A 53,864-nucleotide genomic window follows, 5' to 3' on the forward strand; every position below is an offset into this window, starting at 1 on the left:
AGGCGATCAAGATCAGGATCGCCAGGGTGAGGAGCGCATCGAACGGATGGCGGCGCAGGTAGTGGATCAGGCGCCCCGATCGTCCCATCAGGCTTGCTCGCTCGGTGATGTGGGGGCTTGGAAGTGGTTCAGGGCCGAGAGGAACAGGCCAACGCCTAACAGGGTGCCGAGGGCCCAGAGGCTGTCGGAGGGCCACTCGAGCACAAGCAGTAGGCCAAGAATGGCTGTCACGACCCCGTCGAGCACAGTCAGACCTGCCGCTGGGTCCGCTGTCGTGGCTCCGGCCGCCAATTCCATCACCCCTTCGACAAGAAGCAGCACGCCCACGAACAGCGTCAGGCTGATTTCACTGTCGATCGGATCGATCAGGACCCAAAGGGCGGCGCCGCAGTAAAGCAGCCCGGTGAGCACTCGGAACAGCCGAGCTTGGCCACCAGCTTCGCTCCCAAGCCGGAGAAATTGTCCAATCCCGGCGGCGAAAGCAATGCCGCCGAGCCCGATGGTGAGCAGCGAGCCGGAGGCGAAGGGCAGAAGCACGGCAGCGACCGCAGCGACGACCAACAAAACACCCGCGATGCGGCGTTGGGACCCCATGACCGTCGAGGGAACAACGCCGGAAGCTTAACGGTGGCGAAGCGTTTGCATCACAAGGCGATTGAGAAGTTGCATGCCGCCATTGATCAGAAGGTTGAGAAGGAGAAAGCTGAGCAAAAGGAGCAGGAACCCCTCGATTGCTCGCCCTGTCTGGGTGATGGACGTGTCACTCACGGCATAAAGATCGGCATAGCCAACGGCGATCGCCAGGGTGCTGTTCTTGGCCAAATTCAGATACTGGCTGCTTAGTCCTGGAAGGATGGCGGGCAGGGCCTGGGGCAGCACAATCCGCCTCAGGCCCATGCCCTCAGGTAAGCCCAGACTGCGAAAAGCCTCCCATTGCCCACGGGGAACGGCATCGAGACCACCGCGCACCACTTCGGCGATGGATGCGCCGCTGAAGACGGCCAGCCCGACCAGAACCGCACAGAACTCCACACTGAGGGGGACTCCCAGCAGGCTGATTCCCTGGTTGGAGAGTCGAAACAGGAGCGGCAGAGGACTCATGGAGTCCGGATTGGAGGGGAGTGCAAGAAAAGCGACGAAATACCAGAACAGCAGCTGAAGGACTAAGGGGATCTGCCGAATCAAGCCCACATACAGCGCTGCCAGGCCCCTGAGCAGGTGGTTGGAGCTGCGCCTTGCCGCTCCAGCGCTCACGCCGATCAGGGTGGCAGCCACCAGGCCTGCGCCAATCACCTTCAGGCTGTTCAACCAGCCCATCAGCAGGGCCCAGGCATAACTGTCAGATGGGCTGAAGGGCAGAGGATGTTCGGCCAGAGCGAAGCCGGCTGGACGGGTGAGCCAGCTGAAGCTGAGCCCCAGGCCAGTGCGAATCAGGTTGACGGTGAGGTTGTTCACCAAAACGCCCAGCAGGGTGAGAACTGCAAGCAGCACCACAGCCTGTAACCACCAGTGGCGAGGCCGTTTCATTGGAAAGGGGGAGCGATCATCACGCCACCGTCTGCGGCAAGCCGATTGGGACCGCGGGGGATCGGTACCTGGCTGTTGTCTCCGAGATGGCGGCTGTAGATCTCGCCATAGTTGCCGGTGCGTTCGATCACCTTCACGACGAAATCATCGGGCAGTCCAAGTTTTTCGCCCAGGCCTCCGTCCACCCCGAGAAACCGCCGTAGTCCGGTGAGCTCAGGTCTGCGTTTGGCCTCCTCGAGACGATTCAGCACATTCGCTTGGGTGATGCCTAACTCCTCAGCTGTGATCAGCGCGTACACAACCCAGCGCATCGCATCGGCGAGCCGTTGGTCTCCGCCAACAGACGCTGGGGCCAAAGGCTCCTTGCTGAGCACATCGTCGAGGATGCGATGGCTTTGGGGATCGGCAAATCCGGAGCGAGCAGCAGCGAGTTGGGATCGATCGGAGGTCATGGCGCTGCAGCGGTCCTGCAGGTATCCCGCCACGACTTGGTTCAGATCCTGGTATTTGATTGGCTTGTAGCTGATTCCTCGTACTTCGAAGGCGTCATTGAGGTTCTGTTCGGTTGTCGTACCCGAACCAACACAGATCGCTTGGTTAGCGAGATCTTCGAGCCGATTGATGCCACTGCTCGCTTTCACCATCAGTCCTTGTCCATCGTGGAAAACCACCGGTGCAAAGCTCAGGCCATTACCTCCGGCAGCATCGCGGCTCAAGTTGAAAGTCGTGTTGCGTGAGAGCAGGTCGATTTCTCCGGTGCGCAGGGCCGTAAACCGTTCGGGGGCGGTCAGAGGGCGAAACTCAACGCGTTGATCACCTGGTTCATTCGCTTCGCTTGGGATGAAGGCAGCGGCAAACGCGCGACATAGATCCACATCCAGGCCGGAATAGCTGCCATCGGCCTTCAGAAAGCTGAAGCCGGGGATCTTGCCGCTCACGCCGCAGCGCAGTGAGCCTCGCTGTCGGATCAGATCGAGTCGGGAGGCGCCCCCTTCGCCGAGGGTGGCGCAGGCACTCACCGACATCAACAAAGCGAGCAGGCCGATGCGCTTGCGAGTGGGCATGGCGCGGCAGGCTCAAGATCCGAAAAGTGTCTCAGATCGATTGGACTCGTGGTCAGCTCAGGCCAGTTTCCTTAGCGTCAACACTGCATCGCCGACAACCGCGGATGGGGAATTGCCGTTGGTTGCTTGGTTTGTTCACAGCCGTCCAGGTGGGTTCCGTCTCCTTGCCCGTGCTGGCCTGGGACGAGGGTGCACGCGGCCTTTACAACAACAAAATGACCCTCCTTCAGGTGCTGAAGGACGGAGCCGCGCAGCGTGCTGCCGACAGTGGTGACGTGGAAACCCTCTGTCTGTTGCTGAGCATCGGCAATGACGTGACCGAACGTTATCTCGCGCGCCAGCCCAAGGACGCCCAGATTCGTGATCGACTGAAGACGATGCGCAGAGACCTGGGACGCTGCCTCAGCTTGATGCAGCGATCCCGTTGAACGGATCCGGGCGCCACGATGGGTGCAGTTGAGAGACTGCCATGGATTCCGATCTCACCCTTCCGCTGTTGGGCGGTGGATTATTGATTTTGATGATCGTGGCGGGCACGGTCGTGGTGCTGCTCAGACCGTCGGATACCCCTGATCCCGACTGAAGCATGGCTCAGCCGTGGGCGTTCTCCGCTTGGCTGCCGATCCGTTCAAAGAGGTTGAGGCTCTCTTGATTGAGGCCTTCCACGCGCACCTCGGAACCTCCCTTCTCCAGCTTTCGGATGAGCTGATTGAGGGCGCTGACGCCCGTCTGATCCCAGATGTGTGCATCAGAGAGATCGATGATGATCCTGGCAGGGTGGTCGTGAACATCGAAACCCTGCAGGAAATACACCTTGCTGACGAAGAAGAGCTGACCGCTCACCACGTAGCGCCGCTCCTCAGGGCTGATCTGCTCGACTTCCACACGAATCACTTTCGCCACTTTGCGGCTGAACAGAATGGCGGCAAGAGCAACGCCGGCAATGACTCCCAGGGCGAGGTTATGGGGGGTTGTGAGCATGGTGACGGCGAAGGTCATCAGCATCACCGCGGTGTCGCTTTTGGGAATCCGCAGCAGCTGGCGGAGACCGGCCATATCAGCGGTGCTCACAGCGATGCTGATCATCACTGCGACAAGGGCTGCCATCGGAATCTGTTCCAGCCAGGGGCGGCCCAGCAGGATCATGGCCATCAGGCTCACACCAGAAAACAGAGTCGAGAGTCGACCGCGGCCACCGTTTTCAATATTCATGACTGACTGGCCCACCAAGGCACAACCAGCCATCCCTCCGAAGAGTGAGGACACGATGTTGGCGATGCCTTGACCGCGCGCTTCTACGTTTTTGTTGGAGTTGGTGTCCGTCCGTTCGTCGAGGATGTCTTGAGTCAGGAAGGTTTCCATCAGACCCACCAGTGAGATCGCCAGCGCGGTCGGCAACACGAATCCAAACGTTTCCATGTTGAAGGGGACGCGTCCATCCGCAAGTGCTCCGAACGGCTGCTGAAGGAAGGGAAGTCCCTCTGGCAACTTGCCGAGACTTTGCACCGTGGGGATGTTCAGCTTCAGGCCAACGCTGATGGCCGTGAGCGCCACGATGGCCACCAGCTGTGCCGGAATCACCTTGGTGAGACGTGGAAGTCCATAGATGATGACGAGCCCCAGGACCACGAGTAACCAGATCAAGGGCAGTTGGCTTCCATGGGGAAGCAGGGAGCTGCTGTGCTCGACCGACTGGATTTCGCCGTAGTGAAGACTGATCCCCAGCTGGGGTAGTTGGGCCTGAACGATCAGAAGGGCCAGGGCATTCACGAAACCGCTCAACACTCCCTGGGGCACGAAGCGCATCTGATCAGCGAGTCGCAGGTACCCCCAGAGAACCTGAAACACCCCTGTGAGCAGACCGGCCACCAGCAGGTAAGTCAGGCCAAGGCCCTCACCTCTGGCGTTGCCGCTAGCAACAAGCCCTGTCATCAACAGGGCTGTGGATCCTGTGGCTGAGGTGATCATCGCCGACCGCCCCCCCACGAGAGCGATCGTGATCGAGAGGCAGAAGGCACCGAAGAGGCCCACTTGGGGGTCCACACCTGCGATCCCTGAGAAGGCGATCGCCTCCGGGATCATCGCGAAGGCCACCACTAAGCCCGAGAGCAGTTCCGGACCCGGCTGACTGAACCACTGCCTCATGACGGGGTCGCATCTGGCGCTGACCGTATCTCACAACCGTGGCAGCAGGGTGCGGGGATCGACGTCTCTCTTGAGTTCACGCAGCTGGGGAAGCCAGTCTTCGAAGGCCGCTTCCAGTTCCCGTTCATGCCAGGGCAGATGGTCATGCAATTGGGCGAGATGGACCCCTGGGCAGAGAGGGAGGAGCTGGTCGCGAACGGCTTCAAGCCAGTGGAGACTCCTCTTGCGTGCCTCTGCATCACCAGGAGGCCAGGCGGCTGTGATCCAGGGTTTCCAGTGCGCTGTTCTGTGCACAAAGGAGCTGGTCTCTGGCCTGACCTGCGCGGTGCACCCTCCCAGTTGCTGACCGGCAAAGCTGCAGCGGTGATCCGGTCGGTTTCCCATGAGTGGGACCAGGGTTTGGATGAGCTCTCTGCTGGCGGCTCCCCAGGCAGGGCCTAATAGACCCAGAACCTCCTGATCCCTGGCGGTTGGGCGCTCCGCTGATTGGGCAAGCTGTCCAAAGGCCGGCAGGGCCGCAAGCCCTGCCAACTGGCTGGCTTGGAGCGTTTCTATTCCGCCGATCCTGTCGTTCAGCCATCCTTCCAGGCTCATGACAGCCGCTCGGTCTTGGCTCAAGGCCACCACCAGCACTTCAATCCTCTCCGCCCAGAACCAGTGCAGGGCAATGCCTTCGGGCCAGTGTTCAGCCTCCTGGATCAGGGTGATTAACTGCTGGGGGCTGACCACGCCTCTGCCGATCTGCAAGGGCTGTAGGGGTGTGGTCATCATCGAGATCGATGTCACGATCGCAAGGAAGGGGGCGGCTCCGAGCAGCGCTCGCCACTCCTTGGTCTGACCGTGTTTTGCTGCGCAGAGATCAAAGAGCTCGCCGCTCCCCCACACGCCGCTGATCGCTTGAATGCGATCGATGGCAAGACCTTGGCTGCGACTGAGAGGACTGATCCCCCCGGTGAGCCAATAGCCAGCACCGGGTAACCCCGACAGACCTGTGGGCAGTGAGCGCTTGTGAGCGTTCAGAACCGTTTGCACCTCGGCTGTGGTGAGACCGGTCTCCACGCGAACCGTGCCGCTGTTCTGATCCATGGCAATTCCTCTGAAATGCCTGCTGAGGTCAAGGGTCCAGTGGCCCGGAGCTGAGCAACGGCTTGAGGTTCCACCGCTTCGCACCAACAACGGGCTTGGGCTCAAGTCCTGCTTTAGAAGGGTGGTGAGCTTCTCCGGTAAGGGCTGAAGAATGCGTTTGTTCGGCTCCTTGGTCATGACTGGCGATAGGGTCCGGACAGGTGTTTTGCCGTTGTGACCCCATCGTTACCCGAACTGAAAGCCCAGGGCTATGGGGTGCTGATTTGCGGCCATGGCAGTCGCAACCGCCTGGCGGTGGAGGAATTTGCCCAGCTTGCTGAAGGACTGAGACCCAGGCTGGCAGGCATTCCCGTCGAGCATGGCTATCTGGAATTTGCGCGGCCGATCCTGCGCGATTCCCTCGATCGCTTGCGGGAGCAGGGTGTGCAACGGGTGCTCGCTGTGCCGGCGATGCTCTTCGCTGCGGGTCATGCCAAGAACGATATTCCGTCGGTGCTGAACACCTACAGCGCTGAAACCGGCCTCCCGATCGATTACGGGCGAGAACTTGGGGTGGATCGACTCATGATTGCAGCGGCTGGGGCCAGGATCCGAGAAGCCCTGAATCAGGCCAGCCCCTTTCCACTCTCCGACACCCTCTTGGTGGTGGTTGGCCGTGGCTCCTCCGATCCCGATGCCAACTCCAATGTGGCCAAGGTCACGCGCATGTTGGTGGAGGGTTTTGGCTTCGGCTGGGGTGAAACGGTCTACTCCGGCGTCACATTCCCCTTGGTGGAACCTGGTCTCCGACATGTGGTGCGACTCGGTTTCCGGCGGATCGTCGTCTTTCCTTATTTCCTGTTTTCAGGGGTGTTGGTGAGTCGCATTCGCCAGCACACGGATCTCGTGGCTGCGGACCATCCGGAAACGGAGTTCCTCTCCGCCTCTTATCTGGGGGACCATCCACTCGTGCTGGACACCTTCCTTGAGCGGGTCGCCGAGGTGCTCGGTGGCGAGGCTGTGATGAACTGCTCCCTGTGCAAATACCGCGCCCAGGTGCTGGGTTTTGAGGATGAGGTGGGGCTTGCTCAAGCGAGCCACCATCACCACGTGGAGGGGCTGACCGATGGCTGCGACCTCTGCGAGCGTGAGTGCACCGGTGCCTGTCAGCCCGACGGTGTGCCGCTGCCGCTGGGCAGCTCAGCCAGCTCCCACGACCACAGCCATCAGCATGACCACAGCCATGGGCATGACCACAGCCACGACCATGGTCATCACCCCTATCCCCACGCGGAGCACCCTCTTGGCCCCAAAACCCTGCGCTCCGGGGCAACTAAGTATGAAGCGACTGATGCGGAAACCTGAAGCAAACACCATCAAATGCGTCAGCTCAACCTTCTCAGTCTCGAGTGGGTCTCGTGAGACTTTTGGAGATAAGAAGGGCTTATCTTTCCTCCTCGGGGCTCTTTTTGGAGTCGTTTTCCACAGTTTTGATCCCGTTTTCCACTGACCCTCCTGGTTGTTCTCAGTCACGATCTCGCCGTTGTGGTTTCTGGGCTTTGTGGCAACGGTCGCTTGACATTGCCTCGCCTCCGCCTAGGGCGGGGGCTTTTTGATTGGCAAGGCTCTGGGCGAACCCTGTCGCCGCAATGAGACTCGCCTGAGATTCGGTGGGTTGTTGGGGAGTGTGATCTTTTGACTGGGTCCCTTGTTTTGTGGCTTCCTAGGAGGGAAATCAAACCGACGCCAGAGGCGCTGCATGGATAGGAATCATCTGGAACGCTGCGTGGAAGCAGGCGTTTCCGGAGAGGGCTCGGCCCCGGCGAGCTACGTCAGCATGGAGGCGGAAATTCCTGAAGTTCTCTACCGGGGGATGAAGGAGTTCATCGGAGCCCACCCCAATTGGGACCAATACAGAGTGATGAGCTCTGCTCTGGCTCATTTCCTCTTCCAGAACGGATGTGAGGACCGTGCTGTCGCAGAGCGATACCTCGACGATCTGTTCAGTCGTTCCCAGGCCTGACGGCTGCGAGGCAGGCCCGGCGGGTGATCGCCATCATCGTGAGCGTGGGGCTCTGCCAGGCGGAGCTTGTCCAACAGGCGCCATCCACCACCAGCACATTCGGGCAGCGCCAGAGGCGGTTCCAGCGATCCACGACACCCTCCTCTTCTTTGGCGGCCATCGCTGCGCCTCCGACTTCGTGGATGTAGTACCCGGGTGGTGCAGCTCCGGCTCCAAGGGCCGCGGACCGGCGCAGCAGAGGCTCAATCAGTGGAGCCTTCACCAGGTCGGTGAGGGGCAGCATGCGTCCACCGGCAGCGCTGATCGCTTCTCCCATGCTGTGGTGCATGTGTTCAACCATGGCTTGTTCGTTCGCTCGCCAGTGGCAGTCGATCGTCACGGTTGGGGTACCCCAGCGGTCCGGGGGACCAGTGAGTGTGACTTGATTTCTTGGATCCGGTAGGACCTCTCCGTGGCCGATCAGGAAGCCCAGACGATGCTCTGGAATCCGCTTGAGCAGCGCTGGAGGATCGAATCGATTGATGGCACCCCAGAGTCCATAGCCTCTGAGCACCCTTTGGCCACCTCTCTGGGCTAATTCCTGTCCGAAGGGAATGAAAAAGCTGCCCGCGCCTGAAAGGGCCTCTGCGCTTCCCGACTTGCCCGGTCCACAGCTCGGCATGGCGAAGAATCGACAGGTGGAGACGTGGTCCATGAGGCGCTGGCCCAGCCGGCCAGATGGATCCACAAAACCATCGCTGCTCTGTTGCTCTTCCGACTGCAGCAGCAGACGAACGGTCTGAATCGTTGAGGCGCAGAGCACGATCAGCTTGGCTTCCAGCCTGCGGCGGCTGCCATCGCTCCGATTCACGCAGATCACTGCTTCGGCTCGGTCGCGACTGCGGTTGAGTTCGAGCCGTTCCACTCGCTCCCCGCAGAGCAGTTCGACCCGTCCGCTGGCTAGTGCCTCCTTGAGGCTGCTGCCAGGGCTGCTGGATCGAGGCCAGGCCCCATCCCGCTTGCGGTGATGGGGGCCGAAGCCGCGCGATGGCATCCACGGATAGCCAAGCTCTTTCTGCACGCAGGAGGCGAACTGCTGCTCCTCAGCGGTGGAGGGCAGGGGTTCGGTTGCCCAGCCATCGGGGACTTGGCTCAGGCCATTGCGGGCCCCGTGAACGCCCAATCGTCGCTCGAGCTCGGTGTAGTGCTCGTCGAGATCCTCGTGCTGGATCGGCCAGTCGAGCCCCGCGCCATCCCGTTGGCTGGCCTTGAAATCAGCATCGGAGAGCCTCAGCGTGATCCCCCCCCACGTCAGGCTCCGCCCTCCCATCTGGTCACCTCGGGTCCAAAGAAACGGCCGATCGGGTGGATGGCTGTAAGGGTTGTCCTGTTCGTCGATGAACAGATCAGGGTTGTGTTTCCAGTAGCCCGGATGCTGGCTCTGGCGACGATGTCGACCGCTGCTCAGCCCGGCCAATCGGCGCAGCATGTTCTGTGGTTCTGCTCCCAGCGCCTGCTTGGCATCCAGTGAGGGCCCCGCCTCGATCACGAGAACTCGTAGGCCTGCTTCCGCAAGGGTGAGGGCCGCAACGCCGCCGGTGGCTCCAGAGCCAACCACGATTGCCTCCCATGGGCGAAGCTCCACCTCAGATCTGGTTAATCCTTGCCTAGTTCTACTCTCCTGCCAAGGAATGCTCCTTTTGGCTGTCAATCCTTACAAGCGGAGTGTTGCGCTACAGCAAGAGCGAAACCGTTGCTGACCAATAAAAAAGGGGCCCTGTTGGACCCAGTGACCATCAATGTTCTTGATGGTTTTAATGATGTGGTGGCGGGGGGGAGATTTGAACTCCCGACCTTCGGGTTATGAGCCCGACGAGCTACCAGACTGCTCTACCCCGCGTCGACTTGTTCATCATACAACTTGGTGTTGAAGGACACTGGTACAGCAGGATCTCTTCAGCCTTCTTGAAAGCGCAGGGAACCCTCAACCTCGAGCTGAACCCCTGGGCTAATGATCAGGACCTGCTCCTCGAGCTCTTGAAGCCCCGTTGGTGTCAGCCAGTCCAGCTGCCTGAGCAAATGCAGTGCCACAGCCTGTTTGGCGCGACGGCTGCCGTCTTCAACCTTGATCGCCACTCCAAGCCCCTCACCAATCCGGCTAAGGCATTGAACGCCTTCTGCCCCTCCTTTGCTCAGCACCTGGCTGTGGGAGCGGCGCATTAATTCGGTATCAAACCGACCTTCGCCTGCCACGAGGTCAGGATGGGCCAACATCGCCCTGGAAATCTGTTCGAGCTCCGTTCGGGTGGAGGCGCCGAGGTGGGCATAGAGCAAGGCCATCTGGGCGAGTTGCAGGCGCAGTGTTGGCGCTCCACAGTCGTCCCGTGCTGCCACCATCTCCGCCGAGGGCAGGCCCAGCAGTTCAGCCACCCGCCGATGGATCTCCACCTGGATCGGGTGGTCACCCTGGAGATAGCTCTCCGTTGGCCAGCCCATCTTCCGGCAGGTGGCGAGGAAGGCAGCGTGTTTACCGGAACAGTTGTGCTCTAGAGGGCTGCTTGCACCCTCCGGCACTGGACATTGCAGCTGGCTTGCATCCAGTTCCGCATTCCAAAGCAGTCGGAAGGCCTCCCGGGCATGGGTGGGAGTGCCGGCATGGGACGCGCAGCTGATCGCCAGACCCCGCTCCCCGCAGTTGAATTGTTCGGCTGCACCGCTGCTGAGCAGTGGCATGGCCTGAAAGGGTTTGAGCGCTGAACGAATAAAGGTCTCGTAATCAGCGCGACCTGCCCGCATCAGAATGCGGCCGCGATGGTCGCAGACCACAGCATGAACCCGATGGATCGACTCGAGGCTGCCGCCCCGTTTGAGGCGCACCTCAAGCGGGGATGGGCCACTGCTGGAGAGGCCGCCACTGCCAAATGCTGCGGGTAAGGCCATGGCCGACGGCACGGAATGCTTCAGAGAGCCTGGCAGAGACTGGCTCCAAAGAGCAGAAGCCCTGTGATCCAGGCCATGGAGCGGGCCAGGCGTCCGAGGATCGGTCGGACTTCGTGTCTGGCCATCAAGAGGTCACGCTCTCTCCAGGCCAGCGGCTTCTCCCAGACCTGACCGTCATACCAGCCAGACTCCTCATATTCGACCTGCTCAGCGAGCAAGCGTTTGTGCACATAGCTCCAGCCAAGCCACTGGCGCATGAGCAGCAGCATTGGAAGCACGAGGGCAGCCACGCTGCCGGCGGCAATCAACCGTGGCAGATCATTCCTGAGCGTCCAGCTCCCACTGGCGACAAGGAGGGTGAATGGAACGCAGAGGAACCAGCTGATCAGCAGAGCACGGCCAAGTCCACGAGTTTCTTCGGTTGGCCAGGTGAAGAACCAAGACCTGGCGAGTTGCTGAAACTCCTCTTGGGGACGTTGTTCTGGAGGAACTGGACAGGCGCTGGTGCTGGCCATCGTTGGATTTCGGTAGGCCTGGATCGAAGGTCGAGGATCAGCTGCCCTGATCCGACCCAGACGCTACGAAGCTTCGCCGTTCGCCGTGACCCCAGAAGGCTTCGAGGTCGTAATAGCCCCGCTCTCCGGGTTGGAGGATGTGCACGATCAGCTCGCCGTAGTCGAGCAAGGCCCAGCGCCCCTCATTGATCCCCTCCTTGCGGAGGGGGAGGCGACCGGCCTCAAGCTCAAGGCGGTCTTCGACGGAACGAGCGATTGCTCGCACTTGCACATCGCTCTGCCCACCAGCGATCACCAGCCAGTCGGCCAAGCTCGAGACTTCATCCACCCGAATCATCTCGATGTCGGTGGCTTTGCGGTCATCACAGGCATCCGCCGCAAGTTCCGCCAGCTGGTGACTGTCTAAAGCCGCCACTGCGGAATTGGCTTCATCCATAAACGTTCTCGCTGCTAACAGATTGACGTGAACCCTGTTGCTGGGCCATTTCAGCCCTTGCCTTCCCTGCACTCTTGCGCAGAGCCTCAAGCCGATCTTCGTAGAAACTGCGCTTCTTCTTCTTGCGGGTCTGCTCGATCAGATCTTTCAGAGCTCCTCCCAGGCTTTTGTAAGCATTTGGAACGCTGTATCCAAAACGGCAAGCAAGATCGATCGCCCGCTCGTCAGCGGCGATCGCATCGCGCAGACGCTTCTCAGCATTGTTCTTGAGGTACAGGCGGTAGCCGGCGAAGCCGGAGAGACCAAGGGCCATCAGCAAAAGAAGCCCGTCCTGAACCCACAACTCTCCAATGGCGCCCCCAAGGCCAATGGCGAGGGCCGCCATCTCCCAGCCATCCCTGGGAATCGTGTCGTTCTGTACACGACCGACTTCGTGCCAGAAGAGCAGGTTGCGGTGATCGAGAGCCAAGTTGTCCCAGGATTCGAGATCCACCTGGATCTCCACCTCATCCCGGCCAATCTCTTCCAGCGTGATGAGTGGAGGTTCTACGGCTGCTGCCGCCTCCACGAACACCCAGCTCTGCATCTCCGGGGGCAGCAGCCCCTTCAGGCGCTGGAGCTCGCTCATGATCTCAATTCTGCTTCCAGATCCATTCACGCTAGCGACTTGACCCCTCAGTCAGGCCCCGCTGTGACGTGGATCCCTCCGATGAGGGTCGACAGCATGGGAGGCTTAACAGGTTTGCCTATCTCCAGAGGCCCATGCCCCGGCGGTCTGATCTGCGTCGCATTCTGCTGCTGGGTTCAGGTCCGATCGTGATCGGTCAGGCCTGCGAGTTTGATTACTCCGGCACCCAGGCCTGCAAGGCCCTGCGGGCCGATGGATTTGAGGTTGTTCTGGTCAATTCCAACCCCGCCTCGATCATGACCGATCCGGACATGGCGGATCGGACCTATGTCGAGCCTCTGACGCCTGAGGTGGTGACGCGGGTGATCGAACGAGAGCGACCGGATGCCCTCTTGCCAACGATGGGCGGTCAGACCGCCCTCAACTTGGCTGTGGCCTTGGCTGAGAACGGAACCCTGGACCGTTTTGGGGTTGAACTGATCGGTGCAGATCTGCAGGCAATTCGCAAGGCCGAGGATCGGCAGCTCTTCAAGCAAGCCATGGAGCGGATCGGCGTCAAGGTCTGCCCCTCAGGCATCGCTTCAAGCCTCGAGGAAGCGGATGCTGTTGGCGCAGCAATCGGCAGTTATCCACGGATCATTCGACCAGCCTTCACTCTTGGGGGCAGCGGTGGCGGCATCGCCTACAACCCAGAGGAATACGCGGCGATTTGCAAAAGCGGCCTTGAGGCCAGCCCTGTGTCGCAAATTCTGATTGAGCAGTCTCTTCTCGGTTGGAAGGAATTTGAGCTCGAAGTCATGCGGGATCTGGCAGACAACGTTGTGATTGTCTGCAGCATCGAAAATCTGGATCCGATGGGTGTGCATACCGGTGACTCGATCACCGTGGCACCGGCTCAAACCCTGACCGATCGGGAGTATCAGCGGCTGAGGGATCAGTCGATCGCGATTATTCGAGAGATCGGTGTTGCCACCGGCGGCAGCAACATCCAATTCGCCATCAACCCCGCCGATGGCGATGTGGTGGTGATTGAAATGAATCCTCGCGTGAGCCGTTCTTCGGCTCTCGCCAGTAAAGCCACCGGGTTCCCGATCGCCAAGATCGCTGCTCGTTTGGCGGTGGGATACACCCTCGACGAAATCCTCAACGACATCACCGGTAAGACGCCGGCTTGTTTTGAGCCGACGATCGATTACGTCGTGACCAAAATCCCACGGTTTGCTTTTGAGAAATTCCGTGGTTCCCCTGCGGTGCTCACCACGGCGATGAAATCCGTGGGTGAAGCCATGGCCATCGGTCGCTGTTTCGAAGAATCGTTCCAGAAGGCGTTGCGATCTCTTGAAACGGGGCTTGCAGGTTGGGGCTGTGATCGTTCAGAGCCGTCCTTCACGTCCGCTGAACTGGAACGCAGCCTGCGCACACCTTCTCCAGATCGGATCTTGGCTGTGAGGTCAGCGATGGTTGCCGGTCGCTCGGATGAGGAGATCCATCAGCTCAGCAAAATCGATCCCTGGTTCCTGGCCAAGCTGCGCAGGTTGATCGAAGCCGAACAACGACTTCTTCAGGGCCGCAGCTTCGATCAGATCAGTGCAGAGTCGCTCTTGGAGCTCAAGCAGCTTGGCTATTCCGATCGTCAGATTGCTTTCGCTACCAGCACCAAAGAACTCGAGGTGCGAAGTCGGCGGGAATCCCTCGGGGTGATCCCTGTGTTCAAAACGGTGGACACCTGCGCGGCCGAATTTGCCTCCACGACTCCGTATCACTATTCGACCTATGAGCGGCCGGTCCAGAGGCTCTCAGCCGATGGCGCCCTTGAGCTTTTATCTCCGGCATCTGAGGTGCTGCCCGAGCAACGACGCAAGGTGATGATTCTTGGCGGTGGGCCCAATCGGATTGGGCAGGGAATTGAATTCGATTACTGCTGTTGCCACGCCTCCTTTGCTGCCCAGGAGCGTGGCTTTGCCACGGTGATGGTGAACAGCAATCCAGAGACTGTCTCCACCGATTACGACAGCAGTGACCGTCTCTATTTCGAACCGCTCACCCTCGAAGATGTGCTCAATGTCATTGAGGCAGAGCGGCCAGAAGGCGTGATTGTTCAGTTTGGTGGCCAGACCCCTCTCAAGCTGGCCCTGCCGTTGCTCGATTGGCTGGATAGTCCTCGGGGCAGAACGATCGGTACCCGGATTCTCGGCACCTCACCAGGCTCGATCGATCGAGCTGAAGACCGGGAACAGTTCGAGGCGATTTTGCGTCAGCTGGAGATTCGTCAACCTCGCAATGGCCTCGCCCGCAGTGAGGAAGAGGCACGTCGTGTCGCAGCGTCCGTTGGTTACCCCGTTGTGGTCCGCCCTTCTTATGTGCTGGGTGGGCGCGCGATGGAGGTGGTCTTTGATGAGTCGGAGCTCGATCGCTACATGGTTGAGGCTGTGCAGGTGGAGCCCGAGCACCCTGTACTCATCGATCAATACCTTGAAAACGCGATCGAGGTGGATGTTGATGCCCTCTGTGATTCCAGCGGATATGTTGTGATCGGAGGACTGATGGAGCACATCGAGCCGGCGGGAATTCACTCCGGTGATTCCGCCTGCTGCTTGCCCTCTGTGTCGCTCGGGGCTGAGGCTCTCACTGTCATTCGTCAATGGACCGAGGCGCTTGCTCTCGCCCTTCAAGTGCAGGGACTGATCAATCTGCAGTTCGCCGTTCAGCGTGATGGCAACGGTGAGGAGGTGGTTTACATCATTGAGGCCAATCCAAGGGCATCGCGCACGGTGCCTTTTGTGGCCAAGGCCACTGGTCAGCCTCTGGCCAGGATCGCCACCCGCCTGATGACTGGAGAAACCCTCGCGGATGTTGGCGTAGTGGAGGAGCCCAAGCCGCCTCTCCAAGCGGTGAAGGAGGCGGTACTGCCTTTCCGTCGTTTCCCTGGCGCCGATTCCCTTCTGGGTCCGGAGATGCGTTCCACCGGCGAGGTGATGGGCTCCGCTGGCGGCTTTGGGATGGCCTATGCCAAGGCGGAACTGGCTGCCGGTGATGGGCTCCCAACGGCCGGCACCGTGTTCCTCTCAACCCATGACCGGGATAAACAGGCCCTGGTTCCCGTCGCTGCACGATTGATTGAACTGGGCTTTCAGCTCACTGCAACGGCCGGCACCGCCAAGGTGCTGAGCGCCGCAGGCTTGCAGGTCACCCCTGTGCTGAAAGTGCATGAAGGTCGTCCCAACATCGAAGACCGGATTCGCTCCGCCGGGGTTCAGCTGGTGATTAACACCCCCATTGGTCGGCAGGCGGCCCATGACGACCGCTACATCCGTCGAGCAGCGCTCGATTACAGCGTGCCAACCGTCACCACCCTGGCCGGAGCGCGGGCAGCGGTGGAGGGGATCGCCGCCCTTCAGCAGCAACAGCTGGAGATTCATGCCCTCCAGGATGTGCATGCTGGCGCGACTGGCCGTTAGGGTCCACTTCAGCGAAGACGTTCACCGTGACCATTGCCACCACCTCCCTGCCGGCCCAGGGTTCTGACTGCCGCGACGCCTTCCGTGCTGCCTACGAGAATCGCTACACATGGGATCCAGGTTTCCCCGGTTACGAGGGGCGCTGTGTCTGGATCCAGGCAGAGCGCACGGTCGAGGGCTCCTTCAAGGTTGGTGCTGACTTAAAGGCCGCTGTTGAAGGGGTGGATGATCCTGAGGTGGCGAAGGCGATCAACTCCCAGCTCTGGGAGGTGGCGATTCATCGGGTGCGGCGCAGTTTTGATCAGGTGCATGGAGAGAACACCTTCACCGCGGGCGACAACAGTGCCGAAGGGCTGGAAGTGATCGTCGGTGGCAAGAACAGTGGAGATCGCTATCGCATTCGTGATCGCGTCGTGACCATGGTCCATCGCCACATTCATGGAACCGTGGTGACGATTCACACGGGCTCCATCACCGAAACCGGTTCTGGTTATCTCAGTCACACCTACACCAGTGCCTATGCCGATCCCGCCACCGGTGCACCGAGGGGAGGCCTGAGCCGTTTCACCGACACCTTTGTCACCCTTCCGGGTTCTGGACTCTGGGTTCTCCAGGAGCGGGTCGTGGCTGTGGAGGCCCATGGCGAGACTCCCGCCTCCGAACAGACCTTCCGCTTCCTGGATTGCCAGGTTCTTCAGGCAGCTTGATTGCTCTTCAGGATTTCTTCGCTTGAATCGACAGATCGTCTGATCGCAGCAGGACCTGTCGCAGCATGGAGTTTCTGAACACTCTGAACGGATGGGTCTGGGGGCCAATCACCCTGGGACTCATCGGGTTCACCGGCCTCTATCTGATGGTGGGGTTGCGGTTCATGCCCCTGCGCCGCATTGGCTTTGCTGTGCGGGCGATGGTTGATTCGATCCGACACACCGAGGGTGAAGGTGATGTGAGTGCGTTTCAGGGCCTGATGACGGCTCTGGCAGCCACAATCGGCACCGGAAATGTGGCTGGTGTTGCCACAGCCATTGGTGTCGGTGGTCCGGGTGCTGTGTTTTGGATGTGGCTTGTGGCCCTCCTGGGTACGGCCACGAAATACGGCGAGTCACTTTTGGCTGTGCATTTCAGGGAAACCGATGCGCTCGGAGAGCATGTCGGTGGGCCGATGTATGCGATCCGTCACGGGCTTGGTCGCCACTGGGGCTGGCTGGCCACCGCCTTTGCTGTCTTCGGAACCCTCGCCGGCTTCGGGATCGGTAATGGGGTGCAGGCCCATGAGCTGGCCAATGCGCTGGATGACTACGGCATCCCTGCCCTGGCCACCGGGGTGGTGATGGCCGTGATCACCTTCGCTGTGATTATTGGCGGTATCGAGCGCATTGGCCGGGTGGCGGCTGTGGTGGTGCCGTTCATGGCCGTGCTCTATGTGCTCGGTGCCCTGATGATCTTGCTCGGCCATCTGGCGGAGATTCCCGCTGCCCTGGGGTTGATTCTTCGTGATGCCTTCACCGGCGAGGCTGCGGCTGGAGGTGTGGTCGGGGTGGTGATTCAAAAGGGCATCGCCCGAGGCGTTTTCTCCAACGAGGCGGGGTTGGGTACAGCTCCGATCGCCCAGGCCGCTGCTCGCCCAGGTGATCCGGTTCTTCAGGGAGCGGTGGCGATGCTTGGCACGGTGATTGACACCTTGATCATCTGCACGATGACGGCTTTGGTCATCGTGATCAGTGGTGCCTATGGCGAAGGGTTGGCTGGTGTTGACATGACCAAGGCCGCCTTTGTCTGGGGGATCCCCGCTGGCGATCATCTCGTTGCTATCGCCACCATGCTGTTCACGGCCACGACGATCCTGGGTTGGGGGTATTACAGCGAACGCTGCTTGGAATTCTTGGTTGGAGTTGGTGCTCCTCTGCGGATCTTCCGCTTCGTTTGGGTTGCGGTTGTGGTGATTGGTGCCGTGGCCAGCTTTGAGACCGTGTGGACCGTCGCCGACATCCTCAACGGGTTGATGGCCCTTCCCAATTTGGTGGCTTTGTTGCTGCTGTCGCCGGTGGTCTTCAGACTCACCGGCGAGTATCGATTCAGTTCTCGTCAGGAAGCGGAGTGACGCTCTTGAGGCGTTCATTCATTTGCATGGCCATCGACTGACGACCCACGGCCAAGACCTTCAGGGTGTCTTCGTGCATCCGCAGCTGGGCATCGGCCACCTGCATGCCACGGACGAGTTCCTTGAGCTCATCGGGAAGGGCATTGAGGTCGTAGCGCTTGCCCTCAAAGGTGAGCACGGGGTTTTGGTTGTCTCCTGTGGAGCTAGTCATTTTGAGGTTCTCGTCAGTCCTGAGGTTGATCCTTGGATCGTGCAGATTTTAAGGGCTCTTGCCCTGTCAAGCGTTCTGCAGATCGCGGATGAACTGGCGTTCACAGAGCTCCCGGTACCGGCCACCCCTCTGCATCAGGGAGTCATGGCTTCCCTGTTCAGTGATCCGACCCCGTTCCAGCACGACGATCGAATCGGCCTCTTGCACGGTGGCCAGTCGGTGGGCGATCACCAGAACGGTGCGTCCGTTCATCGCTTGTTTCAGGCCCACCTGCACGGCAGCCTCGGCTTCGGCATCCAGGGCGCTAGTGGCTTCGTCCAACAGGAGGACGGCGGGATTGCCAAGAACGGCTCGAGCGATGGCCACCCGCTGCAGCTGGCCGCCGGAGATGTTGGTGCCTCGCTCCTCGAGTCGGGTGTTGTAGCCGTCAGGTAGCCGGATGATGAACTCGTGGGCATTGGCCAGGGTGGCGGCTTCGATCAGTTGCTCCTGGCTCGCCTCCCGGCCGAATCGGATCGCTTCGGCAATCGTTCCAGAGAAGACGCTGCTGCGCTGAGGAACCAAGGCCACCTGTTGACGCAGCTCCCTCGCCCGCACTCGGGACAAGTCCTTGCCATCAAGAAGCAGTTGCCCTTGTTGAGCTGTGTTGAAACGCAGCAGCAGTGAAAACAGCGTGCTCTTGCCAGCTCCGGAAGGGCCCACGAGTGCAACGATCTGCCCGGCCTCGATCCTGAGGCTCAGATCATCAAGAACTGGTTGACCAGGTGTGTAAGCAAAAGAGATCCGATCCAGGGTCAGCTGGCCGCTGGGGCGTCCGAGCTCAAGCGCAGGAGTTGGATCCGGCGCTTCGGATGGCTCTCGCTCGATGGCACGTAACCGACGCAACGACGCTTGACCCTGCTGAAATTCGTTGTAGTTCGTGGTCAGGTGGGCAATCGGATCGATCAGCACGATCAGCCCTGTGAGATAGCTGCTCAAGCCCTCACTGTTGAGATCTCCATTGCTGATCCTTGCTGCAGCAAGCACGAGCACTGTGGCGATGCCGAGGACTTCGATGATTCCGACAACGGGATGCTGAAGGGCCACCAAGCGGTAAGTGGTGTAGCGGGCCCTGCGGTGCTGATCGATCTCCTGCTCGAACCGTGCCTGGAGCCAGGGTTCGGCTGCAAAGGCACGCACCAGTGGGAGTCCTTCGATCGCTTCTCCGAGCAGGCCTGCGAGCTCGCTGACTTTCTTCTGGCTTCGTTCAGTTGCAGCCATCACTCGCGCACCAAACAGGCTGATCAGCCAGGCGATCAATGGGGCAAGCAGCACGATGGCCATCGTGAGCTTCCAGTCAAGCCAGAGCATGTAGCCGAGCACGGCTATGAGCTGCAGGGCGCTGGGGATGGTGTCGTGGAGGGTCTTGTAGATGACCTCACTGACCCGATCGGCATCTTCGGTGAGTCGGTAGGTGAGATCCCCAGCAGAGAGTTTTTCGAGGGCACCCAGCTCCACCCGTTGCAGCCTCTGAAACAGGTCGCTGCGTAGAGACTGGCTCACCTGGAGAGCTGGTCCGGCCAGAAGAGAGTCCTGCAGAAACTGGGCCAGCTTTTGGACGAGGAAGACCACCAGCACCACGCCCAGCACGGGAAGCACCACGTCAAGCTGGCCCGAGCCAAGAGCGGGGATCAAGCGGCCCACCAGGTTCATCAGCAGGGGCCAGCTGCCGACGAACACCGCCATGCTCAGGAGCCCCAGGATCAGCCGGCGCAGGTGGGGACGCAGCAGGGGGAGCAACCTGCGGAATCCGGCTTCAGAGGATTTCAGCATCGCGCCACACTATCAATGGTGATCCGTTGCGTTCGATGCTGATGAGGCTGGATCAATTCCTCAAATGGCAGGGCTGGGTTGGGACTGGAGGTGAGGCCAAGCTGCGGATTCAGGCTGGTGATGTATCGGTGAATGGCGCCATTGAGACCCGGCGCGGCCGTCAGCTGCAGCCTGGTGATCGCATCAGAATGGGCGCCGATGAGGCCACGATGGAACCTCAGCAGCAGGTCGGGCCGTAAGTTGTCTGCTGCTGAGCTGCAGAGGACGCAAGCGTGCGCAAACCGGTGATCGCTGGCAACTGGAAGATGCACATGACCTGTGCCCAGGCCAGGGACTGGCTGGCTGCGTTCTTGCCCTTGATCAGTGACACCCCGGATGACCGCCATTTGGTGGTGGCGCCACCGTTCACAGCGATCTCCACGCTCTCAGACCTCACCAAGGGCTCGAAGCTCGAACTCTCCAGCCAGAACGTTCACTGGGAGGGTGAAGGGGCTTTTACAGGTGAGATCTCACCCAGCATGCTTCAGGAGCATGGGGTGACCTATGCCATCGTCGGCCACAGCGAGCCACGCAAATACTTCAGCGAGAGCGATGAACAGATCAACCATCGCGCCCGCTCGGCCCAGTCCCATGGACTGATCCCCATCGTTTGTGTGGGTGAAAGTGACGAGCAACGCACTCGGGGCGAAGCCGAGCGCGTGATTCGCAGGCAGGTGGAGCAGGGGTTGGAGGGGCTGGATCCTGCGACGCTGGTTGTTGCTTACGAGCCGATCTGGGCCATTGGCACCGGCAAGACTTGTGAGGCCAGTGAGGCGAACCGAATCTGTGGCCTCATCAGAAGCTGGGTGGGATCCCCCGATCTGATCATTCAGTACGGAGGGTCTGTGAAGCCGGCGAACATCGATCAGCTGATGGCGATGAGCGATATCGACGGTGTGTTGGTGGGTGGTGCCTCCCTTGATCCTGAGAGCTTCGGCCGCATCGCTAATTACCAGATCACCTGAGTTGAGCATGCGCTGGCCTAATGGCTGGGGGCGGCGTCCGGCTGTGATGGGCGTGTTGAACATCACGCCCGATTCTTTTAGTGATGGAGGCCGTTATTTCGACCCCTCAGCGGCTCTATCCCAGGGGCAAGCGATGGTCAAGGCAGGGGCTGATCTCTTGGATCTTGGTGCTCAGAGCACCCGTCCCGGAGCTGAAGAGGTTGGAGCCAGTGTCGAGATTGCAAGGCTGATCCCCGTGCTCAAAGCCCTGCGTGACCGCTGCCCTGAGCTGATCCTTTCGGTGGATACGTTCTTAGCACCTGTAGCTGAGGCGGCCCTTGCCGCCGGTGCCGACTGGATCAATGACATCAGCGGTGGGCGCCGTGATCCCGGGATGTTGCCTCTGATCGCTTCCACCGGTTGCCCTTTTGTGTTGATGCATTCCCGCGGCGACAGCCAGACCATGGATGCGTTGACGGACTACGGAGTTGAGGGTGTGGTGCAGGGTGTGATCAGAGAGCTTCGGATTGATACGGAGCGGGCGCTTGCAGCAGGGGTGACACAGGAACAATTGCTCTGGGATCCGGGCCTTGGCTTCGCAAAGACCACGGAGCAAAACCTTGAGCTCATCAGGCACCTAGAGCGACTCACTGACCAGGGGATCCCCGTCTTGCTCGGACCATCGCGCAAGCGCTTCATCGGGGCTGTCCTTGACGAACCCAGGCCTAGAGCTCGCCTATGGGGTACGGCTGCAGTGTGTTCTCGGGCTGTGTCGGCCGGTGTGGCGGTGCTGAGGGTCCATGATGTTGGCCCGATCCGCCAAATTGCGGACATGTCCGCTGCCATCAGGCCGGTCAAGGAACACCATGTCACCACGCCTAACCCTTCTCTTTGATGGCGGCTGCCCGCTCTGCGTGCGTGAAGTGAATTTTCTGCGACGACGCGATCGCAAAGAATTGATCCGTTTCGTGGATATCGACAGTCCTGATTACGAGCCATCGCTGTGGGGTGGAATCACCTACCGCCAGGCGATGAGCAGGATTCATGCGATCGAAGCCGATGGAACGGTTCTGAAGGATGTGGCGGTGTTTCGCAGCGCCTACCGTTTGATCGGCCTTGGCTGGTTGTATGCCCCAACCAATTGGCCCGTGATAGGCCCAATCGTGGATGGAGTGTATGGGCTGTGGGCATCCCAGCGACTGAAACTCACAGGCAGGCCCGATCTCGACAACCTGTGTGGCTGCCGAGACCGGGAGTAGCGCCAGACCCCTTAAAGGGGTGACTCTTCACCTGAAGAAGGATCCGAGCAGGAGTGGATCAATCGCCGACGTTGACGCCTTCGATTCGATCTTCCACCTCCTGATAAAGCTCCTGAAGTTGCTGGATGTTTTCATCGGATGTTTCCCAATAACCACGCCCGTTCACTTCAAGCAGTGTGCCGACAATTCGACGGAAGCTGTGAGGATTCAGTTCCATAAGACGCTTTCGCATCTCAGGATCATTGATGAAAGTCTCGTTCGCTTCTTCATAAACGAAGTTGTCGACTTGACCTGAAGTGGCACTCCAGCCGAGGGTGAAATTGAGGCGCTTGGCGACTTCTCTCACGCCTTCATAACCTGAATTAAGCATGCCCTCGTACCACTTGGGATTGAGAAGCTTCGTGCGTGAGTCCAAACGGATGGTTTCACTGAGCGAGCGAACCTGCGCATTGGCTGTGGTGGTGTCAGCGATGTAGCTCGTGGGAGCCTTGCCGTCGTCCCGGAGACCCTTGATGAGATTGGTGGGGTCGCTGTCGAAATAGTGGCTGACATCCGTAAGGGAAATTTCAGCGGAATCAAGGTTCTGGAATGTCACATCAGCGGTCTTCATGACCGATTCAAAAACCTCGCGTTTTTGATTCATTTCACCGGGATTGTCGGCATTGAATGCGAAGGTCTTACGGGAGAGATACATCTCTTGTAGTTCTCCCTCTTCCTCCCAGGTGCTGTTCTCAACAGCCAGGTTCACATTGGAGCTGTAGCTGCCGCTGGCATTGGAGAACACCCGGCAGGCTGCATCACGAAGGCTTGTGCCTTCCTTCTCAGCCTGCTCGAGAGCGTGTTTCCGAACAAAGTTGTGCTCGAGAGGCTCCTCGGCTTCTGCCGCCATCTTCACGCCCTGATCAATTAGTGCCATTTGGTTGATGAACAGGTCGCGGAAAACACCCGAGCAATTCACCACGACGTCAATCCGAGGACGGCCCAGCTCCTCAAGGGGAATCAGTTCGAGCTTGTTCACCCGTCCAAGGGAATCGGGCACAGGACGCACACCAATAAACCAGAGGATTTGGGCCAGGGATTCGCCGTAAGTCTTGATGTTGTCAGTTCCCCAGAGCACGCAGGCAATCGTTTCAGGCCAGGCACCCTGTTCCTGTTTTTGACGTTCAATCAGCTTGTCGACAACGCCCTTGGCTGCTGCCACGGCAGCTCTGGTGGGGATCGCCTGGGGATCAAGGGCATGGATGTTTTTGCCGCTGGGCAACACACCGGGGTTGCGAATCGGATCGCCTCCAGGCCCTGGCAGGACGTATTCCCCATCCAGAGCTCGAAGCAAGCTCTGCATTTCCATGTCAGCGCAGACCTGTTCGAGACAGAACCGCAGGTAGGCAAACAGTTTGTCTAGCGCGACTGAATCAACGCTGGTGAAACCAGCACTGCAGCAGGCTCGGAGCCAAGGCGTTGGCAGTTTGAAGCCGAAACGGGTCAGAAGATCCAGAAGCCAACCAAAATTGCCGCGCAGGTTGACGCGTCCATCCAGGCCGGTCAGGGACCGCACCATCGCACCAACCGCCGCTCGGGACGTCTCGGTAATGGTGCGGTTCAGCTCAACGTCAGCAAGGACGCCATCGTCGTTGCCTTTGTAGATGTCTTCAATTTTGCGACCGAGCGCTTCGGCGAGTAGGCCGGGGAGTGAGCGGATCTCTTCCTCTTCACGTTCAAGTGCAGCGATATTCACAAGTGTTGCTATCGCTTCTTCGGCCGTCGGTGGCTTGCCGATCGTGTGCAGTCCGCAGGGGAGCAGACGGCTTTCGATCTCCATCAGCTGGCGGTAGACCGCGCCGACTACGGCATCCCTGGCCTCCAGGTCAAGACCTGCCGCATCCTCTCCAGGAAGCTGCACGTCTTTGTCAAGATTGCACTGACGGGCGGTTTCAACGATTGCGTTGACGATCTGAACGCCACGGCCGCCTTCACGGAGCTGTTGGTAGGAGCCAACGAGTTCACCGAGCTCCTTGAGTCCCTTGTAGAGCCCAGCATTTTCTGCCGGTGGGGTGAGGTAGCTGATTGTCGAGGCGTACCCCCTGCGCTTAGCAATCGTTGCCTCCGAAGGATTGTTGGCGGCGTAGTAATAGAGATTGGGAAGTGCGCCGATCAGGGAATCCGGGTAGCAGCTTTCGCTCATACCCATCTGCTTTCCTGGCATGAACTCAAGGGAGCCATGGGTGCCGAAGTGGAGCACCGCATCGGCTTTCCACACCTTCTCCAGATAGGTGTAATAGGCGGCAAAGCCGTGATGAGGGCTTGCACTGCGGGAGTAAAGAAGCCGCATTGGATCACCTTCGTAGCCAAAGGTGGGCTGAACGCCGACGAACACGTTGCCGAAATGGCGGCCATAGATCAGAAGGTTCTGACCATCGCTGTTCAGGTTTCCGGGTGGCTTTCCCCAGTTCTCTTCTAGTCGCTCGGAGTAAGGGGTCAGACGCTCGTACTCCTCAACGCTCATCCTGTGGGCAATAGAGAGTTCCGGTGCACCCTGCAGGGCCTCGGGATCATGAATGACCGCCTCCATCAAGCTCTTCGAGTCACGGGGCAGGTTCTGCACGTCGTAACCCTTTGCCTTCATCTCCTCGAGAACCCGGTGGATCGAGCTGAAAACATCGAGATAGGCCGCAGTTCCGACGTTGCCTTTGTCGGGGGGGAAACTGAAGACCGTGATGGCGAGTTTTTTGTCCTTGCGTGGCTTGATCCGCAGGGATGACCAGCGGATTGCTCGCTCGGCGATGGCATCAACGCGATCCTGAAGGGTGTGCGCTTTACCGGTGGCATCGTCACGACCGGAGAGCACGATGGGTTCAATCGCTCCGTCGAGCTCTGGAATCGCGATCTGAAGGGCAACCTGCACGGGGTGGAGGCCGAGATCACTGTCTTCCCATTCCTGCGTTGTCTGGAACACCAGGGGGAGCGCCACCATGTAAGGGCGGTTCAGCCGCTTGAGGGCATCAATGGCTTTCGGGTGATCCTGACGGGCAGGACCGCCGACGAGAGCAAAACCGGTGAGTGATACGACGCCGTCAACCGAAGGTTGATCGGGGTTCAAGGGGTCATAAAAGAAGGAGTTGACCGGCCTGGAAAAGTCGAGACCACCGCAGAAGATGGGAATCACCCTGGCTCCACGGAACTCCAACTCCTGAACGACAGCCACGTAGTGGGCATCGTCGCCGGTCACGATGTGGCTCCGCTGGAGCACCAGGCCAATTACAGGGCCCTGACGGGCTGCGTCGCTGAGATCGCTGCGGCTGCTGTTCCAGTTCAGATATTCCTTGAGGTCCTCGAACATCGAAGGAGCGAGGGGATGCCAGATGCCCAGGTCAGGGAACACCTCCGGGTCAGCGACCTCCAACTCCGGACGTTGCTCCCCTGTTGCCGGAGGGAAGACATATTTGTCAGCCAGCATCAACAGGAAGTTGCGCAGGTTGTCAGGTGTGCCACCCAACCAATACTGAAAGCTGAGCATGAAGCTTCGGGCGTCCTGCGCTTTCTCCACAGGCAGGTACTTGAGCACCGTCGGCAGGGTGTTCAGCAGCTTGAGCATGGCGTCTTGGAATCCAGCTCCGCCTGACTCCTTCCGCTTCTTCATGAAGCCGGCGATCGCGCTCTTGCTTTGGCCGAGCTGGGCCATGGAGAAGCTGCCGAGCTTGTTGAGACGCATCACCTCCGGCATCGAAGGGAAGACCACAGCGGCCTTGAGACGGTCTCGATGGGGAGCCACGGCGTCCACCACCTTTTGAGCCAAATCTTCGATGAAGATCAAAGAGGCGATGAACACATCGGCCTCGGCCACATCGGCCTGGAAATCGGCGTAGTTCTGTGGATCGCGCAGCTCTTCAATTAGGTATCCGCTCAGCTGGAGGCCCAGTGGACCGTTCTGGGCATTGAGGCTTTGGGCCGCCTGTGTGAGGGCGTTTTGGTACTGAGGCTCGAGCACCACATACACCGCCTTCATCACCGCCTGGTGATTGTTGTTGTCAGCAGGAACAATCCGGCGATCGCTGGAGCGGACCTGCGTGAACATCGGCGTGGTTTGAGCAATGTGAAGAAGCCTACGGGCGTTGGTGTCCCTGCTGCGAGGGTTGAAGCTCGGGTGTTACACAGACGGCCGCCCCATAGGCTCTGGCCAGAGAACCCCCACGCCATGGCAACCCCGACAGCAAGTCCGATTCCTGTGGTGGTGGTGGGCGCCCTTGGGCGCATGGGTGCCGAGGTTGTGAAAGCAGTTCTGGCTTCAGACGACTGCCGGGTTGCTGGGGCTGTGGACACCACGCCCGGCAAGGAGGGGGTGGATCTCGGCAGCGAACTCGGGCTCGGTGCTCTCGATGTGGCCGTCACCTCAGATTTCGAAGGCTGTCTCTGCGCCGTTAGCCAGGAGGTGCGTCAGCTAGGCCAAGGCCAGGGCGCTGTGATGGTGGATTTCACCCACCCTTCGGTGGTTTACGAGCACACCAGGGCTGCGATCGCCTATGGAGTGCATCCTGTGATCGGAACAACCGGTCTCTCACCTGAGCAGTTGCAAGACCTCCAGGTTTTTTCGGAGAAAGCCTCTGTAGGTGGAGCGGTGATCCCCAATTTCTCGGTGGGCATGGTGCTGTTGCAACAGGCAGCTGCTGCAGCGGCGCGCTTTTATGACCATGCGGAACTCACGGAACTCCATCACAACCGCAAGGCGGATGCCCCTAGCGGCACGTGCATCAAAACCGCTGAGTTGATGGAGGAGCTAGGCAAGAGCTTCAACCCTGAGGAGGTTGAGGAACACGAATCGCTTGCAGGAAGCAGGGGGGGGCGGCGTCCTAGTGGTCTGCGCCTTCATTCCCTGCGTCTTCCTGGGCTCGTTGCCCATCAGGAAGTCATGTTCGGAGCTCCTGGGGAGACCTATACGCTCCGCCACGACACCATGGATCGGTCTGCCTACATGCCAGGTGTTCTGCTCACTGTTCGCCGGGTGCGTCAGCTCAACGCCCTGGTCTATGGCCTAGAGCGCATTCTCTGATCAAGCCTCCGACAAGCAGCGAAGCGCACCATGCTGATCCCTCTTCGACCTGGCGAACTGCAACGGCTGATCCCGGCGATTGCCACCGGCAATCAGTTTTCTGCCGCTCTCGGGAATCCACGCAAGATTCTCCAGCGGGTGTTGATTTCCACCATCGGTGGCGTGATCACCCTGCTGATCAGCCAAAGTCTCTCGTTCAATCGTTGGGGATCCATTTGGCTGATCCTTGGCGTCGCACTTCTGCTCTACGTCCTCTGGGGACCCATTCTTGAGGCTGGTCAACGCAACGCCACACTGCGCCGTTATCCCGCGGCGGCCATTTTTGAGGGGCAAGTGGCGGAGGCCTACACCCGCGAAAGAGTGGAGAGCCAGCGGGAGCAAGCGGATCAGAACGGCCGCCTGGAGCTTGTCGAGCAACGACGAACCTGGATGGTTCTGGAGCTCGCCGATGAGGACGGGTATCTGGGCCGGTTGAGCTTCCCAATGGAGAAAAAACACGGGGTGATTCGTGCCGGGCTGCCGCTGCGTTGCCTGGTGCTCAGCGATCGCAAAGACTTCTCTCGGGTTGCCGCCTTCAGTGATGCCTGGTTACCCGGCCTGAAGCTCTGGGTCGGCGAGTACCCCTACCTTTTGCGACCGGCTTTCGAGGAGCTTTGCCAGCGCCGCCTGGCGCGCGGGCGCAAAATTTCTTAATAAGGGGTTACAGTGCGTAAAGAAACAGGAGAAAGCATGGTTCAGTCCAACCCTTCCACGGCCCCTGCGATCCGTGGTGCCACCGTCACCACCGAAGATGGCGGTCGTCTGAATGCCTTTGCTACAGAGCCCCGCATGGAAGTTGTTGCTCCTGAGAGCGGTTGGGGCTTCCACGACCGTGCAGAAAAGCTGAACGGGCGGATGGCAATGCTTGGATTCATCGCTCTTCTGGCCACTGAGTTCGCCCTTGGTGGCGAAGCATTCACCCACGGTCTGCTTGGTCTCGGCTGATCCCCGCCGCGTTTCAATCGCTGGAGCCGGTCCGACCGGCTCCCTGCTTGCCTTTGGCTTGGCTCAGCTTGGCTTTCAGGTCATCCTTCAGGATCCACAGCGCGTCGAGGAACTGATTGCTCGAAGTCGGGCCTACGCCCTGACCCACTCATCGCGTCGTTTGCTCAACGAGCTTGGGCTTTGGGACGCCCTTGGCAGCGATCTCATCCCGTTCCGTTCACTTGACCTTCAAGATCGTGAACTGAAAGCACGGGTTGTCTTCACCCCGGATGACCTCGCCGGTGGGAATCGCTTGGTTCCGGCGATTGGCTGGATCCTTGATCACCGGCCTCTGATGGAGCTGCTCCTGGATCGATTGGCCTCCCATCCCTCCGTGCAGTTGCAGCTTGGCGCTGCGCCGGCTCCCCACACCCCAGAGGGGCGCTTCGATCTCGCGATTGCTTGTGACGGTCCAGGGTCACCCCATCGGGGATTTTGGAAGCTGCCTTTCTGGTCTTGGACTTATCAACAGGGTTGTCTCACGTTCAAGGTGCGGCTGCGCAACCCTCAAGCCCAAACCGCATACGAGCTGTTTCGTTGTGAGGGGCCTTTTGCTGTTCTTCCCCTCGGTCACAATGCGTTCCAAATCGTTTGGAGCGCTCCCCTCGAGTGCTGCCGTGAGCGTGCCGCACTCTCTCCTGACCAGTTGCTCAAGGAGCTATTCGGAGTGCTTCCGGAGGGGCTTGAGCTGGAGGCTTTCCTCGACCAGCCCAGGGCTTTCCCCCTGCAGCTGAGCCTCGCCCCCCGCCTTGCACGGGGAGGACTGCTGTTGGTCGGGGAGTCGGGGCATCGTTGTCATCCCGTCGGAGGTCAGGGTCTCAATCTGTGTTGGCGTGATGTGGCGGAGTTGCTTCGACTCCTGAAGCATCCCGCTTCCAGCCGACTCAGTGGATCTGCCATTGGTCGCCGCTATGCCCGCAGCCGCCTTCCTGATCTGATCCTCGTCGGCCTGGCAACGGATTTGCTGGTGCGTCTGTTTTCCAACCGCAACCCTCTGCTGTTGCTTCTGCGCCGTCTGGGGCTGTCCTCCATGGGGCGCTTCGGCGTGCTGCGACAGCTTTCACTTGCTGCGATGACCGACGGACCGTTGGCATGGCGTCGCTGACATCCAGCCGCTGACGGTCAGACTGGATGCATGGTGTTCAGCAGCTCACCCCAGCCCCGGCCCCCAGCGACGCTCCTGAAGTTTCTCCAGGAGAAGCTGGGCCTCAGCGACAATGCGCTCCAGCTTGGCCTTCGTCAGGCTGAGCTGGAGCAAGCTCCCCTGCCGATCGTTCTTTGGAGCTTCGGGCTTCTCAGCCTTGCTCAGTATCAGGCAGTTCTTGATTGGCAGCAGAACGAGCAGATCTGATCAGTTGTAAACAACCAGCGATTCCACCGGGGTCTGCTCCGGAAGCCGCCGCCGACCCTCCAGGGCTGCTAGCTCAACAACAAACCCGCAACCAACCAATTGCCCGCCCGCTTCGGACACGAGCGAGGCGGTGGCGCTTGCGGTTCCACCGGTTGCCAGGAGGTCGTCAACAATCAGTACGCGGGCGCCATCGCGCAAGGCCTCGGCGTGCATTTCCAGTCGATCACTCCCGTATTCCAGGGAATAATCGATCGCGATCACCTCGCCCGGCAGCTTTCCAGGCTTGCGCACGGGTACGAAGCCGATGCGTTGGTCGGTGGCCAGAGCAGTGCCAACAATGAATCCCCGGGATTCAATCCCCACGATGAGATCAGGCTGCACTTGTTCGCAGACCGTCCCGAGTCGACGCATGACCTCAGCCCATCCCTCGGGATCTCGAAGCAAGGGGCTGATGTCGCGGAACAGGATTCCCGGCTTGGGGAAATCGGGAATGTCCCGGATGTACTGGCGAAGATCCAAGGAAGGGTGACGCAGAGGCCTCAGCCCTGTCATCATCGCAGCCATGACCGACGCCACTGCTGAACTGGGCCGACGCGGATTCGAGCGTCTCGACCTGTTGCTCCTCACTGTTGAGGCTCTCGATCTCAATGGTGGGGAGGCCATGGTCTGGGCGACCCAGCAACTGGGCTTCTCTGATCTGTTCCCCAATCGGGTGGAGCTGTGGAAGCGGCGCTGCCATAACCCCCTGAGGCGGTCCACCCGTCGAGGCTCCGTGACCTCGAAGGAAACGGATGCACTGATCCAGTTGCTCTGTGCCATGGCCGATCGCCTCTATCCCCTGCTGCATCAACTGCTTTCCCGTCAGGAGCCCGAAGAGCTCACGTCCCAGCGATGGGCGCTCCTCGATCAGCGACTGCGTGCTCTGGTCACCGAACGCATGAACCCTCGGCGCGGAGCTGTGCAACGGCTTCTGGATCTCGAGCAATCCGCGCCACTGCAGCGTCAGCTGGTGCGTTCCCTGGCTCTCTGCTCCGGAGCCGGCGGTGTGGACCGAATGCGGGCCAGCCTTCTCGACCCCACACCCTGAAGCCATGATCAAGCTCTCCTACCGCTACGACCAAACCGCGGCCCGTCTCGAGGTTGAGGGGCTTCCTGACTTCTCTGCTGATCAGGGCAACGGCGTGATCGGCATCCTCTCGGCCTGGCGATTGCAGGTCGTTGGAGCCCCTGAACTCGAAGGCAAGCGGGATCACCTTGAAGCCCTTCTTGCCGTGGTGCTTCCTTATGCACGCCATCAGCTCTCTGGAGTGGCGCGTCGTTTTGGTGCTGATGACGCCCCTGTGAGCATCGCTCCAATGGAGGCAGGCCACGTGCTGGAGCTTCGAAGCAGTCAGCCTGGGGTCGAACCGCTCAGCATCCGATTGGATGACGCCGAGCTTGCTGATCTCGTGCGTTGTCTTGATGCTATGCGCCTGGATCCCCGCGTTCAGGTGGCCTGGCCACCGCTTCCGCAGCGGCCGTTGCAGCGCCGTGAACTTGCCGAACGGATCCCCCTGCATCGGCGTCTGGGTGCTCCTGTTCTTGGTGGATCCGCCCTTTTCGTGGCTGCCGTTCTGGCGATGTGGGTGCCAACTCAACCGCCATCCCAACCACCGAGCGCTGAGGAAGCGGTTCGAGGACGTTGACGAACTCTCTTTGAGCAAGAGAATTGAGTGTGAATGGCCTTAGAGCATGGGAGCCAGCTGGTCGGATCTGAGGCGTCGTGTGGCTCGCATCGGTGCAGCCCTTGATGTGGTTGTACGCAGCGATCCCGAGGTCTGCGGGTTGAGTGGTTCCGGTTATCACCTGACGCTTCACCACAGCGGCTATGGCGACTGCACAGTCGGTGATCTCACCTTGATCGATTGTCCTAACGAACTCGTGCTGTTGGAATTCGAGCGTTGGATGCGCGGTGCCGGTCACCCGCTGGTGTTATGAATCGGCCCAGGTTGCGTTCAATCGCTGGAAAGCCAAAGCCGCGCAAGGTGTTCTCTTCGCGGCGGTCCAGGCCCAGCATTCCTGTCAGGCGCCAAGCCCTTGAAGGGGTTCTGCTTGTGCTGCTCGGTGTGGGGTTGCTGGCCTTTCTCAGTTGGTTGCCCCAGAAGATTGATGCGCTGGTGGTGGTGAGTGAAGCCATTGCCGACCTGATTCGTGGACTGGCGCAATTGCTTGAGGCCCTGTTGGGGATCGCTGCTGTGATTCTTTTGGCCTTGCTCCTGGTCGCTGCGCTGGTGGCTCTGCTGGGTGGAGTCGTACGCCTGACTCGTGCCTGTTGGCGATCGTTTTCAAGTTCATCTGGCTCCGGTCGTGTCGTGGACCACCCTGGCTCGGGACCCAGTCCCCGATCTCGCTCCGCTCAGCGATAAGGCCTTGGTGCCAAAGCTTTCTGAAGCGTCCAGAGCTCAGCCAGGGTCAAAGCTCCATCCTGGTTGAGATCAACGCTCTCGAAATTGCGCGCCAACCAGGGGAGTTGGCGTACTTCCCCTCGATCCAACCGGCCATCGCCATTGCGGTCTGCTTGCTGGAATCGTTTTTGCAGGCGAAAACCGCTTGGCTGGTTGGATGGAACGCGCAGGTCCTCGAGCAGCAGGAAGCCTCTGGAGTCCTGACGGAGCACCCGCTGCTCCAGATAGGGCTGTCCCTGGACTTCCGATCGATCCAGGCGACCGTCGCGATTGAGGTCCATCCGGACGAAGAGTGCTTCCATGCGTCGGCCATAGGCATTCACCTCATCAGGATTCGCCTGGGCTGCTCCGGCATGCATCACCAGCGCTGTCGTCGCTGCAGAGGCCAGAACCCTGACGATCGCGGTCGCTGATGGTTGCTTCATGAGCGCAGGCTATGAAGGAATGCAGTGTCGTTCATGTCTGTTCTGCAACCGTTGACGACTGAGCTGTGACAGGGTCCGATTGTTGCGGACAGATGGCGGCCTGATCCATACGATCAGATCCGACCAGCACGGCGCTTTTCATGACACGTACCTCGATGATCTGGGTCGTCGATGATGATCCGGAACTCCGTCAGATGGTGGGCACCTATCTGATTGATCAGGGTTACGACGTGCGCTGTCTCAGCGATGTGAAGCAGTTCGAGGCCCGGCTTGAATTTCAGCGTCCGGACCTTGTGGTTCTCGACCTGATGATGCCTGGGGATGATGGCCTAACGGCACTCCGGCGCTTGCGTGACGCTGATGATGATCTGCCGGTGGTAATGCTCACGGCCCGAGGGGAGGGGGTGGATCGGATCATCGGTCTGGAGCAGGGTGCCGATGACTACCTTGCCAAGCCTTTCCTTCCCAGAGAGCTGTCGGCCAGGATCGAAGCCGTGTTGCGTCGCCGGATGGCCATGCCCGCGGGAACCCCCTTGGCCGAGGGTGGGGCCGTGCGTTTTGGCGATAACGAACTCGACTTAGCTGCCCGTACCCTCGTGCGTGAGGGAACCCCCACTGTGATCACCAGCGGTGAATTCAGCCTGCTGGCGGCATTCGTGCAACATCCCCATCGCCCGCTCTCCCGCGACCGTCTGATCGAGCTGGCTCGTGGTCCTGGGTGTGAAACTGATACCCGCAGCATGGACGTGCAGGTCTCCAGGGTTCGCAAGTTGGTGGAACCGGATCCCAGCCGTCCGCGCTACATCCAAACGGTTTGGGGGTACGGCTACGTTTTCGTGCCGGATGGAACACCCAGATCACGATGAGAATTGGTGGTGGCTGGAGTCAGTCCGTCCGTTCGTTGCTGGGCTGGTCGGGCGTTGCCATCGGCTGCTGGGGGCTTTGCCTGTTGGCCTTGCAGGCACTCTTTGGTCGCCAGATCGAGGGTCTGCAAAGCGTGCAGCTGGGTCGGGAACTGGCCCTGAATGTGCGGCTCACCGAGCTAGCCCTTGAGCGCTACCCCCCTCATCTGGTGAGCGAACTGACCGGTTTGGATCTGGCCGTGCGCTTTCGCCCTCCTATGGAGGGTTCAGCGTCTCCTTTTCTGCAGCGCCAGGCCAAGGTCTTGCAGCATCAGCTCTGTCAGCGCCTTGCCCATTGCCCGATGGTGGAAGCATCGGGCCGCAGCCGGGTGGTGTGGATCGAGTTGATCTCTCCGTTGGAGCCTGTGTGGTTACGCGTCCCGTTGCGTTCGCCGATGGCCTGGCCGCCGGAGCCGACGTTGCTCGGTTCTTCACTGGTGGCGGCAGCGGTGATCACCGGGGCTCTGTTTTTGCTTTTGGAGGTGGAGCAACCGCTCCGTAGGCTTGAGAAGGTGCTCAGCCGCGTTGGTGAGGGAGAAGATCCTGAAGCGGTTCCAGCTCGAGGAGCCCCCGAGGTGAAGCGTCTGACCCATCGCTTTAACGCCATGGTGCAGCGCCTTGCGGCCACCCGACAGGAGAGGGCAACGATGCTTGCAGGCATTGCCCATGATCTACGTGCGCCAATCACCCGACTGCAGTTCCGGCTATCGCTTCCTTCCCTCTCGGTGGCTGAGCGCGATCGCTGTGCCAACGACCTTGAAGCGCTTGAGCGGATTACTGAACAGTTTCTGCTGTTTGCTGGGGGAGGCGATGGAGAGGAGGCGATCGAGCTGCCCCTGGATCAGCTCCTGGCCGAGGTGTCCAGCAGTCATTCTTCAGACCAATTGCATCTGGATCTGGAACCGATGCAAATCCTCGTTCGTCCAGTCGCGATCTCCCGCGCGGTGGCCAACCTCATCGACAATGCGTTCAGCCATGGCTCTCCACCGGTGCTGTTGCGGTTACGTCGTCGACCGGATGGATGCTCCATCGAAGTCTGGGATCAAGGTGATGGCATGCCAGCTGACCAGTGGGACCGAGCGTTGCAACCCTTTCAACGTTTGGATGAATCCAGAGGTCGGCAGGGTCATTGCGGCCTTGGTCTGGCGATCGTGGCCCATGTGGCCCAGCTCCATGGCGGCACCCTTTCAAGGCTTCCCGCTGACATGAATGGGGAAGACTGCGACTCTGTGGGCGGTCGATTCGGGCTTCAGCTTTTGCTGCCCTTTCCACTGAAAGGTTGAGAAAAGCTTGACCCTGCACTTGCTGTCGACGCTCACGGTGCACCAATGGAGCAGGAGCTCTCCGCACCATGGGTCACAAGGACAAACACGACAAACATCACAAACAAGGCGATCACAAGGGGAAGAAGTCGAAACAACACCCCTCCGAAGCGAAGTTGCCGGACCCAGTGATTGCGGCTCTCGATGGCAGTGAATGCGACATCGACCATCCTTCCGAACTGCTGGATGACCTGCTTGAGGGACGAAACCACAACGGTGATCGCCTGAACAAGAAGCTTTACGAGGCCGAGCTGATCAGGTTGCAGACCGATTTGGTGCGTATGCAGTACTGGATCAAAGCCACCGGATACCGCATGATCGTGCTCTTCGAGGGGCGTGACGCAGCCGGGAAAGGCGGCACGATCAAACGGCTGACAGAACCGATGAACCCCAGGGGTTGTCGTGTGGTGGCCCTCGGCACTCCTTCGGATCAGCAGAAAACCCAGTGGTATTTCCAGCGCTATGTGGAGCACTTTCCCAGCGCCGGCGAGATCGTGGTGTTCGACCGCAGCTGGTACAACCGCGCCGGTGTGGAGCGGGTGATGGGCTTCTGCACTGATGAGCAGGTCGATCAATTCATGGAGGCCTGTCCGCAGTTCGAGCGGATGTTGGTACGCAGCGGCATTCTTCTACTGAAATATTGGTTTTCTGTCAGTGATAAAGAACAGGAAGCCCGCTTCCAGTCGCGTATCGATGATCCCACGCGTCGTTGGAAGCTGAGTCCGATGGATCTTGAGGCGCGCAACCGTTGGGTGGATTTCTCCCGGGCCAAGGACGCGATGTTCGCCCACACCAACATCCCGGAGGCCCCTTGGTTCACCGTGGAAGCTGATGACAAACGGCGGGCACGGCTGAATTGTCTCCGACATGTGCTTAGCAAGGTTCCCTGGGAGGACATGACTCCACCTGGCATTGATCTACCGCCGCGGCCTGAGCAGGGCGACTACATCCGGCCGCCCATCAACGAACAGTTTTTCGTGCCGAATGCCTACCCCTACGCATGATCATGTTGTGTTGAGCTGATCAGCCGTGCAGCTGGGCGAACCAGAACCCGGCCAGTTGCCAGGAACTCCACAGAAAGATCGCTAAAAACAGCCAGTTGAGCCAGGCAGGGCGTTGGTCGTTACTGAACACCAATCAGCATCGCGAAGGGAAACACCGGCACCGCCGGCACGCTTCAGATCATGCATCCCCTCCAGCTGTCTGTACACCGCCTTCAGTTGACGCTGGATGTGGTCGGTATGGGGCATGGCGCTGAGGGTGCCGAGGGCTTCCTCGAGATGCTGTTTCGCATCGATGAGCAGGCGGCAGTCTGTGCTTCCGGGTTCGTAACTCATTGGAGGTGTTCCACTTGAATCCATTCAGTCAGTGGTCCTGCGCCGCTGCTGTGTGCATGCACACCATCAGGGGGCGAGTTGTTTTTCGACTGGAGTGCGTTCTCGCAGATCCCATGGACGCGTCATGCCGTTCTGCACACTCCAGATGCCGACCCCTCTGGCCCTGGCCTCCGATTGCCAAGCTGTATAGGGGAGGTCATCGCAGCAGCCCAGAAAGCCGTCATAGGCAAAAACTTGCCCTTCGCGCAGCAGAGGTTCGACCAGATCCCTGTCCCCGCGTTTCAGGGTTCCCACCAAACGTCCGTGAACGTCGCGTGCCCTCAGCTGAAATTGCCACTGGCTGCCAATGGTGGCCTCTTTGGCCAACGCCTCTTTGGCGGTTTTCGCCCAAGGCTGTTGTTGGAGACGTGGTGCCTGAATGCAGCTCAATCGCAGGGTGCGTCCCTGGCCATTGATCTCCACAAGCAGTTCCTGGCCGTTGTTCACGGCCAGGATTCCAATCGTTGTGCTCGGAGTCGTGACGGGAGACCGAGTATCAGCCCAAACAGCCTGCGTAGTTTCCACCGCTAGGACCGACAGCAGTAGCGCGAGGGCTTGGCCTCGATTCACCTGTCTCTCGATCAACGCACGAACAGCATCTCTCGATAGGAGGGCAGAGGCCAGCGATCGTCATCACTGAGGCTTTCAAGGCTGTCGACTGCTTCGCGCAGTTGCAGCAAGCGGGGAAGGATGACAGCGGCGCAACGGTTCATCGATGCAGCTGTGTCGCCGTGATGCAGCTGTTGCAATTCACCTTCGAGGGCGTCGGTCTGTTCGTCCATGCGCTTCTGCAGAGCCGCCATCCTTTGGAGGTTGCGTCGGTCCGGTTGAAGGTCGAGGGAGAGCTGCTGCTGAAGGCTGCGCGCCATGCAGCTGATCTGCTTCTGGACCGCAGGACTGATCTGGGTTCGCACCATCGATAACGCCACCCGCGCTTCCACCTCAATCGCCAGCACGTACTGTTCGCCGTAGACCTCGTAACGACTCTCCAGTTCCACAGGATTGATCACCCCCTGGCGTTGGAAGAGATCACGCACGTCGTCGCGACGCAGCACGGGAAGGGCCTCAGCGGTGTTCTTCAGGTTCTCTAGTCCGCGCTGTTCAGTTGCTTCCCGATGCCAGGCATCGGAGTAGCCGTCACCTCCGAAGATGGCGACCCCATGAAGATCCACCACTTGCTTCAGTACGCCGGCTGAGGCCTGCTCCAGGGTCTGGCCTGCTGCCATTTCCGACTCGAGTCGATCGCTGATCCACTCCAGGGAATCGGCCAGCACGGTGTTCATCGCCACAAGAGGCCCTGCCACCGATTGGCCGGAGCCCACGGCCCTGAATTCAAAGCGGTTTCCCGTAAAGGCGAAGGGGGAGGTGCGGTTGCGGTCACCAGCGTCCTTGGGGAATTCAGGGAGGGTATCGACGCCCAGCTGCATGAGGCCGCCGCTGCTGCTGGCGGTCACCTCTCCACGCTGAATCTGCTGGAACACCTGCTCCAGCTGTTGGCCGAGATACACCGAGATGATGGCTGGAGGGGCTTCGTTCGCTCCAAGTCGATGGTCATTACCGGCGGTAGCGACCACGGCTCTCAGTAAGGCTCCATAACGGTGGACGCCACGGATCACTGCGGCGCAGAAGAGCAGGAACTGAAGATTGTCGTGGGGGGTATGGCCGGGATCGAGCAAGTTGCCCTGGGTGCTGTTGCCCACGGACCAGTTCACGTGCTTCCCAGAGCCGTTGATGCCGGCAAAGGGTTTTTCGTGCAGCAGGCAGGTGAAGCCATGCCGTTTTGCTGTGCTTTTCAGCACGGTCATGATCAACTGCTGGTGATCTGTGGCCACGTTCGCGGCCTCATGCACCGGTGCGATCTCGAATTGGCCTGGTGCCACTTCGTTGTGCCTGGTCTTGGCAGGGATCCCGAGACGGTAGAGCTGTTGTTCCACGTCCTGCATGAACACCTGCACCCGCTCAGGGATTGCCCCGAAGTAGTGATCATCGAACTGCTGACCTTTCGGTGACGCTGCACCGAACAGCGTGCGTCCTGCCAGCTGCAGATCAGGACGAAGGGTGGCGAACTGGCTGTCCACCAGGAAGTACTCCTGTTCAGCCCCGCAGGAGCTGTTCACGGGTGCCACGTCTTGATTGCCAAGCAGCCGGAGCAGGCGTTGGGCCTGCCGATTCATGGCGGCGTTCGAGCGCAGGAGTGGTGTCTTCTTGTCGAGCGCTTCCCCTGTCCAGCTCACAAACACTGTCGGGATGCAGAGGGTCACACCATTCGGTGTGCGCATCAAGTACGCCGGGCTGGTGATGTCCCAGGCCGTGTAGCCGCGAGCTTCGAAGGTGGAACGGATCCCTCCATTGGGGAAGGAGCTTCCGTCGGGCTCCCCCTGTACCAGAAGCTTGCCGGAAAACTCATGAATGGCTTCTCCGTCGCCCTGCGGACTGATGAAGCCGTCGTGCTTCTCGGCTGTGGAGTTTGTGAGGGGATAGAAAACGTGTGCGTAGTAATGGGCACCTCGGGCCAAAGCCCAGTCCTTCATGGCCTGAGCTACAACATCGGCCACATCCAGATCGAGCTTCCCTCCATCGCGGATCACGCGGCGTACGGCCTTGTAAGCCTCCTTGGGCAGGGCATTCTTCATGCGTTGCAGCGTGAAGACATCGCTGGCCCAGATCGATTCCAGCGGCGGTGTCGGCTCGCAGGGCATCGGTTCACGCTGCTGAATGGCCTGAAGGGCGGCCAGCCGGGCGGGATGGGGCATAGGGGCCAACGACCCGCCGAGGCGGGGACGACGATCAATCCTTCAAATTAAGCGGCCGCTTTCTCCACGGCAGCTGGAGCCGGTAAACGCAAGCTGCTCAGCCAAGAGAGGAGCACCAGCAACGAGGAGCACCAAAGGCAGGCCTGCATCCCTGAGGATGGCGTCCCGCCAATCAGAAACACAGCACCTGAAAGCAGGGTTCCCACGAGGCGGCCCGCTGCATTGGCCATGTAATAGAAGCCCACATTGAGGCTCACGCTCTCGGTATCGGTGTAGGCGAGCACCATGTAGGAGTGGATGGAGGAGTTCATCGCGAACACCACCCCGAAGGCTGCAAGTCCGCCGATGATGGCCGTGCTGACATCCACTTCTCTCCAGAGAGCCACAGCGATCAGGGCGGGAATGGCTGTGAGTACGCCACTCCAGAACTGGACGGCGCCGACCCCTGGGCTGCGGGTCTGACCCCAGAGACGCCGGAGGCCGGGCGCCGTGCCTTGCACGATTCCGTAGCCGATCACCCAAAGACCAAGGAAGCCACCGATTTCCCAGAATCCCCAGCCAAGGGACGCTTCGAGAAAGACAGGCAGGGCGACGACGAACCAGACGTCGCGGGCTCCGAATAAGAAGAACCGAGCCAGCGAGAGGATGTTGATTCCCTCAGATTTTGAGAAAAGAGAGGAGAAGGCTGGCTTGGCCTTCATCTTGCCAATCTCTCCTGGTAAAACCAAGGTCAGCAGGAACGCCAAGGCGAGCCCCGCTGCCATCAGGCCAACCGCGTTGTTGAACCCGAAGACAGTCAGCAGTACGCCGCCGAGAAAAAATCCCACCCCCTTGAGGGCATTTTTGGATCCCGTGAGGATGGCCACCCATTGGAAGAGTTGGTTCTCCCCTCGCTGCGCGTCATCAGGGGTTTCCGGCACCACGGTCTTGATGGCACTTTTGGCACTCATCTTGTTGAGGTCCTTGGCGATACCGCTGATCGCCTGCGCCACCATCACGTAGCCCACGCTGAGCAGTTTGGGCCAGCTGGCAGACACAGGAACCAGCATCAAAAGCGCAAGGATTTGTAGGAGTGTTCCTCCCCAGAGGGTGAGCCTCAGGCCGTAGCGCGCACCGATCCAGCCTCCATAGAGATTGGTGAGCACTCCGAAGAATTCATAGAAGAGGAAGAGAAAGGCAATCTCCAGCGTGGAGTAACCGAGGCCGTGGAAGTGGAACACCACAAGCATGCGTAGTGCGCCATCGGTGAGTGTGAAGGCCCAGTAGTTGGCCGTCACGATCCCGTATTGCTGCAGGGCTGAGAGTTTCATGGTTGATCAGTGCTGCTGCTCCATGGCCACCACATGGCAGACGAGGTCAGCCATACGGCTGCTGTAACCCCATTCGTTGTCATACCAGGCGAACACCTTGAGTTGGTTGCCATCGACCACCATCGTTGAAGGTGCATCGATGATCGAACTGCGACTGTCGTTCGTGTAATCGCACGAGACGAGAGGGCGCTCCTCGTAGCCCAGAATTCCCCGAAGTGTTCCTTCCGCGGCATCTTTGAAGGCTGCATTGACTTCGTCAACGCTGACATCGCGTTTCAGTTCGAAGACGGCGTCGGTGAGGGAGCCATTGAGCAGGGGCACGCGAACCGCATGGCCATTGAGCTTGCCTTGCAGCTCAGGAAAGATCATGGCAATCGCCTTTGCCGATCCAGTGGTGGTTGGGATCAGCGATGTCAATCCGGAGCGGGCTCGACGCCAATCGCTTTTGAAGGCATCAATCGGCACTTGCGTGTTGGTGATGTCGTGGATCGTGGTGATCATTCCGTGCTTGATCCCGAACTGTTCGTGCACAACTTTCACGACCGGGGCAAGGCAATTGGTGGTGCATGAGGCGGCGGTCACCAGTTTGTGGCGGGCCGGTTCGTAGAGGTGATGGTTGATCCCATAGACAACGTTCAGCGCCTCAGCTCCGGCGATGACTCCCTTGACGGGACAGGCCACCACAACGCGTTTGAGACCAAGAGTCTCGAAGTAGGGATGCAGGGTTTCGGGTGTTTTGATCTTGCCGCTGGCCTCCAGGACCATCTCCACCCCACGCTCCTGCCAAGGCACGGCCGTGATCTCTTTCTGCTGTGACCAGGTCAGTGTCTGGCCCTCAACGCTGAAACCGTCAGGTTCTGCCTTGATCCCCCGATCCCAGCGCCCATGGACCGAATCGAATTCGAGCAGATGCGCTGCGGTTGGCGCGTCACCGGCAGGGTCATTGATATGCACCAGTTCAATGCCCGGGCGACCCCACAGGGCACGGAAGACCAGACGTCCGATCCGTCCGAAGCCGTTGATTCCGATCCGCATGCTGGTTGAGCCGAGGGCAGCGCCGTCAGCTTAAATCAAAAAGAGTTGATGAATCAACCTTGATTGATTGGTCGTTGATGGCCCCCTCCTGTTCTGGTCTCGATAGGTTTGGACCACGATTGGTTCGCGGATATTGGCTGTGATGTCGCCTGCGCTGGAGCATCCTTCATCTTTGGGCTCCGATCAGGCCCGTGGTCTCCTCAAGGCCCTGGCTGATCCCCTGCGCTTAAAAATCATCGAGGCGCTTTCCGCCGGAGAGCGATGTGTGTGTGATCTCACCGCAGAACTTGCCCTCTCTCAGTCACGCCTCTCCTTCCATCTGAAGGTGCTCCGGGAGTGCGGCCTGCTTGAGGACCGTCAGGAGGGTCGCTGGGTGTATTACAGCCTCAGGCCAGATCGGATCAACGCCTTACGTGCCTGGCTCGCATTGCTGGAGCAGAACTGCCAAACACCTGCTCGCCAGTGCTGCGACTGAAGACGGCTGATGCAGGACTCGAGGCTTTATTTCCCGGCTACGGAGCGCAACCGCGAGCCGATTGCCAGCACCCTGGATGGATGGTTGCCGGCAGAGGGGTCTGTCCTGGAGCTGGCCAGCGGAAGTGGGGAGCATGCGGTCAGTTTTCAGACCCGCTTTCCTGGCCTTCGTTGGCAGGCAAGTGATCCCGACCCCCTGCATCTCGAGAGCATCAGGGCCTGGAGGGCCCATGCCGGTCTCCAGGCCTCGATGCCGGAGCCGCTTCGACTCGATGTGCGCCAGTGGCCCTGGCCGCTTCCAGCGGACGTCGCACTGGATCTCCAGGCGGTGGTGGTGATCAACCTTTTGCACATTGCTCCCTGGGACTGTGCGATGGCGCTCCTGGCGGGCGCGTCTCGCTTGCTGCCGGTGGGAGGGTCGTTGATTGTTTATGGCCCCTTCCGCCGTCATGGCGGACACACCAGCGACAGCAACGCAGCCTTTGATCGGTCTCTGCGGGAGAGGAATCCACTCTGGGGAGTTCGTGATCTAGAAGCTGTGGAGCAACTCGCGGGCGACTCTGGTTTCGCCCTGGAGGAGGTGCGCCCCCTTCCTGCCAACAATCTTTGCCTGTTGCTGAGACTCTGAAGCTCGCCGTCGCAACAGGGTGTTTCGTTGGATCCCTTGCGTTGGGGCAGACGTGCCAGCTCTCGCTTTCTTGCGCCTTTGTTGGGACATCAATTCGTTCTCGAGTCGCCCTGAAGTATCTGTGGGGTATCCCTCAAGTTGCTTCCCGGTTGCTTATGGGTTAGTTTTGTGTTGTTGGCTCCCCTCGCATGAAGGCCGTCCCCCGGGAAAACCAGGTGAAGCTCACGGTCTCCGTGCCTCCCAGCCTCCATGTCTTGTTGCGCAGTTGGGCGCAATGCGAGGGCAGGGAACTCACCAGTGTCGTGCTGCAGTGCGTCGAGCTCTCGATCCGCCAGCTCAAAAGCAACGGAGCCATTCCCACTGGGGCGATTCGTAGTTACGAGTTGGCCTGCGAGGAGCGGCTTGCTGCAGGCGGGGGGATCAGCGCATGAACGCGAGTGCCCTGTCAGTGATGGAAGAGGCTCTGCGCGCTCCTGTGATGGATGCGGTGATCGCTGTCACCGAGCGCTACCAATATCTCGAGGAGAACCGCGGTGCAAGGGTTTACACCGCCTATCGCGAAGTCGATCACGTGCTTCAGGTCGGTTTTTCGCTTGATTTCAATAGCCGGTTGCAGGCTGATCTCGAGAGGCGTGGCTTTACGGTTCTCGCTGAGCGGGAGGGAACGCAGCGGGAGCATCGACTGCTGTTGCTCACCCTCGGGGAAATCGGATTCTGCGCCACTTACAGCAAGGATTACTTCACCGCGTCCCGAGGGCTCATTCGTCATCTCCGCAATTTGGGCTGGCCTCTGGGGTCTTTGTCGTCATTGCTCAGAAGCCCGCGGTGTGACAAGGATTCGCCCGCGATCTGAACCCCTCTAGCCTTGGAGCGGTTGTGCTCCTGTGCTGTGCGTCATTGTTTCTGGCTTTTGCTGATGCTCTGCTTCAGCGCTCTTTCGGGTATCGCCAGAGCTCAGGACAATGGTTTGAACTGCGAGGCCTTCAGCTCAGGCTTCACCACTCCAGAAGGGTGTCTGGATGGCAGTCAACCGAGCTCAGGACCCACGTCTGGAGACCAGTGGCAAGTGGATGATGATGCGGGGCTTTGGTACGATGAGGGGTTTGGCCCAGGTTTCCTTCTCTATTGATCAGGTGATCCCAAGCTTCATGTTGCTGGGATGAAACGGAGAGGGTGGGATTCGAACCCACGGAGGCTCGCACCTCGCTGGTTTTCAAGACCAGAGCCATAAACCACTCGACCACCTCTCCAGGTGCCTGCTCGCGCTCGCAAGCAGGCCATTATTTTAAGCGTCGGCCCCGAGGAGCTCAGTCCTTGGGCTTCGCCAGCGGCAGCAGGCATTTGTCGGAATCGCAGCCAGCCGGGCCAGCTTCAGTGAGCTCGCCACTGTCATAGCGCTGGAGAGCTTCAAAGAAGTCGCTGGAAACTCGACGCTCGATCACCTCGGCCTGCATCCGTTCGTAGGTCGCCGCATCGATCGGCTCGAAGGGCAATCGAGGGAAGGTGGCATTGGCATCGAAGCGGGCGAGCAGTGCCGCAGAGATGTAGCCATCTCCTGCTTGGATCGTTTGGTGGAGGGCGTCAGTGAGAGGTTCGATCTCATGCTCACGGAATTCGATCGTCGCCGAGGTGTTGTGGGCGGTGTAGTGGGTTTGCACCTGCATGTAGAAGTCAAACTGGGCCATCGCCGAGAAGGCGTTGATGTCAACGGCATCGGCTCCAGGCAGATTGGCCCAGCTCACTTCCGTAGGGATCTCCACCAGCCATTCGGTGCAACGTGGATCAAAAGGATCATCGAGAAGTCGACCTTGTTCGTCCTTGTCGGATTGAGATGGCACGACGGTGTAGCCGTAATCCATGCAAGCCATTGCCACAGGGTCGTTTTTCCGGAAGGTAATCCGGCGAATGAAACGTTGGGCTTTGGGTGGATGCCAGCCAGGTGCTGCCCCGGTGAGCAGGCTCTTGGTGCCTGCGGGTTGCACGGTGGTGCAACGGTTCGGCCGGCGTAGGCCATGACGGTCGCAGTAGTCCCACACCGTTTCGTTGACGATGGCTTTCCAGCGACTCAGGAATGCTGCTTCCTGTTGCTTGAAGGCTTTGCCTTCTTCGGTGTCGGGGCGACCAGCTTCCCACCAGGTCAGCCAGGGGGTGCCGAAGGCGTGAACGAAGAAGTCAAATAGGCCAGTGAAGCTCACGCCGACAATTGGATCCCAGGCACGGCTCTGGCGATACCGCTCAACCTCGAAGCGATGATTGAGCAGGCAGGCCACCGACAGAGCTGCGGCGCGGAACGCATCGCGCTGGCCTTCGTCGTCGCTTGGATCGATCTGATTCAGATGGATTTCGGCGAGATTGCAGTGGAAGTCGGCGCCAAGAATTTCACCACAAGGGTTGAGGCCGTAGCGACCCAGTCGATGCTCCAGTTCATCGGCGGCGATCGGACCATGGTTGAGGCTTAACCAGCGACCGGCTTCTTCGCGCCCTTGGTCGCAGTACACCTCGATGAATTCCTTGCGCAGTTCTGGCGTGCTCAGCAGATCTGCATTGGATCGGGCAATCGCTTCAGGCGCGAATTGAATGGCTCCCTCACCACTGTGGAATTGCTTGGTCACAGCCTCCAGCAGCACCTCACGACTGGGACGGGTGTGATAAACGCGGGTGTGGTTGGCCATGCGCAGGGCATCACGCTCGGGGTCGATGCGCCAGTTGCCATCAGCGTCCTGTTGCCAAAGATTGTCTTTAGCGCCCGCGGCAGCAAGGTCGTTAGCCGCGAACTGACGCATGCCCGCGCTGCGACGGATGTTCCCAGCCACGATGGTCACCGCTGCCTCATCAATCAGCAGGCAACATTCCACTGACGTGAGTCTGCGACCGACGGCTTTGCCAAGCAGCCTGGCCACCCGTGCATAAAGGTCTTTGAGTTTGACGGGATTGGCCATCCCTCCAAACCCTTTCAGCGTTTCACCGACAGGACGAACATCGGAGAGATCAACGTCGACCTGAACTGTGCGACCAGCAAAGCGTTCATCACTGCTCAGTTCGAGCAAAAGCTGATAGCTATCCACCCAGCCTCGGCGGGTGTCACCCACCTTGATGGTGACGTGGTCGCCATTGATGGTGTGACTGGTGTGCTCCTGGCGCTCACCTGCGGGGGTCAGACCGATATCGCTGACCGAGAGCACCTCGATCGGATTGCGCACCACCGGCAGGCGATCAATCAGATGAGGCTCGATGATGGCGCCGGTTCCGCAGCCCATCATCGCCAGGTCCATCATCAGACCGAAGGCTTCCCAATCCACCAAATTGGTGGACGTGCAGTTGTAGGCACCCGAGAAGTTTTCCGGTTGTTCGATCCAGGGGGTCCCCCCGATCCACAGCCAGCGACCGGAGGGCAAAGCCTTCTTCTCGGCTTGCATTCGCGCCAGGAGCTCGACTTCCTCCTGGGTGAGATGACCAAGTTTTGCGAGCCCACCGAGGTTGCGTACCCCCACTTCACTCCAGCTCTCGCGACCAGCAGGCGTACGACGGCTGTAAGTCCGATAAAAGACAGGGTTGGCTGCCGGCGCTGTGGATGGGAAACCACCGCTGAGTTTGGTCACGACTTCGCCGATGGCGTCAGTGCTGTTGGAGCTTGTGGGATCCAGGCGACTGGGGGTGAGGGTCACAGGTATGGAGCAGGCGTCCATGCACACTAACGCCACTGATGGGGGCAGCAAGTGGTGAAAGGCACCACAGGCGGTGCTGCTGCTCCGGTCGCTGTCGCTGCCTTCGCTGCTGCCGTTGTCGCTGTCAGCATGACGTCATCCGTGTTCGGAAGCTGCTGCTGCTGCGTATGCGTCTCAGGTTGTCTCGGCTGATGGCTGGAGCTCTCATCGGAGTTCTGCTTGTGAGCCTCCAGGCGCTCCTGCCTGTTCAGGCTGTGACCGCCCAACGGTCTGCTTTTCCTGCTGCGCAAGCAGCCAGCTCTCGAGGCCTGATCTCCATCCAGGACCAACCCTTCTATGGGGATCTGGAGCAGGCGGCCAGCTCCTGGTCGGATGTTGTGCTGGATCAGGTGGTGGGTGATAGCCCAAGGGCCACGTTGCTCAATTTTTATGCGGTGATGCCCGAGGTGGGGCATCGGGCTGACCAGCTCGGGCGGATCGATGCCCTGCGGGACCCGTCGGTGTCCCCTGCGCAACGCCAGGAGCAGATCGCTGATACCGAATTGCTGTTTCAGTTGGCGGTGAAGTCGCTTGATGCCAGCGCATTCCCCGAGAGTGTGCGAACCGATATGGCTGATGAGGCGGCGATTCAGTTAAAGCACGTTCTCGATTACGTCTTTACTCATAGCCAGAGATTGATTGATATCCCTGATGTTGAGGGTATGAAGCGTTTGAATGACAAACGCACCAATGCTGCTGAGTCTTGGCGCATCCCCGGAACAGCGATCTCTTTGACTTCTGAGCTGGATAATGATCCCGATCAACAGGACTTTTTCTTTTCTGAGGAGACGGTCGCTTCGATATCAGAAATGTATCAGGAGGTGAAGGGGTTTCCCGTTGTTGATCAACCCTTTGCGACTCCATATTTTTATCAAGACTTTATCTACACGCCTGGTTACCTGGTGCCGCCAGGCTGGTATCTCTCCTTGCCAAGAAGCGTTAGAGGCCTGATTGAAGTTCCGATCGGTGATCAAACGTTGTTTCAGATCATCTGCGCGTTGCTCGCCATTGTTCTCTACCTGGCAGTGCTGGGTTGGCTTGCCCGTTTCATGCTCTTGACGTATCGGGATTCACTTGCTGATGAGACTCCGACGCAACTCTGGCATCGCGATCGTTTGGCCTGGAGGCGGGTATTGCTTGTGTTGCCGATCCTCCCTCTTACAAGATTCACGGAGGTGTTCATTGACGATGTTGTTAATTTCACAGGGCTTCCCCTTGTTGTTATCACCTATGCCCTTTATGTGATCTGGTACCTGAGTGCGGGTGTCTTTGTCTTCTTTGTGTTTGAGGCGCTTGGCCGTAGCAGTGCGGAATGGTTGGCCAGGATTCGTGGTCGCCGGTCGCAGTTACAGCTGCAAAGAATCAGCAATTTCGTGATGCCCCTTTGTCGGGCTCTCGGAGCTCTCGTTCCATTGTGTTGATCTATCGATTAATGCTTCTCCTGGGACTCCCTGCCAGCACAGTTCTTGCATTCTCTGCAGTGCCAGGTCTGGCGATTGGTCTTGGCGCTTCCAAGTTGCTCAGTAATTTATTTGCTGGTCTTTCGATTCAAACTGATCGCCCCCTGCGGGTGGGTGAGTGCTGTCGAGTGGGGGAGAATCTTGGTTTCGTTTCTCGGATTGGATTACGTTCCCTAGAGCTGGAGACCCTGGAAAGTCGCGTCACGATTCCCAACTCAGTTGTGGATGAAGCGACGATCATCAACTTCTCTCGACGTGGCTTGCAAGGTGATCGCCCACCGATGCAGGGCCTTGAGGTGCGTCTTGACCTTCAAGGGGAGTGGTCTCCCTTCCAGCTGGAGGAGGTTTTACATCAGGCAAGGCGAACGCTGCGGAGTTGGAGTGTGCTCAAGGAACCGCTCATGAGCCTCGAGCGATCGCCGGACTCTTCACCACAGTTGGTGGTCTTCGCCATGGTGGAGCTCCATGGCTGGCCTGCTTATCTCGACATTCGTGAGCGGCTTCTGATTCATCTCGATGAGGTGATGGAACGGGCTCAGTTGTCGGAAATTGCTCTAGGGATTGCCTACGGAACCCCTGCGGAACAACTGGACCGCCTGCCCTCGTTGGTGGCCAGCGTGGTGGCTGAGGATTCGCAGTTGCAGTTCAAGGCCTTTCGCCTGGAGCGCATTGCTGCCTCCAGCTACGACCACGTGCTCGAATTCAGCTCCAGTCATGAGGATCATGATCACTTCGAGGACAGCCTTCATGACCTCAATCGTCGGCTCATCAGCGCCCTTGAGGACGCGGGGGTTGAGATTCCCTTCCCTACCCAGACCCTGCAGGTGCACCGCTCGTGATGCAACGCACACCCGAGCCTCAATTGATGGAGGAATGCCAGCAGGTTGAGGCCTACGCCGCTGCTGATTTCAATCGCAGTGATCTTCAGGTGATTCGAGGGATTGAACGGCTTTGCCAGGCCCATCAGTGGCAGCCCCGGGATGGCGATTGTGTGCTCGACCTTGGCTGCGGCCCAGGCAACATTTCAGAGCGACTGGCCCGGCTCTGGCCCCAGTGTCATGTGATCGGCATCGATGGATCCGACCCGATGCTGGAGATTGCACGGCGACGCCAGGTCGCGGCAGGTGAGGGTGTTGCTTCAAGGCTGAGCTACGAGGCGCTTTGTATCGGATCGTTGGCTCGCGGTGAGCTGAGGCCCAAAGCTCTCGAGGGCCGTTCAGGAGCAGCACTGATCGTGAGTAACAGCCTCTTGCATCACCTCCATGATCCCGGTCAGCTTTGGCGTCTGCATCAACGGCTCGCTCGGCCAGGTTGTCTTGTGTTGCATCGCGATTTGCGGCGGCCGCCAAGCCCTGAACGCGCTCTGGCCCTTCGTGAAAAGCATCTCGGCGCGGCCCCTTCGGTGCTTCGTCATGACTATCTGGCGTCACTTCACGCTGCCTTCACCCCTGGTGAAGTGTTGGAGCAGCTCCGTGCAGCAGAGCTTCAATGCTTAGACGTGGTGGAGCTGGAGGATCGATATCTCGAGATCCGTGGTGCCTTGCCTTCGATCGGTGCTGGTGTTGTCAGCGATGGACCCGTTAGCTGGCAGGCTGTCTCGAGAACGTCAGCGCCATGACACGGGTTCCCGCCACCGACTCCCAGGACGGCGCCAGCGAGGAGCTGGCTTTGGCGGTGGATCGCCGCCGCAACTTTGCGATCATTTCCCACCCTGACGCCGGCAAGACAACCCTCACAGAGAAGCTTTTGCTTTACGGGGGTGCCATTCAGCAGGCTGGTGCTGTCAAAGCCAGGGGTGAGCAGCGAAAGGTCACCTCGGACTGGATGGAACTCGAGAAACAGCGGGGGATTTCGATCACATCAACTGTTTTGCAGTTTGACTACGGCCCCAACACGATCAACCTGCTCGACACTCCCGGCCACCAGGATTTTTCAGAAGACACCTATCGGACCCTGGCCGCAGCAGACAACGCGGTGATGCTGGAGGACGCAGCCAAAGGGCTTGAACCTCAAACCCGCAAACTCTTTGAGGTCTGCCGCATGCGCCAGATCCCGATCTTCACGTTCATCAACAAGATGGATCGTCCTGGTCGGGAGCCTCTTGCCCTGCTCGATGAGATTGAGGCTGAGCTCGGGCTCACCCCTTGGGCGGTGAATTGGCCGATCGGCAGTGGTGAGCAGTTCCGCGGCGTGATCGACCGTCGCAGCAAGGAGGTGGTGCTGTTCAGTCGTGCTGAACGCGGTCGCCAGTCGGAAGAGCGTCATCTGCACCTGGATGATCCGGAGCTTCAGCAACTGGTGGAAGCCGATCTGCTGGAGCAGGCCGTAGAGGAAATGGAATTGCTCGAGGCGGCCGGGGCCGATCTCGATTTTGAGCTGGTCCACGCAGGCGAACTCACGCCTGTGTTCTTCGGCTCAGCCATGACCAATTTCGGGGTCAGACCCTTTCTGGATGCCTTCCTTGAGATGGCTCAGAAGCCCACGGCACGGAGTGGGAGCGAGGGACTCGTTGATCCCCTCCGGCCTGAATTCAGTGGGTTCGTGTTCAAGCTGCAGGCCAACATGGACCCCCGTCATCGCGACCGTGTCGCTTTTGTGCGAGTTTGCAGCGGCCGTTTTGAGAAGGACATGACCGTGCGCCATGCACGGACGGGTAAGACGATTCGTCTGTCTCGCCCGCAGAAGTTGTTCGGTCAGGACCGTGAAGTTGTTGATGATGCCTACCCAGGCGATGTGATCGGCCTCAATAACCCAGGCATGTTTGCGATCGGTGACACGCTTTACACCGGTACCAAGGTGGAATTCGAGGGCATTCCCTGCTTCAGTCCGGAAATCTTCAGCTGGTTGCGGAACCCCAATCCTTCAGCATTCAAAAATTTCCGCAAGGGCGTCAATGAGCTCCGCGAGGAGGGGGCGGTGCAGATTCTCTATGACACCGATCAGAGCAAGCGCGACCCGATCCTGGCGGCCGTCGGTCAACTGCAGCTTGAGGTGGTGCAACACCGCCTTGAGAACGAGTACGGCGTGGAAACGCGTCTCGAACCCATGGGCTTTCAAGTGGCCCGCTGGGTGAGTGGAGGATGGCCGGCCCTTGAACGGGTTGGTCGCATCTTCAATTGCAAAACGGTGCAGGATGCCTGGTCAAGGCCAGTGCTGCTGTTCAAGAACACTTGGAATCTCAATCAGCTCCTTGAGGAGCATCCTGAGCTCGAACTCAGCGCTGTGGCTCCTGTGGTGAGTGGTGTGGAACCGATCAGCCTCTGAGTCGCTGCTCGCGACTGCTCAAAAGGCTCGCCAGAATCCATTCTTCCTCTAGTCCGCCACTGTGGACAGCATCTGGCTGCAACGCCCAGGCCCAGATGGGGGCGTTGATTATGTGTGCTTTCGTCGCCCGCAGCAGGGACGCGTCGAAATGCTGGAGGGACATCACCTGCCCCCCCAACTCCCCTTGCTCAAACGCCGAACCTGGATCGGGTCGGACCAATTGAGTGTGTGCCGGAAGGTCTTCGAACAGGACCATGGCTATCGCCACAGCCCGCCTTTGTTTTGATGTCCTCCTTCGTGAAAGCGTCGGCTTCGCTGCTGCCTCGATACGCTCATCGAAGCAATGTGCAAGCCCATGGCCTCCGGGATTGATTCCGGTTCCGATCCCGCCTCGCCGGACCCCTTCTCCCGGCTGAAGATCACGAGGGACGCCGGTTTTGAAGCGGTGCAGCAGGCCAGGGAGCAAGCACTGGTTCAAGCCGGTGAGGATTTGCAGGAGCGGGCCAAGGTTGAAGCCGCTTACGACGCCGTGCTGATGGAACGCCTGCGCGAGCGCCAGTCCGGTCGTGTCAGTTCGGCGGCTGCGAGTGCCTCCCAGCGGGAACAACAACTCGAGACGGTCAGCAGCTCTGAGCCAAGAGGGCCAGGGCTCCTGCTGTCTCGCATTCGTCAGCTTTCGCTCCCCACCCCCGCTGCGGCTCCCCAGACCTGGTTGCCGACGCTCTCCCTGGTGGAAGGTCAGGGTTTGTGGGTTCGACTAGGTCTGGCGGGCGCGGGGCTGGTGCTGGTGCTGCTCAGCCCCACCAGTGTCGAGCTCGTCCTTGCCCTGGGTACGATCGGCATGTTTCTCAGCCAGATCCGCCGCGGCCGTCGTCCCTTGGCCTCGGTCGGCTGGAGTGTGTTGTTTCTAACGCTTGGTGTCCTTGCTGGCGGGCTAGTTGCGGCACTCCTCGCTGGTTCGGCCGCCTCCCTGCCCTTGAGTGTGGATCAATTGCAGTCGCTGCCCGCCCTCTTGGTGCTGGCACTCGGTGCCCTGTTGCTGGGCTAGGCCGTCAGCCGGTTGGTTGCAACTCAGCGATCAAGTCCTGCAACTCAGACGCATTGACCTGGTAGACCGCATTGCAGAAATGGCAGGTGAGTTCAGCGCCGCCGTCTTCCTGCAGCATGCTGCTGAGTTCATCGGCTCCAAGCATTTTCAGCGCTCCGAGGCTGCGGGGACGGCTGCAAGGACAGTGAAAGTGAATGGCTTGGCTTGGTTCGCCTGCAGGAATCGGTTGCGGATCTAGATCGGGGAAGACGTCATGCAGCAGATCTTCCAGGTTGTTGCGGCAGGCTGAGAGTCGATCGCTGAAGTCGCTGATCTCTCGGCAGCGTTCTTCTAGCAGTGCCACCAGAGCAGGTTCTTCAGCCGCCTTCGGCAAGACCTGGACGAGCAGCGCACCGCTGCACTGAAGCCCGTCACGGTTGATCCGTTCGCCAACAAATACAGCGGAGGGCGTTTGTTCGGAATGGAGCAAATAGGAGGCCACGTCTTCCCCGATCCCTCCTCTCACCAGTTCTACGGTGCTGCTGAAGGGCTCACCCTTGCCTTCATCGCGCACCACATGCAAATAGCCAGTGCCTGCGGCTGCGGCGAAATCAAAGCTGTAATGCCCTTGCGCATCCGCAACAGGATCCAGCTCAAGAGTTGGTTCTCCCACGTATCCGCGCACAGTTCCGTCCCGACCGGCATCCACCATCAGGCCCTTGATGGGCCCATCGGAGCCCAGGCGCAGATTGACGCGTCCATGGGCCACTTTCATGGAACTGGCTAGTAACAATCCGGCCCCCATGGCCCGCCCCAGCATCACGGTGGTTAGGTAGGAGAGCCCATGGCGCTTGGCTGCTATTTGGGTGGTCTCGGTGGTGGTCACCGCCACCAGCCGAATGCCACCGCCAGCCGCAGTGGCCCGGACAAGGCGATCGCTCATGGCTAGGACTCGGCTGGGGCCAATGGTGACAGAGTGCGCAGCTTCCCTTCTTGCAGGCGGCAATGGGGACATTGCCAAGGGGCAAACAGAGCAGGCTCGTGGGTGACCACCACCATCACCCGTTCGCGGGAGAGCTCCAGCAGCAACTCGAGCACTTCTGTCCGTACCGACCAGTCCAGGCCCGCCGTTGGTTCGTCGAGCAGAAGCACCTCAGGCTGGCGTAGCAACTGCACAGCCAGCGCCAGACGTCTTTGTTGGCCTCCGCTAAGGCGCTCGGGTGCCTGTCGCCCATCAACCCCTCGGAGCCCCACCTGGTCGAGTACACGGTTCTGTTCGTCGCTGCTCAGGCGTCGATGGCCGAGTTTGAGCTCCTGGGAGACGTTGAGGCCAAGAAAATGCCTTTCGGGGAACTGGAACAACACTCCGGTGATCCATCGCCGTTGGCGAGCGGTCAGCGGCTCTCCCTGCCAGCAAATCGAACCCCGTTGCGGACGGCTCAGGCCGCTGATCACCTCCAGCAAGGTTGTTTTACCGCTCCCGCTTGCCCCTGAAATCAGCAGCGGTTGCCCTCGGCTCGCCTGCAGGTTGATCCCGCTCAGGATCGGCTTCTCTGCTGTGGCCGGCTGAACGTGCACGTCAATCAGTTCCAACATGAAGACGGGCGGCCTGTCCTGGATGTGATTCTCGCCATAGCTTGGTCGATCGCTTGCATGGCGGTGATGATGGTGTGATCACAGCACCGCCATGAACGTCCGATTCCGAGAGGTCGATCCCTTCAACTGTTGGCTGTGGTTGCGCTTCGCTGATGTGCCTAGTCAGGGGGAACGCAGTTACGTCGATGGGATTTTTGATAGTTGGTATGTGCTCGGAAGGCTGGGCGGTTTCAATGCCGAGACTCTTCAGGCGCATGAGGAGGGGGATGAGCTGAGCTGGATGGCCTACGACAACGATGAGGCGTCCTCAGCAATGCCGGCCTTGATGCACAACATGGGGCAGATGGAATATCACCAGGAATGGGCACGTTGCTGGGTGGATCTGGGGACGAGTGATGCGTTCGGCCTCGATGTGCTGATCAATGCTCTGCGGCAGCTCGACAGTGATGTGGTGCAACTGGAGGAGTTGCTGATTGGTGGTGAAAATGAGGATTGGCCGGTGGAAGAGCATCCCGATAGCGTCTTCCCTTCCTTCAACTGATCCATTGTCTTGGCGGAACTGCGTCGACTGCTGATCGCA

General features: G+C 59.7%; 57 protein-coding genes and 2 tRNA genes (2 of these 59 only partly in view). 33 read left to right on the plus strand and 26 right to left on the minus strand.

What is annotated here, in order from left to right; genetic code table 11:
* The 4 genes in view from H0O21_RS09405 to H0O21_RS09420 are tightly spaced (at most 27 nt apart) and all read right to left on the minus strand, a layout consistent with a single transcriptional unit that may run on beyond the window.
* Nucleotides 1-88, minus strand: the 5' end (the start) of a protein-coding gene (locus H0O21_RS09405) for an amino acid ABC transporter permease (protein WP_185189493.1). 917 nt of this gene lie to the left of the window's left edge; the window shows 88 of its 1,005 coding nt (coding positions 1-88); its start codon is at nt 86-88; the stop codon falls past the left edge of the window.
* Nucleotides 88-594 carry an HdeD family acid-resistance protein gene (locus H0O21_RS09410; RefSeq protein ID WP_185189494.1) on the minus strand — a complete coding sequence of 169 codons (507 nt, stop codon included), beginning with the start codon at nt 592-594 and terminating at the stop codon, nt 88-90. The genes H0O21_RS09405 and H0O21_RS09410 overlap by 1 nt, the downstream gene beginning before the upstream one ends.
* Nucleotides 595-621: 27 nt before the next feature.
* Complete coding sequence (locus H0O21_RS09415; RefSeq protein ID WP_185189495.1) at nt 622-1,527, minus strand: ABC transporter permease subunit; 906 nt, start codon at nt 1,525-1,527, stop codon at nt 622-624.
* The gene (locus H0O21_RS09420) at nt 1,524-2,591 is read right to left on the minus strand and encodes an amino acid ABC transporter substrate-binding protein (protein ID WP_185189496.1); all 1,068 of its coding nucleotides are present in this window, start codon (nt 2,589-2,591) and stop codon (nt 1,524-1,526) included. The genes H0O21_RS09415 and H0O21_RS09420 overlap by 4 nt, the downstream gene beginning before the upstream one ends.
* A 104-nt stretch (nt 2,592-2,695) precedes the next feature.
* Here H0O21_RS09420 and H0O21_RS09425 point away from each other — a divergent pair, with 104 nt between their 5' ends.
* Complete coding sequence (locus H0O21_RS09425) at nt 2,696-3,019, plus strand: hypothetical protein (protein WP_185189497.1); 324 nt, start codon at nt 2,696-2,698, stop codon at nt 3,017-3,019.
* A 163-nt stretch (nt 3,020-3,182) separates the two neighbouring features.
* Here the strand turns inward: H0O21_RS09425 and H0O21_RS09430 are convergent, their stop codons facing one another.
* Nucleotides 3,183-4,736 (minus strand): SulP family inorganic anion transporter, encoded by a 1,554-nt coding sequence (locus H0O21_RS09430; RefSeq protein ID WP_185189498.1) that lies wholly within the window; start codon nt 4,734-4,736, stop codon nt 3,183-3,185.
* Between the two features lie 30 nt (nt 4,737-4,766).
* The gene (locus H0O21_RS09435) at nt 4,767-5,999 is read right to left on the minus strand and encodes an FAD-binding protein (protein WP_185189499.1); all 1,233 of its coding nucleotides are present in this window, start codon (nt 5,997-5,999) and stop codon (nt 4,767-4,769) included.
* Between the two features lie 36 nt (nt 6,000-6,035).
* On the opposite strand from H0O21_RS09435, the gene H0O21_RS09440 reads away from it, so the two are divergent.
* Together H0O21_RS09440 and H0O21_RS09445 are read left to right on the plus strand one after the other, a co-directional pair.
* Nucleotides 6,036-7,166, plus strand: coding sequence for a sirohydrochlorin chelatase (locus H0O21_RS09440; protein ID WP_185189500.1), 1,131 nt, complete (start codon nt 6,036-6,038; stop codon nt 7,164-7,166).
* A 394-nt stretch (nt 7,167-7,560) separates the two neighbouring features.
* A complete protein-coding gene (locus tag H0O21_RS09445) occupies nt 7,561-7,824 on the plus strand; it encodes a DUF2811 domain-containing protein (protein WP_185189501.1) in 264 nt (87 codons plus the stop codon).
* Here the strand turns inward: H0O21_RS09445 and H0O21_RS09450 are convergent.
* From H0O21_RS09450 to H0O21_RS09475, 6 genes are all read right to left on the minus strand, one after another.
* On the minus strand, nt 7,805-9,448 hold the full coding sequence (locus tag H0O21_RS09450) for a GMC oxidoreductase (protein ID WP_185189502.1): 1,644 nt from the start codon (nt 9,446-9,448) through the stop codon (nt 7,805-7,807). The genes H0O21_RS09445 and H0O21_RS09450 overlap by 20 nt on opposite strands.
* 178 nt (nt 9,449-9,626) lie before the next feature.
* Nucleotides 9,627-9,703 (minus strand) — tRNA-Met (locus H0O21_RS09455).
* A gap of 56 nt (nt 9,704-9,759) precedes the next feature.
* A complete protein-coding gene (locus H0O21_RS09460) occupies nt 9,760-10,743 on the minus strand; it encodes an asparaginase (RefSeq protein ID WP_131457326.1) in 984 nt (327 codons plus the stop codon).
* Nucleotides 10,744-10,763: 20 nt separating this feature from the next.
* Nucleotides 10,764-11,258 carry a CGLD27 family protein gene (locus tag H0O21_RS09465; protein ID WP_131457328.1) on the minus strand — a complete coding sequence of 165 codons (495 nt, stop codon included), beginning with the start codon at nt 11,256-11,258 and terminating at the stop codon, nt 10,764-10,766.
* A 37-nt stretch (nt 11,259-11,295) separates the two neighbouring features.
* Nucleotides 11,296-11,694, minus strand: coding sequence for a ribosome silencing factor (gene rsfS, locus H0O21_RS09470; protein WP_131457330.1), 399 nt, complete (start codon nt 11,692-11,694; stop codon nt 11,296-11,298).
* Nucleotides 11,687-12,322: a DUF3318 domain-containing protein gene (locus tag H0O21_RS09475; RefSeq protein ID WP_185189503.1), complete on the minus strand. Its 636-nt coding sequence runs from the start codon at nt 12,320-12,322 to the stop codon at nt 11,687-11,689. Before H0O21_RS09475 ends, rsfS begins: the two co-directional genes overlap by 8 nt.
* Before the next feature lie 134 nt (nt 12,323-12,456).
* On the opposite strand from H0O21_RS09475, the gene carB reads away from it, so the two are divergent.
* The 3 genes from carB (at nt 12,457) to H0O21_RS09490 (ending at nt 17,881) form a co-directional block, all read left to right on the plus strand.
* On the plus strand, nt 12,457-15,780 hold the full coding sequence (gene carB, locus H0O21_RS09480) for a carbamoyl-phosphate synthase large subunit (protein WP_185189504.1): 3,324 nt from the start codon (nt 12,457-12,459) through the stop codon (nt 15,778-15,780).
* Between the two features lie 26 nt (nt 15,781-15,806).
* Nucleotides 15,807-16,487, plus strand: a complete 681-nt coding sequence (locus H0O21_RS09485; protein ID WP_185189505.1) for a DUF3386 domain-containing protein — start codon at nt 15,807-15,809, stop codon at nt 16,485-16,487.
* A gap of 65 nt (nt 16,488-16,552) precedes the next feature.
* Nucleotides 16,553-17,881 carry a sodium:alanine symporter family protein gene (locus H0O21_RS09490; protein WP_185189506.1) on the plus strand — a complete coding sequence of 443 codons (1,329 nt, stop codon included), beginning with the start codon at nt 16,553-16,555 and terminating at the stop codon, nt 17,879-17,881.
* Here H0O21_RS09490 and H0O21_RS09495 read toward each other — a convergent pair.
* Both H0O21_RS09495 and H0O21_RS09500 read right to left on the minus strand, forming a co-directional pair.
* Nucleotides 17,856-18,092 (minus strand): DUF6447 family protein, encoded by a 237-nt coding sequence (locus tag H0O21_RS09495; RefSeq protein ID WP_185189507.1) that lies wholly within the window; start codon nt 18,090-18,092, stop codon nt 17,856-17,858. The genes H0O21_RS09490 and H0O21_RS09495 overlap by 26 nt on opposite strands.
* Before the next feature lie 66 nt (nt 18,093-18,158).
* On the minus strand, nt 18,159-19,904 hold the full coding sequence (locus tag H0O21_RS09500) for an ABC transporter ATP-binding protein (protein ID WP_185189508.1): 1,746 nt from the start codon (nt 19,902-19,904) through the stop codon (nt 18,159-18,161).
* Between the two features lie 41 nt (nt 19,905-19,945).
* On the opposite strand from H0O21_RS09500, the gene H0O21_RS09505 reads away from it, so the two are divergent.
* From H0O21_RS09505 to H0O21_RS09520, 4 genes are read left to right on the plus strand one after another with little or no spacing between them, the layout of a single operon-like run.
* A complete protein-coding gene (locus H0O21_RS09505) occupies nt 19,946-20,143 on the plus strand; it encodes an RNA-binding S4 domain-containing protein (RefSeq protein ID WP_131457523.1) in 198 nt (65 codons plus the stop codon).
* Nucleotides 20,144-20,176: 33 nt separating this feature from the next.
* Nucleotides 20,177-20,908 carry a triose-phosphate isomerase gene (gene tpiA / locus H0O21_RS09510; protein ID WP_185189509.1) on the plus strand — a complete coding sequence of 244 codons (732 nt, stop codon included), beginning with the start codon at nt 20,177-20,179 and terminating at the stop codon, nt 20,906-20,908.
* 7 nt (nt 20,909-20,915) lie between these two features.
* Complete coding sequence (gene folP / locus H0O21_RS09515; RefSeq protein WP_185189510.1) at nt 20,916-21,782, plus strand: dihydropteroate synthase; 867 nt, start codon at nt 20,916-20,918, stop codon at nt 21,780-21,782.
* Nucleotides 21,754-22,146, plus strand: a complete 393-nt coding sequence (locus H0O21_RS09520; RefSeq protein ID WP_185189511.1) for a thiol-disulfide oxidoreductase DCC family protein — start codon at nt 21,754-21,756, stop codon at nt 22,144-22,146. The genes folP and H0O21_RS09520 overlap by 29 nt, the downstream gene beginning before the upstream one ends.
* A gap of 58 nt (nt 22,147-22,204) precedes the next feature.
* Here the strand turns inward: H0O21_RS09520 and H0O21_RS09525 are convergent, their stop codons facing one another.
* Nucleotides 22,205-26,218 carry a magnesium chelatase subunit H gene (locus H0O21_RS09525; protein ID WP_185189512.1) on the minus strand — a complete coding sequence of 1,338 codons (4,014 nt, stop codon included), beginning with the start codon at nt 26,216-26,218 and terminating at the stop codon, nt 22,205-22,207.
* A 120-nt stretch (nt 26,219-26,338) separates the two neighbouring features.
* Between H0O21_RS09525 and dapB the strand changes: the two genes are divergently transcribed.
* Genes dapB through H0O21_RS09550 form a run of 5 tightly spaced genes read left to right on the plus strand, consistent with a single transcriptional unit; the run spans nt 26,339 to nt 29,564 of the window.
* A complete protein-coding gene (dapB, locus tag H0O21_RS09530) occupies nt 26,339-27,190 on the plus strand; it encodes a 4-hydroxy-tetrahydrodipicolinate reductase (protein WP_185189513.1) in 852 nt (283 codons plus the stop codon).
* Nucleotides 27,191-27,220: 30 nt separating this feature from the next.
* Nucleotides 27,221-27,883 carry a hypothetical protein gene (locus H0O21_RS09535; RefSeq protein ID WP_131457352.1) on the plus strand — a complete coding sequence of 221 codons (663 nt, stop codon included), beginning with the start codon at nt 27,221-27,223 and terminating at the stop codon, nt 27,881-27,883.
* A gap of 36 nt (nt 27,884-27,919) precedes the next feature.
* Nucleotides 27,920-28,174: a high light inducible protein gene (locus H0O21_RS09540; protein WP_131457354.1), complete on the plus strand. Its 255-nt coding sequence runs from the start codon at nt 27,920-27,922 to the stop codon at nt 28,172-28,174.
* Entirely contained in the window at nt 28,161-29,318 is a 1,158-nt protein-coding gene (locus H0O21_RS09545) for an FAD-dependent monooxygenase (protein ID WP_185189514.1), read from the plus strand. The genes H0O21_RS09540 and H0O21_RS09545 overlap by 14 nt, the downstream gene beginning before the upstream one ends.
* A gap of 30 nt (nt 29,319-29,348) precedes the next feature.
* Nucleotides 29,349-29,564: a DUF2949 domain-containing protein gene (locus H0O21_RS09550; RefSeq protein ID WP_185189515.1), complete on the plus strand. Its 216-nt coding sequence runs from the start codon at nt 29,349-29,351 to the stop codon at nt 29,562-29,564.
* Here H0O21_RS09550 and H0O21_RS09555 read toward each other — a convergent pair whose 3' ends face one another.
* Nucleotides 29,565-30,128, minus strand: coding sequence for an adenine phosphoribosyltransferase (locus tag H0O21_RS09555; RefSeq protein WP_185189516.1), 564 nt, complete (start codon nt 30,126-30,128; stop codon nt 29,565-29,567). It abuts the gene before it with no gap.
* On the opposite strand from H0O21_RS09555, the gene H0O21_RS09560 reads away from it, so the two are divergent.
* From H0O21_RS09560 to H0O21_RS09575, 4 genes are read left to right on the plus strand one after another with little or no spacing between them, the layout of a single operon-like run.
* Nucleotides 30,127-30,651, plus strand: coding sequence for a DUF3038 domain-containing protein (locus tag H0O21_RS09560; protein WP_131457362.1), 525 nt, complete (start codon nt 30,127-30,129; stop codon nt 30,649-30,651). The two genes, H0O21_RS09555 and H0O21_RS09560, sit on opposite strands and share 2 nt — an antisense overlap.
* A 4-nt stretch (nt 30,652-30,655) precedes the next feature.
* Complete coding sequence (locus H0O21_RS09565; RefSeq protein WP_185189517.1) at nt 30,656-31,249, plus strand: DUF4335 domain-containing protein; 594 nt, start codon at nt 30,656-30,658, stop codon at nt 31,247-31,249.
* A gap of 46 nt (nt 31,250-31,295) precedes the next feature.
* Nucleotides 31,296-31,541, plus strand: coding sequence for a hypothetical protein (locus H0O21_RS09570; protein ID WP_131457366.1), 246 nt, complete (start codon nt 31,296-31,298; stop codon nt 31,539-31,541).
* 11 nt (nt 31,542-31,552) lie between these two features.
* Entirely contained in the window at nt 31,553-31,969 is a 417-nt protein-coding gene (locus H0O21_RS09575) for a hypothetical protein (RefSeq protein ID WP_255440970.1), read from the plus strand.
* Here the strand turns inward: H0O21_RS09575 and H0O21_RS09580 are convergent.
* On the minus strand, nt 31,960-32,433 hold the full coding sequence (locus H0O21_RS09580; RefSeq protein WP_240789393.1) for an EF-hand domain-containing protein: 474 nt from the start codon (nt 32,431-32,433) through the stop codon (nt 31,960-31,962). The two genes, H0O21_RS09575 and H0O21_RS09580, sit on opposite strands and share 10 nt — an antisense overlap.
* 140 nt (nt 32,434-32,573) lie before the next feature.
* Between H0O21_RS09580 and H0O21_RS09585 the strand changes: the two genes are divergently transcribed.
* From H0O21_RS09585 to ppk2, 3 genes are all read left to right on the plus strand, one after another.
* Complete coding sequence (locus H0O21_RS09585; RefSeq protein ID WP_185189519.1) at nt 32,574-33,299, plus strand: response regulator; 726 nt, start codon at nt 32,574-32,576, stop codon at nt 33,297-33,299.
* Nucleotides 33,296-34,618 (plus strand): ATP-binding protein, encoded by a 1,323-nt coding sequence (locus H0O21_RS09590; protein ID WP_185189520.1) that lies wholly within the window; start codon nt 33,296-33,298, stop codon nt 34,616-34,618. The genes H0O21_RS09585 and H0O21_RS09590 overlap by 4 nt, the downstream gene beginning before the upstream one ends.
* 68 nt (nt 34,619-34,686) lie before the next feature.
* Nucleotides 34,687-35,661 (plus strand): polyphosphate kinase 2, encoded by a 975-nt coding sequence (ppk2, locus tag H0O21_RS09595; RefSeq protein ID WP_185189521.1) that lies wholly within the window; start codon nt 34,687-34,689, stop codon nt 35,659-35,661.
* 81 nt (nt 35,662-35,742) lie between these two features.
* Here the strand turns inward: ppk2 and H0O21_RS09600 are convergent, their stop codons facing one another.
* The 5 genes from H0O21_RS09600 to H0O21_RS09620 form a co-directional block, all read right to left on the minus strand.
* The gene (locus H0O21_RS09600) at nt 35,743-35,994 is read right to left on the minus strand and encodes a hypothetical protein (protein WP_185189522.1); all 252 of its coding nucleotides are present in this window, start codon (nt 35,992-35,994) and stop codon (nt 35,743-35,745) included.
* A 66-nt stretch (nt 35,995-36,060) separates the two neighbouring features.
* The gene (locus H0O21_RS09605) at nt 36,061-36,480 is read right to left on the minus strand and encodes a thermonuclease family protein (protein WP_255440971.1); all 420 of its coding nucleotides are present in this window, start codon (nt 36,478-36,480) and stop codon (nt 36,061-36,063) included.
* A 134-nt stretch (nt 36,481-36,614) separates the two neighbouring features.
* Nucleotides 36,615-38,786, minus strand: a complete 2,172-nt coding sequence (locus H0O21_RS09610; RefSeq protein ID WP_185189523.1) for a glutamine synthetase III — start codon at nt 38,784-38,786, stop codon at nt 36,615-36,617.
* A gap of 47 nt (nt 38,787-38,833) precedes the next feature.
* On the minus strand, nt 38,834-40,096 hold the full coding sequence (gene arsJ, locus H0O21_RS09615; RefSeq protein ID WP_131457374.1) for an organoarsenical effux MFS transporter ArsJ: 1,263 nt from the start codon (nt 40,094-40,096) through the stop codon (nt 38,834-38,836).
* A 6-nt stretch (nt 40,097-40,102) separates the two neighbouring features.
* Nucleotides 40,103-41,131, minus strand: a complete 1,029-nt coding sequence (locus H0O21_RS09620; protein WP_185189524.1) for an ArsJ-associated glyceraldehyde-3-phosphate dehydrogenase — start codon at nt 41,129-41,131, stop codon at nt 40,103-40,105.
* Between the two features lie 142 nt (nt 41,132-41,273).
* Here H0O21_RS09620 and H0O21_RS09625 point away from each other — a divergent pair, with 142 nt between their 5' ends.
* The 4 genes from H0O21_RS09625 to H0O21_RS09640 all read left to right on the plus strand — a co-directional run bounded on the left by H0O21_RS09625 (nt 41,274) and on the right by H0O21_RS09640 (nt 43,086).
* Nucleotides 41,274-41,606, plus strand: a complete 333-nt coding sequence (locus tag H0O21_RS09625; protein ID WP_131457378.1) for a helix-turn-helix transcriptional regulator — start codon at nt 41,274-41,276, stop codon at nt 41,604-41,606.
* A 9-nt stretch (nt 41,607-41,615) separates the two neighbouring features.
* The gene (locus H0O21_RS09630) at nt 41,616-42,233 is read left to right on the plus strand and encodes a DUF938 domain-containing protein (protein WP_185189525.1); all 618 of its coding nucleotides are present in this window, start codon (nt 41,616-41,618) and stop codon (nt 42,231-42,233) included.
* A gap of 188 nt (nt 42,234-42,421) precedes the next feature.
* The gene (locus H0O21_RS09635; RefSeq protein WP_131457382.1) at nt 42,422-42,664 is read left to right on the plus strand and encodes a hypothetical protein; all 243 of its coding nucleotides are present in this window, start codon (nt 42,422-42,424) and stop codon (nt 42,662-42,664) included.
* On the plus strand, nt 42,661-43,086 hold the full coding sequence (locus tag H0O21_RS09640; protein ID WP_185189526.1) for a hypothetical protein: 426 nt from the start codon (nt 42,661-42,663) through the stop codon (nt 43,084-43,086). The genes H0O21_RS09635 and H0O21_RS09640 overlap by 4 nt, the downstream gene beginning before the upstream one ends.
* 312 nt (nt 43,087-43,398) lie before the next feature.
* On the opposite strand, the gene H0O21_RS09645 is transcribed toward H0O21_RS09640, so the two are convergent.
* Both H0O21_RS09645 and nrdJ read right to left on the minus strand, forming a co-directional pair.
* Nucleotides 43,399-43,483, minus strand: a tRNA-Ser gene (locus tag H0O21_RS09645).
* A 57-nt stretch (nt 43,484-43,540) separates the two neighbouring features.
* A complete protein-coding gene (nrdJ, locus tag H0O21_RS09650) occupies nt 43,541-45,898 on the minus strand; it encodes a ribonucleoside-triphosphate reductase, adenosylcobalamin-dependent (protein WP_185189527.1) in 2,358 nt (785 codons plus the stop codon).
* A 191-nt stretch (nt 45,899-46,089) separates the two neighbouring features.
* Here nrdJ and H0O21_RS13440 point away from each other — a divergent pair, with 191 nt between their 5' ends.
* The 5 genes from H0O21_RS13440 to H0O21_RS09670 all read left to right on the plus strand — a co-directional run bounded on the left by H0O21_RS13440 (nt 46,090) and on the right by H0O21_RS09670 (nt 51,709).
* On the plus strand, nt 46,090-47,358 hold the full coding sequence (locus H0O21_RS13440) for a hypothetical protein (RefSeq protein WP_255440973.1): 1,269 nt from the start codon (nt 46,090-46,092) through the stop codon (nt 47,356-47,358).
* Between the two features lie 11 nt (nt 47,359-47,369).
* Nucleotides 47,370-48,236 carry a mechanosensitive ion channel family protein gene (locus tag H0O21_RS13445; RefSeq protein WP_255440974.1) on the plus strand — a complete coding sequence of 289 codons (867 nt, stop codon included), beginning with the start codon at nt 47,370-47,372 and terminating at the stop codon, nt 48,234-48,236.
* Entirely contained in the window at nt 48,236-49,015 is a 780-nt protein-coding gene (locus H0O21_RS09660) for a class I SAM-dependent methyltransferase (protein WP_185189528.1), read from the plus strand. The genes H0O21_RS13445 and H0O21_RS09660 overlap by 1 nt, the downstream gene beginning before the upstream one ends.
* A complete protein-coding gene (locus H0O21_RS09665) occupies nt 49,012-50,661 on the plus strand; it encodes a peptide chain release factor 3 (protein WP_185189529.1) in 1,650 nt (549 codons plus the stop codon). The genes H0O21_RS09660 and H0O21_RS09665 overlap by 4 nt, the downstream gene beginning before the upstream one ends.
* Nucleotides 50,662-51,016: 355 nt before the next feature.
* On the plus strand, nt 51,017-51,709 hold the full coding sequence (locus H0O21_RS09670; protein ID WP_185189530.1) for a CPP1-like family protein: 693 nt from the start codon (nt 51,017-51,019) through the stop codon (nt 51,707-51,709).
* A 4-nt stretch (nt 51,710-51,713) separates the two neighbouring features.
* Here H0O21_RS09670 and hslO read toward each other — a convergent pair whose 3' ends face one another.
* Nucleotides 51,714-52,631 (minus strand): Hsp33 family molecular chaperone HslO, encoded by a 918-nt coding sequence (gene hslO / locus H0O21_RS09675; protein WP_131457395.1) that lies wholly within the window; start codon nt 52,629-52,631, stop codon nt 51,714-51,716.
* A gap of 2 nt (nt 52,632-52,633) precedes the next feature.
* Nucleotides 52,634-53,284, minus strand: coding sequence for an ABC transporter ATP-binding protein (locus H0O21_RS09680; RefSeq protein WP_131457397.1), 651 nt, complete (start codon nt 53,282-53,284; stop codon nt 52,634-52,636).
* Nucleotides 53,285-53,375: 91 nt separating this feature from the next.
* Here H0O21_RS09680 and H0O21_RS09685 point away from each other — a divergent pair, with 91 nt between their 5' ends.
* Both H0O21_RS09685 and H0O21_RS09690 read left to right on the plus strand, forming a co-directional pair.
* Nucleotides 53,376-53,825, plus strand: coding sequence for a DUF3531 family protein (locus H0O21_RS09685; RefSeq protein ID WP_131457399.1), 450 nt, complete (start codon nt 53,376-53,378; stop codon nt 53,823-53,825).
* Between the two features lie 9 nt (nt 53,826-53,834).
* Nucleotides 53,835-53,864: the 5' portion of a 16S rRNA (uracil(1498)-N(3))-methyltransferase gene (locus tag H0O21_RS09690; RefSeq protein ID WP_185189531.1), read on the plus strand. The gene runs 726 nt beyond the window's last position; the window shows 30 of its 756 coding nt (coding positions 1-30); its start codon is at nt 53,835-53,837; its stop codon lies beyond the right edge, outside the window.

Source organism: Synechococcus sp. HK01-R (genome assembly GCF_014217855.1).
GTDB lineage: Bacteria > Cyanobacteriota > Cyanobacteriia > PCC-6307 > Cyanobiaceae > Synechococcus_C.

What these genes read in the sequence shown, in the direction of transcription:
- H0O21_RS09435 (WP_185189499.1), bottom strand. Translation starts at nt 5,999, where the DNA reads ATGACCAAGGAGCCGAACAAACGCATTCTTCAGCCCTTACCGGAGAAG.
- H0O21_RS09555 (WP_185189516.1), bottom strand. Translation starts at nt 30,128, where the DNA reads ATGGCTGCGATGATGACAGGGCTGAGGCCTCTGCGTCACCCTTCCTTG.
- ppk2 (WP_185189521.1), top strand. Translation starts at nt 34,687, where the DNA reads ATGGGTCACAAGGACAAACACGACAAACATCACAAACAAGGCGATCAC.
- H0O21_RS09630 (WP_185189525.1), top strand. Translation starts at nt 41,616, where the DNA reads ATGCAGGACTCGAGGCTTTATTTCCCGGCTACGGAGCGCAACCGCGAG.
- H0O21_RS09610 (WP_185189523.1), bottom strand. Translation starts at nt 38,786, where the DNA reads ATGCCCCATCCCGCCCGGCTGGCCGCCCTTCAGGCCATTCAGCAGCGT.
- H0O21_RS09535 (WP_131457352.1), top strand. Translation starts at nt 27,221, where the DNA reads ATGCTGATCCCTCTTCGACCTGGCGAACTGCAACGGCTGATCCCGGCG.
- H0O21_RS09540 (WP_131457354.1), top strand. Translation starts at nt 27,920, where the DNA reads ATGGTTCAGTCCAACCCTTCCACGGCCCCTGCGATCCGTGGTGCCACC.
- H0O21_RS09565 (WP_185189517.1), top strand. Translation starts at nt 30,656, where the DNA reads ATGATCAAGCTCTCCTACCGCTACGACCAAACCGCGGCCCGTCTCGAG.
- folP (WP_185189510.1), top strand. Translation starts at nt 20,916, where the DNA reads ATGCGCTGGCCTAATGGCTGGGGGCGGCGTCCGGCTGTGATGGGCGTG.
- H0O21_RS09580 (WP_240789393.1), bottom strand. Translation starts at nt 32,433, where the DNA reads ATGAAGCAACCATCAGCGACCGCGATCGTCAGGGTTCTGGCCTCTGCA.
- hslO (WP_131457395.1), bottom strand. Translation starts at nt 52,631, where the DNA reads ATGAGCGATCGCCTTGTCCGGGCCACTGCGGCTGGCGGTGGCATTCGG.
- H0O21_RS09500 (WP_185189508.1), bottom strand. Translation starts at nt 19,904, where the DNA reads ATGCTGAAATCCTCTGAAGCCGGATTCCGCAGGTTGCTCCCCCTGCTG.
- H0O21_RS09505 (WP_131457523.1), top strand. Translation starts at nt 19,946, where the DNA reads ATGAGGCTGGATCAATTCCTCAAATGGCAGGGCTGGGTTGGGACTGGA.
- H0O21_RS09685 (WP_131457399.1), top strand. Translation starts at nt 53,376, where the DNA reads ATGAACGTCCGATTCCGAGAGGTCGATCCCTTCAACTGTTGGCTGTGG.
- arsJ (WP_131457374.1), bottom strand. Translation starts at nt 40,096, where the DNA reads ATGAAACTCTCAGCCCTGCAGCAATACGGGATCGTGACGGCCAACTAC.
- H0O21_RS09570 (WP_131457366.1), top strand. Translation starts at nt 31,296, where the DNA reads ATGGGAGCCAGCTGGTCGGATCTGAGGCGTCGTGTGGCTCGCATCGGT.
- H0O21_RS09415 (WP_185189495.1), bottom strand. Translation starts at nt 1,527, where the DNA reads ATGAAACGGCCTCGCCACTGGTGGTTACAGGCTGTGGTGCTGCTTGCA.
- H0O21_RS13445 (WP_255440974.1), top strand. Translation starts at nt 47,370, where the DNA reads ATGCTTCTCCTGGGACTCCCTGCCAGCACAGTTCTTGCATTCTCTGCA.
- H0O21_RS09660 (WP_185189528.1), top strand. Translation starts at nt 48,236, where the DNA reads ATGCAACGCACACCCGAGCCTCAATTGATGGAGGAATGCCAGCAGGTT.
- H0O21_RS09670 (WP_185189530.1), top strand. Translation starts at nt 51,017, where the DNA reads ATGGCCTCCGGGATTGATTCCGGTTCCGATCCCGCCTCGCCGGACCCC.
- H0O21_RS09460 (WP_131457326.1), bottom strand. Translation starts at nt 10,743, where the DNA reads ATGGCCTTACCCGCAGCATTTGGCAGTGGCGGCCTCTCCAGCAGTGGC.
- H0O21_RS09620 (WP_185189524.1), bottom strand. Translation starts at nt 41,131, where the DNA reads ATGCGGATCGGAATCAACGGCTTCGGACGGATCGGACGTCTGGTCTTC.
- H0O21_RS09490 (WP_185189506.1), top strand. Translation starts at nt 16,553, where the DNA reads ATGGAGTTTCTGAACACTCTGAACGGATGGGTCTGGGGGCCAATCACC.
- H0O21_RS09425 (WP_185189497.1), top strand. Translation starts at nt 2,696, where the DNA reads ATGGGGAATTGCCGTTGGTTGCTTGGTTTGTTCACAGCCGTCCAGGTG.
- rsfS (WP_131457330.1), bottom strand. Translation starts at nt 11,694, where the DNA reads ATGGATGAAGCCAATTCCGCAGTGGCGGCTTTAGACAGTCACCAGCTG.
- H0O21_RS09665 (WP_185189529.1), top strand. Translation starts at nt 49,012, where the DNA reads ATGACACGGGTTCCCGCCACCGACTCCCAGGACGGCGCCAGCGAGGAG.
- H0O21_RS09640 (WP_185189526.1), top strand. Translation starts at nt 42,661, where the DNA reads ATGAACGCGAGTGCCCTGTCAGTGATGGAAGAGGCTCTGCGCGCTCCT.
- H0O21_RS09495 (WP_185189507.1), bottom strand. Translation starts at nt 18,092, where the DNA reads ATGACTAGCTCCACAGGAGACAACCAAAACCCCGTGCTCACCTTTGAG.
- dapB (WP_185189513.1), top strand. Translation starts at nt 26,339, where the DNA reads ATGGCAACCCCGACAGCAAGTCCGATTCCTGTGGTGGTGGTGGGCGCC.
- H0O21_RS09420 (WP_185189496.1), bottom strand. Translation starts at nt 2,591, where the DNA reads ATGCCCACTCGCAAGCGCATCGGCCTGCTCGCTTTGTTGATGTCGGTG.
- H0O21_RS09410 (WP_185189494.1), bottom strand. Translation starts at nt 594, where the DNA reads ATGGGGTCCCAACGCCGCATCGCGGGTGTTTTGTTGGTCGTCGCTGCG.
- H0O21_RS09635 (WP_131457382.1), top strand. Translation starts at nt 42,422, where the DNA reads ATGAAGGCCGTCCCCCGGGAAAACCAGGTGAAGCTCACGGTCTCCGTG.
- carB (WP_185189504.1), top strand. Translation starts at nt 12,457, where the DNA reads ATGCCCCGGCGGTCTGATCTGCGTCGCATTCTGCTGCTGGGTTCAGGT.
- H0O21_RS09525 (WP_185189512.1), bottom strand. Translation starts at nt 26,218, where the DNA reads ATGTTCACGCAGGTCCGCTCCAGCGATCGCCGGATTGTTCCTGCTGAC.
- H0O21_RS09680 (WP_131457397.1), bottom strand. Translation starts at nt 53,284, where the DNA reads ATGTTGGAACTGATTGACGTGCACGTTCAGCCGGCCACAGCAGAGAAG.
- H0O21_RS09590 (WP_185189520.1), top strand. Translation starts at nt 33,296, where the DNA reads ATGAGAATTGGTGGTGGCTGGAGTCAGTCCGTCCGTTCGTTGCTGGGC.
- H0O21_RS09585 (WP_185189519.1), top strand. Translation starts at nt 32,574, where the DNA reads ATGACACGTACCTCGATGATCTGGGTCGTCGATGATGATCCGGAACTC.
- H0O21_RS09625 (WP_131457378.1), top strand. Translation starts at nt 41,274, where the DNA reads ATGTCGCCTGCGCTGGAGCATCCTTCATCTTTGGGCTCCGATCAGGCC.
- H0O21_RS09550 (WP_185189515.1), top strand. Translation starts at nt 29,349, where the DNA reads ATGGTGTTCAGCAGCTCACCCCAGCCCCGGCCCCCAGCGACGCTCCTG.
- H0O21_RS09445 (WP_185189501.1), top strand. Translation starts at nt 7,561, where the DNA reads ATGGATAGGAATCATCTGGAACGCTGCGTGGAAGCAGGCGTTTCCGGA.
- H0O21_RS09520 (WP_185189511.1), top strand. Translation starts at nt 21,754, where the DNA reads ATGTCACCACGCCTAACCCTTCTCTTTGATGGCGGCTGCCCGCTCTGC.
- H0O21_RS09465 (WP_131457328.1), bottom strand. Translation starts at nt 11,258, where the DNA reads ATGGCCAGCACCAGCGCCTGTCCAGTTCCTCCAGAACAACGTCCCCAA.
- H0O21_RS09430 (WP_185189498.1), bottom strand. Translation starts at nt 4,736, where the DNA reads ATGAGGCAGTGGTTCAGTCAGCCGGGTCCGGAACTGCTCTCGGGCTTA.
- H0O21_RS09600 (WP_185189522.1), bottom strand. Translation starts at nt 35,994, where the DNA reads ATGAGTTACGAACCCGGAAGCACAGACTGCCGCCTGCTCATCGATGCG.
- H0O21_RS09475 (WP_185189503.1), bottom strand. Translation starts at nt 12,322, where the DNA reads ATGAGCGAGCTCCAGCGCCTGAAGGGGCTGCTGCCCCCGGAGATGCAG.
- H0O21_RS09560 (WP_131457362.1), top strand. Translation starts at nt 30,127, where the DNA reads ATGACCGACGCCACTGCTGAACTGGGCCGACGCGGATTCGAGCGTCTC.
- H0O21_RS13440 (WP_255440973.1), top strand. Translation starts at nt 46,090, where the DNA reads ATGGCTGGAGCTCTCATCGGAGTTCTGCTTGTGAGCCTCCAGGCGCTC.